At 65.2% G+C, this 57671-nt stretch carries 45 protein-coding genes and 4 pseudogenes (2 of these 49 running past the window's edge); 32 read left to right on the top strand and 17 right to left on the bottom strand.

Annotated features, from left to right (window positions below):
* Both ABEA87_RS26240 and ABEA87_RS26235 read right to left on the bottom strand, forming a co-directional pair.
* A protein-coding gene (locus ABEA87_RS26240) for an isocitrate lyase/PEP mutase family protein (RefSeq protein ID WP_345633945.1) crosses the window boundary here: on the bottom strand, positions 1-685 show its 5' portion. The gene continues 89 nt to the left of window position 1, outside the view; the window shows 685 of its 774 coding nt (coding positions 1-685); its start codon is at positions 683-685; its stop codon lies beyond the left edge, outside the window.
* A gap of 25 nt (positions 686-710) precedes the next feature.
* Positions 711-1004 carry a putative quinol monooxygenase gene (locus ABEA87_RS26235; protein WP_345633943.1) on the bottom strand — a complete coding sequence of 98 codons (294 nt, stop codon included), beginning with the start codon at positions 1002-1004 and terminating at the stop codon, positions 711-713.
* Positions 1005-1311: 307 nt separating this feature from the next.
* On the opposite strand from ABEA87_RS26235, the gene ABEA87_RS26230 reads away from it, so the two are divergent.
* Positions 1312-2013, top strand: a complete 702-nt coding sequence (locus ABEA87_RS26230; protein ID WP_345633942.1) for a DNA-3-methyladenine glycosylase family protein — start codon at positions 1312-1314, stop codon at positions 2011-2013.
* Between the two features lie 65 nt (positions 2014-2078).
* Here ABEA87_RS26230 and ABEA87_RS26225 read toward each other — a convergent pair whose 3' ends face one another.
* The gene (locus tag ABEA87_RS26225; protein ID WP_425570956.1) at positions 2079-3770 is read right to left on the bottom strand and encodes an amidase; all 1692 of its coding nucleotides are present in this window, start codon (positions 3768-3770) and stop codon (positions 2079-2081) included.
* Here ABEA87_RS26225 and ABEA87_RS26220 point away from each other — a divergent pair.
* The 4 genes from ABEA87_RS26220 to ABEA87_RS26210 all read left to right on the top strand — a co-directional run bounded on the left by ABEA87_RS26220 (position 3769) and on the right by ABEA87_RS26210 (position 8142).
* Positions 3769-4566 (top strand): TetR/AcrR family transcriptional regulator, encoded by a 798-nt coding sequence (locus tag ABEA87_RS26220; RefSeq protein WP_345633938.1) that lies wholly within the window; start codon positions 3769-3771, stop codon positions 4564-4566. The genes ABEA87_RS26225 and ABEA87_RS26220 overlap by 2 nt on opposite strands.
* Before the next feature lie 165 nt (positions 4567-4731).
* On the top strand, positions 4732-5640 hold the full coding sequence (locus ABEA87_RS26215; protein WP_345633937.1) for a pyridoxamine 5'-phosphate oxidase family protein: 909 nt from the start codon (positions 4732-4734) through the stop codon (positions 5638-5640).
* Positions 5641-5830: 190 nt separating this feature from the next.
* On the top strand, positions 5831-6088 hold the full coding sequence (locus ABEA87_RS42710) for a DUF488 family protein, N3 subclade (RefSeq protein ID WP_425570958.1): 258 nt from the start codon (positions 5831-5833) through the stop codon (positions 6086-6088).
* Positions 6089-6393: 305 nt separating this feature from the next.
* Entirely contained in the window at positions 6394-8142 is a 1749-nt protein-coding gene (locus ABEA87_RS26210) for an MOSC and FAD-binding oxidoreductase domain-containing protein (RefSeq protein WP_345633936.1), read from the top strand.
* Positions 8143-8505: 363 nt separating this feature from the next.
* Here ABEA87_RS26210 and ABEA87_RS26205 read toward each other — a convergent pair whose 3' ends face one another.
* Complete coding sequence (locus tag ABEA87_RS26205) at positions 8506-9372, bottom strand: alpha/beta fold hydrolase (protein WP_345633935.1); 867 nt, start codon at positions 9370-9372, stop codon at positions 8506-8508.
* Between the two features lie 1038 nt (positions 9373-10410).
* On the opposite strand from ABEA87_RS26205, the gene ABEA87_RS26200 reads away from it, so the two are divergent.
* The 3 genes from ABEA87_RS26200 (at position 10411) to ABEA87_RS26190 (ending at position 13768) form a co-directional block, all read left to right on the top strand.
* Positions 10411-11406 (top strand): LacI family DNA-binding transcriptional regulator, encoded by a 996-nt coding sequence (locus ABEA87_RS26200; protein ID WP_345633934.1) that lies wholly within the window; start codon positions 10411-10413, stop codon positions 11404-11406.
* A 75-nt stretch (positions 11407-11481) separates the two neighbouring features.
* Positions 11482-12681, top strand: a complete 1200-nt coding sequence (locus ABEA87_RS26195; protein ID WP_345633932.1) for an MFS transporter — start codon at positions 11482-11484, stop codon at positions 12679-12681.
* A gap of 118 nt (positions 12682-12799) precedes the next feature.
* Complete coding sequence (locus ABEA87_RS26190) at positions 12800-13768, top strand: haloacid dehalogenase type II (RefSeq protein WP_345633929.1); 969 nt, start codon at positions 12800-12802, stop codon at positions 13766-13768.
* Between the two features lie 160 nt (positions 13769-13928).
* Here ABEA87_RS26190 and ABEA87_RS26185 read toward each other — a convergent pair whose 3' ends face one another.
* Positions 13929-14798: an NAD-dependent epimerase/dehydratase family protein gene (locus ABEA87_RS26185; protein ID WP_345633927.1), complete on the bottom strand. Its 870-nt coding sequence runs from the start codon at positions 14796-14798 to the stop codon at positions 13929-13931.
* Between the two features lie 278 nt (positions 14799-15076).
* On the opposite strand from ABEA87_RS26185, the gene ABEA87_RS26180 reads away from it, so the two are divergent.
* Both ABEA87_RS26180 and ABEA87_RS26175 read left to right on the top strand, forming a co-directional pair.
* On the top strand, positions 15077-15994 hold the full coding sequence (locus tag ABEA87_RS26180; protein WP_345633924.1) for a LysR family transcriptional regulator: 918 nt from the start codon (positions 15077-15079) through the stop codon (positions 15992-15994).
* Between the two features lie 602 nt (positions 15995-16596).
* Entirely contained in the window at positions 16597-16914 is a 318-nt protein-coding gene (locus tag ABEA87_RS26175; RefSeq protein WP_345633922.1) for a hypothetical protein, read from the top strand.
* A gap of 159 nt (positions 16915-17073) precedes the next feature.
* Here ABEA87_RS26175 and ABEA87_RS26170 read toward each other — a convergent pair whose 3' ends face one another.
* Complete coding sequence (locus ABEA87_RS26170; RefSeq protein ID WP_345633921.1) at positions 17074-17556, bottom strand: hypothetical protein; 483 nt, start codon at positions 17554-17556, stop codon at positions 17074-17076.
* 304 nt (positions 17557-17860) lie between these two features.
* On the bottom strand, positions 17861-18460 hold the full coding sequence (locus ABEA87_RS26165) for a DUF4259 domain-containing protein (protein ID WP_345633919.1): 600 nt from the start codon (positions 18458-18460) through the stop codon (positions 17861-17863).
* 378 nt (positions 18461-18838) lie between these two features.
* On the opposite strand from ABEA87_RS26165, the pseudogene ABEA87_RS26160 reads away from it, so the two are divergent.
* Positions 18839-19183: pseudogene (locus tag ABEA87_RS26160) on the top strand (PadR family transcriptional regulator); the annotation flags it as partial.
* Positions 19184-20254: 1071 nt separating this feature from the next.
* Here ABEA87_RS26160 and ABEA87_RS26155 read toward each other — a convergent pair.
* The 3 genes and pseudogenes from ABEA87_RS26155 to ABEA87_RS26145 all read right to left on the bottom strand — a co-directional run.
* Positions 20255-20608 carry a hypothetical protein gene (locus ABEA87_RS26155; RefSeq protein WP_345633915.1) on the bottom strand — a complete coding sequence of 118 codons (354 nt, stop codon included), beginning with the start codon at positions 20606-20608 and terminating at the stop codon, positions 20255-20257.
* Positions 20605-20886 (bottom strand): hypothetical protein, encoded by a 282-nt coding sequence (locus ABEA87_RS26150; RefSeq protein WP_345633914.1) that lies wholly within the window; start codon positions 20884-20886, stop codon positions 20605-20607. Before ABEA87_RS26150 ends, ABEA87_RS26155 begins: the two co-directional genes overlap by 4 nt.
* 63 nt (positions 20887-20949) lie before the next feature.
* A pseudogene (locus tag ABEA87_RS26145) lies at positions 20950-21368 on the bottom strand (transposase); the annotation flags it as partial.
* 587 nt (positions 21369-21955) lie between these two features.
* Here ABEA87_RS26145 and queC point away from each other — a divergent pair.
* The 8 genes from queC to dbpB (ABEA87_RS26105) are packed head-to-tail and all read left to right on the top strand — an operon-like array spanning position 21956 to position 28902.
* Positions 21956-22651, top strand: a complete 696-nt coding sequence (gene queC, locus ABEA87_RS26140) for a 7-cyano-7-deazaguanine synthase QueC (RefSeq protein ID WP_345633913.1) — start codon at positions 21956-21958, stop codon at positions 22649-22651.
* 2 nt (positions 22652-22653) lie between these two features.
* Positions 22654-23292: a 7-carboxy-7-deazaguanine synthase gene (queE, locus tag ABEA87_RS26135; protein WP_345634012.1), complete on the top strand. Its 639-nt coding sequence runs from the start codon at positions 22654-22656 to the stop codon at positions 23290-23292.
* Positions 23292-23648, top strand: coding sequence for a 6-carboxytetrahydropterin synthase QueD (queD, locus tag ABEA87_RS26130; protein WP_345633912.1), 357 nt, complete (start codon positions 23292-23294; stop codon positions 23646-23648). Before queE ends, queD begins: the two co-directional genes overlap by 1 nt.
* Positions 23645-24448, top strand: coding sequence for a GTP cyclohydrolase FolE2 (gene folE2 / locus ABEA87_RS26125; RefSeq protein ID WP_345633911.1), 804 nt, complete (start codon positions 23645-23647; stop codon positions 24446-24448). Before queD ends, folE2 begins: the two co-directional genes overlap by 4 nt.
* Before the next feature lie 29 nt (positions 24449-24477).
* Positions 24478-25371, top strand: a complete 894-nt coding sequence (locus tag ABEA87_RS26120; RefSeq protein WP_345633910.1) for a hypothetical protein — start codon at positions 24478-24480, stop codon at positions 25369-25371.
* On the top strand, positions 25368-26504 hold the full coding sequence (gene dbpB, locus ABEA87_RS26115) for a DGQHR domain-containing protein DpdB (protein WP_345633908.1): 1137 nt from the start codon (positions 25368-25370) through the stop codon (positions 26502-26504). The genes ABEA87_RS26120 and dbpB (ABEA87_RS26115) overlap by 4 nt, the downstream gene beginning before the upstream one ends.
* Positions 26501-27745 (top strand): tRNA-guanine transglycosylase DpdA, encoded by a 1245-nt coding sequence (gene dpdA, locus ABEA87_RS26110; protein ID WP_345633906.1) that lies wholly within the window; start codon positions 26501-26503, stop codon positions 27743-27745. The genes dbpB (ABEA87_RS26115) and dpdA overlap by 4 nt, the downstream gene beginning before the upstream one ends.
* Positions 27742-28902, top strand: a complete 1161-nt coding sequence (gene dbpB, locus ABEA87_RS26105) for a DGQHR domain-containing protein DpdB (RefSeq protein WP_345633904.1) — start codon at positions 27742-27744, stop codon at positions 28900-28902. Before dpdA ends, dbpB (ABEA87_RS26105) begins: the two co-directional genes overlap by 4 nt.
* A 21-nt stretch (positions 28903-28923) precedes the next feature.
* Here the strand turns inward: dbpB (ABEA87_RS26105) and ABEA87_RS26100 are convergent, their stop codons facing one another.
* Positions 28924-29163 carry a hypothetical protein gene (locus ABEA87_RS26100; RefSeq protein ID WP_425570955.1) on the bottom strand — a complete coding sequence of 80 codons (240 nt, stop codon included), beginning with the start codon at positions 29161-29163 and terminating at the stop codon, positions 28924-28926.
* A gap of 70 nt (positions 29164-29233) precedes the next feature.
* Here ABEA87_RS26100 and ABEA87_RS26095 point away from each other — a divergent pair, with 70 nt between their 5' ends.
* Positions 29234-29542: a transposase gene (locus tag ABEA87_RS26095; RefSeq protein WP_345633903.1), complete on the top strand. Its 309-nt coding sequence runs from the start codon at positions 29234-29236 to the stop codon at positions 29540-29542.
* Positions 29543-29570: 28 nt separating this feature from the next.
* Complete coding sequence (locus ABEA87_RS26090) at positions 29571-30398, top strand: IS3 family transposase (RefSeq protein WP_345633902.1); 828 nt, start codon at positions 29571-29573, stop codon at positions 30396-30398.
* 34 nt (positions 30399-30432) lie between these two features.
* On the opposite strand, the pseudogene ABEA87_RS26085 reads toward ABEA87_RS26090, so the two are convergent.
* The 3 genes and pseudogenes from ABEA87_RS26085 to ABEA87_RS42705 form a co-directional block, all read right to left on the bottom strand.
* Positions 30433-31101, bottom strand: a pseudogene (locus ABEA87_RS26085) (IS3 family transposase); the annotation flags it as partial.
* 449 nt (positions 31102-31550) lie between these two features.
* On the bottom strand, positions 31551-31868 hold the full coding sequence (locus ABEA87_RS26080; protein ID WP_345633901.1) for a hypothetical protein: 318 nt from the start codon (positions 31866-31868) through the stop codon (positions 31551-31553).
* Positions 31869-31894: 26 nt separating this feature from the next.
* A pseudogene (locus ABEA87_RS42705) lies at positions 31895-31993 on the bottom strand (helix-turn-helix domain-containing protein); the annotation flags it as partial.
* 1047 nt (positions 31994-33040) lie between these two features.
* On the opposite strand from ABEA87_RS42705, the gene dpdE reads away from it, so the two are divergent.
* Genes dpdE through dpdD form a run of 8 tightly spaced genes read left to right on the top strand, consistent with a single transcriptional unit; the run spans position 33041 to position 50964 of the window.
* Positions 33041-36514: a protein DpdE gene (dpdE, locus tag ABEA87_RS26075; RefSeq protein ID WP_345634010.1), complete on the top strand. Its 3474-nt coding sequence runs from the start codon at positions 33041-33043 to the stop codon at positions 36512-36514.
* Positions 36511-39114, top strand: a complete 2604-nt coding sequence (dpdF, locus tag ABEA87_RS26070; RefSeq protein ID WP_345633899.1) for a protein DpdF — start codon at positions 36511-36513, stop codon at positions 39112-39114. The genes dpdE and dpdF overlap by 4 nt, the downstream gene beginning before the upstream one ends.
* A gap of 5 nt (positions 39115-39119) precedes the next feature.
* The gene (dpdG, locus tag ABEA87_RS26065; protein WP_345634009.1) at positions 39120-40034 is read left to right on the top strand and encodes a protein DpdG; all 915 of its coding nucleotides are present in this window, start codon (positions 39120-39122) and stop codon (positions 40032-40034) included.
* Positions 40031-43078, top strand: a complete 3048-nt coding sequence (gene dpdH, locus ABEA87_RS26060; protein WP_345633897.1) for a protein DpdH — start codon at positions 40031-40033, stop codon at positions 43076-43078. Before dpdG ends, dpdH begins: the two co-directional genes overlap by 4 nt.
* Positions 43075-43779, top strand: a complete 705-nt coding sequence (locus ABEA87_RS26055; RefSeq protein WP_345633895.1) for a hypothetical protein — start codon at positions 43075-43077, stop codon at positions 43777-43779. Before dpdH ends, ABEA87_RS26055 begins: the two co-directional genes overlap by 4 nt.
* Positions 43776-48272 (top strand): protein DpdJ, encoded by a 4497-nt coding sequence (dpdJ, locus tag ABEA87_RS26050; protein ID WP_345633893.1) that lies wholly within the window; start codon positions 43776-43778, stop codon positions 48270-48272. The genes ABEA87_RS26055 and dpdJ overlap by 4 nt, the downstream gene beginning before the upstream one ends.
* Positions 48269-48781 (top strand): phospholipase D-like domain-containing protein DpdK, encoded by a 513-nt coding sequence (gene dpdK / locus ABEA87_RS26045; protein WP_345633891.1) that lies wholly within the window; start codon positions 48269-48271, stop codon positions 48779-48781. The genes dpdJ and dpdK overlap by 4 nt, the downstream gene beginning before the upstream one ends.
* Positions 48778-50964: a protein DpdD gene (gene dpdD / locus ABEA87_RS26040; protein WP_345633889.1), complete on the top strand. Its 2187-nt coding sequence runs from the start codon at positions 48778-48780 to the stop codon at positions 50962-50964. The genes dpdK and dpdD overlap by 4 nt, the downstream gene beginning before the upstream one ends.
* A gap of 692 nt (positions 50965-51656) precedes the next feature.
* On the opposite strand, the gene ABEA87_RS26035 is transcribed toward dpdD, so the two are convergent.
* Positions 51657-53399: an ABC-three component system protein gene (locus ABEA87_RS26035; RefSeq protein ID WP_345633887.1), complete on the bottom strand. Its 1743-nt coding sequence runs from the start codon at positions 53397-53399 to the stop codon at positions 51657-51659.
* A gap of 524 nt (positions 53400-53923) precedes the next feature.
* Between ABEA87_RS26035 and ABEA87_RS26030 the strand changes: the two genes are divergently transcribed.
* Entirely contained in the window at positions 53924-54118 is a 195-nt protein-coding gene (locus ABEA87_RS26030; protein ID WP_345634007.1) for a helix-turn-helix domain-containing protein, read from the top strand.
* Positions 54118-55290, top strand: a complete 1173-nt coding sequence (locus tag ABEA87_RS26025; protein ID WP_345633885.1) for a site-specific integrase — start codon at positions 54118-54120, stop codon at positions 55288-55290. Before ABEA87_RS26030 ends, ABEA87_RS26025 begins: the two co-directional genes overlap by 1 nt.
* Before the next feature lie 88 nt (positions 55291-55378).
* On the opposite strand, the gene ABEA87_RS26020 is transcribed toward ABEA87_RS26025, so the two are convergent.
* Both ABEA87_RS26020 and ABEA87_RS26015 read right to left on the bottom strand, forming a co-directional pair.
* Positions 55379-55834, bottom strand: a complete 456-nt coding sequence (locus tag ABEA87_RS26020) for a hypothetical protein (RefSeq protein WP_345633883.1) — start codon at positions 55832-55834, stop codon at positions 55379-55381.
* Between the two features lie 310 nt (positions 55835-56144).
* Positions 56145-56399 carry a hypothetical protein gene (locus tag ABEA87_RS26015; protein ID WP_345633881.1) on the bottom strand — a complete coding sequence of 85 codons (255 nt, stop codon included), beginning with the start codon at positions 56397-56399 and terminating at the stop codon, positions 56145-56147.
* Positions 56400-56820: 421 nt separating this feature from the next.
* Here ABEA87_RS26015 and ABEA87_RS26010 point away from each other — a divergent pair, with 421 nt between their 5' ends.
* Positions 56821-57671, top strand: partial view of a beta family protein gene (locus ABEA87_RS26010; RefSeq protein ID WP_345633880.1) — the 5' portion only. It continues 181 nt past the right edge of the window; only the first 851 of its 1032 coding nucleotides appear in the window; the start codon lies at positions 56821-56823; its stop codon lies off the right edge, out of view.

Raw genomic sequence — 57671 nt, 5'->3', positions numbered from 1 at the left:
CCGCCACCGCCACCTCAACAGCGGCGTCCATCGCCGCACGATAGGGCAACGAACCGGTACTGACGCGGCGGATTCCAAGCTCGCCGAGGTCGGCCACGGTCAGGCCGGGCACAACCAGCACATTGACCGGCAGGCTGATCGCGGCGGCGAAGGCACGCAGTTCGTTGGGTTCGGTCGCACCCGGGATGAACACACCATCGGCGCCGGCGGCGGCGTACGCAGCAGCGCGCTCAAGCACGGCGGCCGCTGTCGCGTCCTGGCCGAGCCAGTAGTTGTCGATCCGGGCGTTGACGAACACCTCGGGGTTACGGCGCTTGATCTCCATAATCTTCGCAGCCTGGCGTTCTGGATCGACTAACGCCTCGGCGGTGCTGTCCTCGATGTTGATGCCCGCAATACCGAGGTTGGCGACGTAGGCGGCGACCTCGCCGGGGTCATCGCTGTACCCATCCTCGATGTCGGCCGAGACGAAGACAGGCAGCCGTCGCAGGGCCTGGGCAAGCGCCATGGTTGAATCCCTGCTGGCCCGGGCGCCGTCTGGATGACCGACCGCGGCTCCGACTCCGAAGCTTGTGGTGCCGATGGCCGGGAAGCCGCAATCGGCCAGCGCGATGGCGGACCCGACGTCCCAGGCATTGGGCAGCAGGAGGGGCGTGTCACCGTGGTGTAGGTCATGGAAAGTCACGGCAGGTTCCTTCGTGCTCGGTGAGTCAGGCGGGAATGTCGTACTCCTCGACGACTCGCCCGGACAGCAGCGGCACGATTCGCGCGAGTAGCAGGTCGGTGAAATGCGGCGTGCGGCGGTGCTCGGCCACTGCCTCACGCGAGGCGTACCGCTCAAGCAGCACGTAGCTTCGGGGATCGTCGACACTCCGGTAGACGTCGAAAGCCAGGTTGCCTGGCTCACTGCGTGCCAGCGGGACGAACTGGTCGAGTAGGTCGAACACCTCACTTTCGTGTCCCGGCCGGATTGAGTGCCGGGCTATGAGCTGGACCTGTGGCATGGCTTACCTCTCGAGCTTGTCGAGGTTGGCTCGAGAACGTGAGCCGCCGACCATCCCCGTTTTGGGATGGCCGGCCCAAACTAGCCACAGCTTTCTGGGATGTCAAGCCCATTCTCTGTCAGGCTGATGGCGTAACTGCCACGGGCGCTCATCGCCCGCAGTTGACGGCAAAAGGGCAAGCCACATGTGCGTGTTTCTGCGCGGTATGCTGGCGTCCCAGGCCGTTCGGGATGAGGCGCCCACGTCGGGCTCGACAGTCTCTGCTGGGCCTAGCCACTTCAAGCGAGTCATTAGGTAGCGTTGAGCCATGACCGCCCGTGACATCGAGCAGGCGTATGCAACCCTGGCTAAGCGTGACCGCGTGCTCGCCTCGTTGCTTCAAGAGTACGGCCCACAGGAGCCCTTCCAGTGGCATGACGGCGGCCGGACCGGTTCGAGCCAATTCGCGGCGATGCTGCTGCACATCGTCGGGCAGAAGATCTCGGCGATCTCCGCGTTCGCGGTCTACGATCGAGTCGCTTCAGCGACTGATGGAATCCCCACGCCCACCGGCGTGCTGAGATTGGGCGCCGGGCGCCTACGGGCCTGCGGACTATCCGAGGCTAAGGCCTCCTATGTGCTTGACTTCGCCCAGGCGCAAGCCACCGGAGCCATCGACATCGAGGGTATGGAAGGCCTCGACGATGAGCAGGTCGTCAGCACCTTGACCACCGTACGGGGCATTGGCGTGTGGTCGGCCGAGACATTCCTGATTCACAACCTGCGACGACCGGATGTCCTGCCCGCAGGGGACCTCGGTCTTCGTCGCGCTGTCCGCAACCGCTGGAGTACCGACGGGTTGCCTACCGTGGCCGAATTGCGGGCGATCGGAGTGGCGTGGTCGCCCTATCGATCCTACGCGGCCGCACTGCTCTGGCGGTCGCTACGTCCTGTCGGCGAGCTATCCGATCCAAAGGCACGCGCGCTGAGTCGGGCCGCCTCGAAATCCACTCCGGTAGGCGACACGTGAGCGGGCGACCCGATCGGCCTCTCCGGTCATGCCGATGAGCAGCCGCGCACCCAGTCCCTGCCGGACTAAGCTGACAGACCCCGACGGGCCAGGGCCGGCAGATCAGCGCGCCGATGCCCCGCCGGGTTGGCCTGCTCGAAGGTCTTTCCCACGGCCAACAACCCCCGCTCACCGTGATGCGGGCCGACGAGTTGCAATCCCACCGGCAATCCCGACGGGGTGAATCCGGCTGGGAGCGCGAGCGCGGGGCACCCGGTCATCGTGATGTCGTACCCGACTCTGATCCAATCCAGGTAGGTGGTCTGAGGCACGTCGTCGATGAACGGCGGATACTCCAACTCGACCGGGAACGGCACAGTCGAGGCGGCGGGAGCCACGAGGAGGTCGTAGCGCTCGAAGAACTCCCGGGCCCGGTGGTAGAGGCGGGTCTGGGTCTCGATAGCAGCAGCGATATCACGACCCGACAGCCAGCGGCCCTCCTCGACGTTCCAAATCAAGCTCGGTTTGAGCTGGTCGCGATGGCGCCGGATCGCATCGTCCAGCAGATAGGCCAGCGTCCACGCTCGCAGGGTGCGAAACGCCTCGTCGGCGCCGTCGAAGTCGATGCTGGCCTCCTCAACGACACAACCTAGGTCAAGGAGAGTGCCGATCTGGGCGTCGATGACGGCGCGTACCTCGGGGTCCACGTTGACCATGCCACCCAGATCGGGGGCCCACCCGACCCGTAGACCCCTCAGATCGGCAGGGTCGATGCTGGTGTACATGCCAGGGTCCTGGTTAAGCCCGAGGGGACTGCCCGGGTGGGGTCCGGCGATCACCGACAACAACAGGGCGGTGTCGTCGACGGTGCGACCCATGGGGCCGTTGACCAGCAGCGGCTGCCATCCGAATGCGGTGGGGATGTCAGGAACTCTACCGGGCGAGGGGCGCAAACCGACAACGTTGCAGAATGAGGCCGGGTTGCGCAGTGATCCACCCAGGTCCGAGCCTTCACACACCGTAGCCATCCCGGTCGCCAGTGCGGCGGCCGCTCCCCCGGACGAGCCGCCGGCCGAAAGCGCGGGGTCATACGGATTGCGGGTCGGCCCGAACAGGGTGTTGTCGGTGTGGCCGCCCATGCCGAACTCCGGCACGTTCGTTTTGCCCAGCACGATCGCCCCGGCTGCCCGCATCCGCGCCACGACTAACTCATCCTCGTCGGGCACGTTGTCGGCCCGCAGCGGGGAGCCGTGCGTGGTGCGCATCCCCGCCGCGTCATGAGTGTCTTTGATCGCAGCCGGCAGGCCATGCAACGGACCAGTGCGGTCGCCGCGCGCGATCGCCGCATCGGCTGCCGCGGCCTCGGCCAGTGCCCGTTCCGGGTCCAGAGTCACGATAGCGTTCACGCACGGGTTAATCGCCGCGATCCGTCGCAGATGCGCACTCACCAGCTCGGTGGCTGAGACGACTCTGGACTGTATGAGAGCCGCCTGCTGCCGGATCGACAACAAACAGAGGTCATCCTCCGTTGTGGGCTCCTCACCACCGCGCGAGGCACTGACCGCTCCACCCTGCACAAAGCCAACAGTAACCCGGACCGCATGGGCCCACAACGACCCGGCCTCATCACACGCCAGCACTGCAGGAACGGGCGGAATGGGGACAATACGCCGCCAAGGCCTAACGGGTCGAAGGGACGGCGGGCCGTCCGCTATTATTCTGGGATACCTTATCCAATCCCGTTCCCGGATCGCATAGCTGGTAGGGCCAATCGACATGTCATCGACCGCCGCGGCAGCCGCCCAGGGACCGGAGTCTGCTGCGGGGAACCCTCTCACGCGCAAGGGCCAGGCCACGCGGGCCCGCATCGTGCTGGCCGCTGCCGATCTCATCTCCGAGCGCGGTGTGGCCGGCACCAGCATCGAGGACGTGCGGCGAGCGGCCAAGGTCAGTGGATCGCAGATGGCTCATTACTTCCACGACAAGCGCAGCCTGGTGCACGCCGTGATATCCCACCAACTCGACGCGGTCATCGATTTCCACACCCAGCCGCAGCTGGGCCAACTCGACAGCTTCGAGGCGCTTCGATTGTGGGCGGACCTCAACATCGAAGAGACCTTGGCGCGCAACGTCGAGGGTGGCTGTTCGTTCGGCGCGCTGGCCGGCGAGTTGGTGGAGACGGACTCGCGCATGCGCGCCGAACTCGCCGCCGGGTACGACCAGTGGGCTGAGGTCCTGCGCGCGGGATTGGCCGCGATGCGCCGCCGTGGCGAGTTACGCACTGACGCCAAGCCCGATGTACTGGCCTCGGTACTGTTGGCCGCCCATCAGGGTGGTTCGCTACTGAGCCAAACCAAACGCGACATCAAACCGCTGCGCGATGCACTCAACGCTGCGCTTGACTACGTGCACTCCTACGCCCCCGAAGGCGTCGCCCTCCCGCGGCCGCGCCGCCGCCCAACCGGTCGGTCAACGGCGACGAAAGATTCTCCGCCCTCGCTACGCACTGCCGTCGAAAGCCGCACTGGTCGCCGCGAACAATCCACGAGGCGCCGCGTCCGCACGACCCAGTAACCGCGCCCCGCCAGCGCCCGCCGCGGACGGCGGGTCTCCCCCAACACGGGAACGCCGCGCGCAGGCCGGACCCAAGCCGGGCGAGCATACTGGGTGCCGTGTCCCAATCCTGCTCTATCCTGAGCGGGCGGGACGCGGGCCGCCAACGGAAAGGTTCCGACACCGATGGTTTCAGGGTTTCATGAGGGCGAGCTGGCAATACAGGCCCGCGCTCGTGTCGTAGAGGAGGCCAGCCGCCTGGCCGGGATGCTGGACAATGCTGAGCTGAGTGGTGGTTTCCGCCGCTTCCTCGCCGAGAAGGAGTTTGCCGCTGTCACCGCACGCGACCCCGGCGGTCGGCTCTGGATCTCGCCGCTGTTCGCGCACCCGGGGTTCCTCGATACCCGCGACGGAATCCTCCAGATTCACGCTGTACCCCGTCCCGGGGACCCCCTCGCGGCACTACGCAAAGATCAGCCGGTCGGCCTGGTCGTCATGGATTTCGCCACGCGCCGACGCGTTCGCATCAATGGGGTGTTGGTCGGTGTCGGAGCGGACAGCCTGCGGATTGAAGTGGAACAGGCGTATGGAAACTGCCCCCAGTACATCCAACAACGCCAGATACGGCACATCCCCCAGCCCGGGTCGGAGCCTGGCGGTTCAGCGACGCCGGCGGCTACCCCCGCCGACACTCAGGTGCGCTTGATCCAACGCAGCGACACCTTCTTTCTGGGCACGGCCCACCCTACGCGCGGCGCCGACGCTTCCCATCGCGGCGGTCGTCCGGGCTTTGTTCGGACCTTCGACGGGGACATCTGGTGGCCGGACTATCCCGGCAACAACATGTTCAACAGTCTTGGCAATCTCGCCGTGAACGATGAGGCGGCACTGCTGTTTCTCGACTTCGACACCGGATCGACGTTGCACCTCTCTGGGACGGCGCGTGTCGAGTGGATCGGCCCTGGGATGCCTGGTGACGATGGCCACACCGGGCGCCGGGTGCGTTTCAGTCCGGTGGAGGTTGTCCGAGGACCCACGCTGGATCTGACAGCCGACCAGCCCCGATTCTCACCATTCGACCCACCGTTGACGTGACCCACGCACGTATTTCGTCAGGCCGCTGCACCCGCCGGGCGCCGCGTTCGGAGTGCGCGCGGCCCGCCCGGCCGTGCGCGACCGGTTGCGGGCGGACTCTGCTTCCCAGAGCCACCGGAGCGAACTGGGCGAGCAGCGAGGGCTAGCCTCTCGAACCGCAACGAGTTCAGACTGATCACATGGCCGAGCACTGCGCGGCGTCTCCCACGAGCAGGCCAGCCTCGACGCGTGGGGCCGAGAGGCTGCACCTTCGCCTGAATTGCGGGACTGGTACGGACACCAGCCACACCTGTTCGACGACTCTCGCACTAGGTATCTCGACGAACTCACCCAACCTGGTCCCGCCGAGGCGCCCTTCGGCGCTACCACGAGCGCGGGCCCCTCGTCCTGCCCACGGCAACCAAGGCGATCGAGATCAGCCACGCGACAGTGCTCGGCGGATTGCTGAGGATCGAGTCGTTCCCATTCTGACCGGGTGCCCGCGCGGCGGCGAGGGAGTTCATTGCCGCGCAGCCGTGTCGGCCGGTGGCGTGCGCCCCAGTTGTCCTCCGAGCCGTTGTCCCGCCCCGCATGGCGGCCGATGCCGTTCACCGCGAACCAGTCGTTGCGGTGCGCATACGGGACAGACCAGCAGTGGGTGGAGCAACGGGCGTGAGCTCGGTCTTGCCCGAATCACCGGCGGTCAGCTGGTCCAGTAGGCGCTGTCGGCTATCCCGTCTGGGATGCGCAACCCAGATGTATTACTCTCACGTCATGACCGGCGTCGACTCACGTGGACCGGCCACCCTGCTGTCAGTGAACGTCGGAATGCCCGCCGATCACGAGTGGAGTGGCGGAGTCGTCCGCACCGCGATCTGGAAGTCCCCTGTCACCGGTCCGGTTCGAGTCGGCAGGCTGAATGTCGCAGGCGATGGCCAGGCCGACAAGCTCGGGCACGGCGGTGAATCTCGTGCCGTGATGGTGTATCAGATCGAGTCGTATGACTACTGGCGGCGCGAACTGGGCCGCGATGACCTCGAGTTCGGCCACTTCGGCGAGAACTTCACCGTCACCGGGCTCGCCGACGACGAGGTCTGTATCGGGGACCGGTACCGGATCGGTACGACCGTGTTCGAGGTCACGCAGCCCAGGGTCACGTGTTACCGCGTCGGCATCCGCCTCGGCGTACCCACGATGGCGTCATTGTTGGTGCGCCACCGCAGGCCGGGCTTCTATCTGCGTGTGCTGGAGGAGGGCGAGGTCCAGGCCGGCGACAGCATCGTCCGGATCGGCCGTCCCACGGCAACATTGACCGTGGCCGGGATCGACGGCCTGCTGTATTTGCCGGGCAGGTCGACCGACGATCTGCGGGTGGCCATCGGCATTGACGCCCTCAGCGCGGGTTGGCGCGGCGATTTCGTCCGAATGCTCGACGAGACCGCAGCCGCGGAAGATCCCCATGCCGCCCGCGGCTGGCAGGGCTTCACCCCACTGCGGGTCGTCAACGTGCGGCGGGAGACCGAGGACATCCGGTCCGTGGTCCTGGCGGCAGCGGATGTGGCAGCCGGACTGCCCGCCGCGGCGGCCGGCCAGTACCTGACGATCCGAGTGCCGAGCGCGGACGGCAGCGGCGCGAACGTCCGCAACTACTCGCTGTCCTCCGCACCCGGCGCGGACCAGTACCGGATCAGCGTCAAACGGGAGCCACTGGGCGCGGTCAGCTCATGGTTACACACCGGGCTCACCCCGGGGTCCACACTCGACGTCGCCCAGCCGAGAGGCACGTTCCTGCTCAAGGCCGGGACGAACCCGGTGCTTCTGGCGTCGGCGGGCATCGGGATCACACCTGTCCTGGCGATGTTGCATGCGCTGGCAGCCGAAGGCTCGGCCAGGCACGTGTTTTGGGTCCACGTCGCCAGGACGCCGGAGGCTCAGGCGTTCGCCGCCGAGGTTGAAGGTCTACTGGCAAGCCTGCCAAGCGTCTCGGCGCACACGTTCTACACCAAGGCGGCGTCTGCGGGGTCCGACGGTAGGGCGACGCCGCACAGCGGACGACCGGACATCGAGGCTCTTCGCGCGCTGCAGATACCCGTCGATGCCGACGCCTACGTGTGCGGCCCGGCGTCATTCATGACGACCATGACAGCGTCTCTAGCCGAGCTAGGACTTGACCCACAACAGGTACATAGTGAGACCTTCGGAGCCAGCGCCACTCCAGGGCCCGACGCTGCCACCGTGGCGCACGCCCCGGACGGTCCGCCTGGCACCGGCCCAGCGGTCACATTCTCCCGCAGTGGCCTGACCGTGCCGTTCGATAGCCGCTACGGCAACCTACTGGAGCTGGCGGAGGCGTGTGAGATCCCGGTGCGCTGGTCCTGCCGGACTGGGGTGTGTCATTCATGCATCACGACGCTCGTGTCCGGTGCCGTGGACTACGAACCACAGCCGCTGGACCCGCCTGCCGGAAACGGACTGCTGCTGTGCTGCGCGAAGCCGACTGAGGAAATCGTCCTCGACGCGTAGCGCCCCGGCGTTGGTTTGGAACGGCGGCGCGACCCCCACTCATGGCGACTGCTGTCGGAGCATCCCGACTAGGCAGCGCCCATGGCGTGTCAACGCGCGCCGTTCCCACGATGACATTTCGCGGCACGGACGAAGACTCGCCGCGCCTCATTTGCGAAGCTGTGGTCACCCGGCGACCTTGCTGTGATAAAACCTGATGACCCCTGTCGGCGATCTGGTCAGGCTGTCCTCGATCGCGAACTGCCCGCAATCCAGGTCAGCATACAGAGCTCGCCGATCAAGCTCGGGTGGCTTCACATGCCGCAATGCGACTCACTTCGAGGCGACCGGTAATGCGCTGCCTCACACGGTGACCCCGGCGGCTCAGGACATCGCCTGGGCGAGAAATTCGCGCACGTGGTCGGCGATCGGCTCCAGGTGCGTTTCCAGTGCGAAGTGGCCAGTGTCGAGAAGATGAATTTCCGCATCAGGGATGTCGCGCTTGAACGCTTTGGCGCCCTCGGGACCGAAGACCGGGTCGTTGCGACCCCAGACGGCCAGAAGTGGGGGCTTCTTGGCGCGGAAGCATTCCTGGGCCCGCGGGTAGAGGTCAAGGTTGGTCTTGTAGTCCCGGAAGAGGCTGAGCTGTATGACGTCGTTGCCCGGCCGGTCGATGCTGGCCTGGGCGTGACGCCATGCGTCGGGACTGACCACGCTCACGTCCGGCACGCCGTACTCGTACTGCTTGCGGGTTGCCTCCAGCGTCAGCCCCTGCCGCGCGGCCGCCTCGGTCTTCGGTCCGGGGTTCTTGCCGTAGGCGATCAGAGGATCCCAGAACTCCCCGACGAGCCCTTCGGCATACGCGTTGCCGCTCTGGGTGATGATGGCCTTGACGGCATGGGGCTGGCGGAGCAGCAGTCGCAGCCCGACGGGCGCGCCGTAGTCGTGCATGTAGACCGCGTACTCAGGGATGTCGAGCATCTTGAGGAGTTTGGACGTCACGTCGGTCAGGGCGTCGAAGGTATAGGAGAACTCCGTGACCGAGGGCATCGACGAATAGCCGAACCCGATATAGTCCGGCGCGATGACGCGGTACCGGTCAGCGAGCATCGGGATCAGATCGCGGAAACTGTGCGAGCTCGTGGGGTAGCCATGCAGGAGCAGCACGGCGGGACCATCCCGCGGCCCGGCTTCCCGATAGAAGACGTCGAGGCCGTCGATGGTCGCGGTCCGGAAATGCGTCTGGTTCATGGCTCATCTCGCCTTTGCGATCATGGCTGCGCCCGTTGCGATCGGCGTCTCCCGCCGGTGGCCGCTGTGGCCAGTATCCCGGCAACCGTCGTCGGAGTCCTGGAGTCTCCGCTTTTTCTTGGCCGAACCCGGTTCTCGGACACCGCCCGGGGTCAGACACCAGCCCGGTTGTGCGTCAACGTCCAGAATCCTCCTACCTCGCGCGATCGGCACGAGAAGGTCGCGGGCGCGCTCACGTCGACAGGTTCCGGGCGATCGGTGCCACCTCGTACGTCACGCCATCACCTTGAGCGTTTTCCAAGAAGCACCACCCACGGCACCAGCCGGTTGCGCGGCATGGCGCAGCATCGGTCTCGACCGTCGACCCGGAGCGTCCGATAGCCGCGCGGCGGGCAGCCGGGGGCGTTCCCGGATCGAGGCGGCACGACCGGGACAACCAGCAACAGTCGGCCTCCGGTGTCGGCCGTGACATGCCGTCTGCGCCCGTCGACTCTCTCGCCGCCGCCGAGGCCGCAACTGGCGGCCACATCGTCTCCCCGCGCGGTGCAACCGTTGGCCGCCTGGACGCTTTCCAACAGACCGTGCCCGGCCTGCCGCGCCGCCCGCCTACTGGCCCCTGCAGACGAACGGTCGCTAGCCAATTGGGTCGGAGCCGACGGGCGGACGCCGGTCTCGACCGCAAGGGGGCCAGCCTCGTCAAGCCGATGAGCGTCGAACCACCCGAGGCGCTGGCCCGCCCCGCCGAGTGACCCCACCCACGCCCGCCTCAGGCTCCGCTTCACAGCCGTGGCAGGCGGCCCCGGGGCGTTGATTAGCTGAGCTGCTCAGAAACAACACCTCACCGTGGCTCCGCTGACCGCCCGGCGATGACGAGGATGGCGGCCAGGCCCAGAATGGCGAATGCGGGCTGGGCCCTCCCCGGCAAGACGAGCACGCCCAGCGTGGATCTCCATCACCGCTTCGCCTGAGAGCGCTCTCAGGTCTACGGTTCAGGGTCGTTGCGGCGATTCGATGGGTGGGATGAAGGTGCGGGGCCGGATGAGCAGGGTCAGGCCGACGATCGAGGATGTCGCTCGTGCGGCTGGCGTGTCCCGCGCGACCGCGTCCCGTGTCATCAACAACGCGCCTGGGGCATCCGGGCCGTTACGGGCCCGGGTCAGCGCAGCAGTTGCCGAATTGGGTTACCAGCCCAACGAGACCGCCAGGGCACTGGCCTCTGGCCGGCAACGTGCCGTGGACGTCGTCGCGGTGACCTATGGCCCCGGGCCCGGTTGGCTCGCGACCCACCCGTACTTCAGCCGAGTCCTGGCCGGCATGATGCCGGTCCTCGAACGTGTCGACGCTCAACTGCGGTTGCATGCGGTAGGTCTGCGGTCGAGCGCGGCAGCGATCGATGAGATCGCCGACAACGCCGGACTCGGCGTTGTCCTCGCCGACATCACCCCAGCGCTGGCCGTCCGGGTCCACCGCCGGTGCCGTCGCACGGTGTCATTGGTGCCCACCGCACCGTCCGTTCCCGGCGTGGAGGCCGACAACATCGGCGGTGCGTACGCCGCCGTCAACGAGTTGCACCAGCGCGGGTGTCGGCGGATCGCCGCGATCCACGGGCCTGCCGCCAACCCCTGCGCGATCGACCGGCGTACCGGGTATCGGCAAGCGGTCGACGCCCTTGGCCTGGCCGAGCTGAGCGCCGACGGCGACTTCCGCCGCGAGGGCGGCTACCACGCCGCCCAGCGGCTGCTGGAGCAGCACCCGGACATCGATGCGATGTTCATCGCCTGCGACCTGATGGCCGCTGGAGCCATTCAGGCCATCACCGCCAGCGGCCGGCGCGTGCCACACGACATCAGCATCATCGGTTTCGACGACAGCATCGCCGCCGTGTGCACCAACCCACCCCTGACCACGATGCGACTGCCAGTCGAGGACATGGCCGCGGCCGCCACCCGCCTGCTACTGGAGGGCACCCCGTCAGCTGGTTACCGGCAGCGGTTCCCGGTCGATCTCGTCGTACGCGACAGCACCTGCCGCTAGACGCTACGTAAGGCAACGAAGATGCCTCGGCGCGAACGGATTGGTACCGCTAACGTGGCGGTCGACGAGCCCGTGATGGGCACATCGGCGCTGCGCCTGACGTTTGCCTCACCGCTGTATCGCGGCGCCACCGCCTCGGTGTTCCTGTCCGCCATGGGATTCTCGGCGGCCGCACCGCAGATCGCGTCGTTCCTGGTCAACGACCTCGGCGCAACGCTGAGCACCGCCGGGCTGTTCTACCTGACGAGCCTTACCGCACCCCTGGCCGGCTACCTGGTCGGTCGGCGCTCCGACCGCACCGGTCGGCGCCTGGGCCCGTTCCGCGCGTGCGCCCTCGCCGGGTTCGTGAGCTGGGCAGGCATCGCTTACTCGACCCACCTGTGGATGCCCTTCGTCCTCAACGCCGTCATCGGCGGATTCGGCGGCACCGCGACATCCCAGCTGTTCGCCGCCGTCCATGACGAGCTGAAGGCACACCCCGACCCCAGCAACGACAAAGTCGTCGCCGTCGTCCGGATGGCCCTGACCGGCGGCTGGGTCGTCGGTCCGGTCGCCGGGTCCTTCCTGGCCGCCCACACCTCATCGCGTACCGTGCTGCTGGCCACCGCGATCTGCACCCTCGCTCAGCTCTTTCCGCTCGGCACGCTCACCACACTCTCCACGGCGACCCCGCCGCAGCCGACGCCGACATCCGGGCCGCATGCCCCCGGCGTGCGAGCCATGCTGCCGTTGCTCACGTTCACGATGCTCTACGTACTCGTCTACGCCGGCGAACCGGTCAAATACGCGTACCTACCGATCTACATGAACCACCAGCTCGATTTCTCCCCCGGGCTCAGCGGCGCGATCATCGGCATCCAACCACTCGTCGAAATCATCCTCATGCCGCTGGCGGTGCTCGTAGCACGCCGGACCGGAATGATGCGCCTGATGGTGCTCGGCGCCGGCTTCGGGGTCGCCGCGAACATCTGCTTCGCCACCACCGGCACCGCCGCCGGCCTGTTCGCCGGACAGATCCTCATGGGCGGCGTGTGGGGCGTCTTCGCCGCACTCGGCATCATCGTCGCCCAACGCCTGCTCTCCCACGCCGTCGCCACCGCCTCCGCCATCTTCCTCAGCTCCACATCGCTGGCCTCCGCCTTCGGCGGTGCCGCCGGGGGACTCGCAGCCGCCACCATCGGACTACCTCTGGTATTCCTCGTACCCGCCGGGTTCGGGCTCCTCGCCGTCGCCGGCTTGGCCCTCACCACACGCTCGGCAGCACACAACCTCTGAATCCGCCCTCATCGGCAGGCCCCTGCGAGCAGCGGCGGGACCCAGCAGATTCCAGACCTGCTTCTTCAGGGTCCCGCCGATCGCCCGGCGAGGGACGTCGAACGCTTGTCGCCGGCCGGTGAAGATCAGCAGTGCCGCGCCCAACGTCCACGCACTCACGGCGCATTTCGCCTGCCTGGGCCGTAGGTACGGGTTGCTCGATCGGTCAGATCGCGTCGAATACCGGCCGGTTACCCGGCCGTTGCGCGATACGTTGGCTCGCAGATCCCGAACACGTGATTTGCAAGCGGATGGACGCCGCCGGGAGATCGTCGGTCAGCGACATCGGAAGGGCGTATCGATGAGACCGGAGCAAGCCAACAGCGTCGACACAGGGGCCCCGGGCCAGTGGGGCGGCCCCGCACCCAGCGTGCTCGTCTTCGACGTCAACGAGACGCTCATCGACTTCGACGCAATGCTTCCGCTGTTCGACAGAGTGTTCGGTGACCAGCGCGTGTTGCGTGAATGGTTGGGCCAGCTGATCATGTACTCGATGACGCTGACCCTCTCCGGACTCTACGAGGACTACTACTCACTGGGCGAGGGTCTGCTGCGCATGGTCGGCCGAGTCCATGGCGCGCAGGTGACCACAGCCGACACCGAGGAGCTGCGGACCGGGATGCAGACGATGCCGGCGCATCCCGACGTGGAGGAAGGCTTGACAAAGCTGAGGAACGAGGGCTTGCGAATGGTGACTTTGACGAACTCCCCTCCCAGCCCCCACGGACAGACCCCGCTCGAACACGCCGGCCTCGCGCACTTCTTCGAACGCCAGTTCACGATCGAAACGGCGCGGTCGTACAAGCCCGCCCCGCAGGTGTATCACATGGTCGCGCAGGAACTGGCCGTACCACCGTCCGCGTGCCTCATGGTCGCGACGCACGTCTGGGACACGGTGGGCGCGCAAAGTGCCGGTTTCACCGCAGGGCTCCTTACACGTCCCGGCAACGCCCCGCTACCGATTCCCTCCCTGCCTCAACCCAACGTCATCGCCCCCGACCTCTCCGCCCTCGCCGACAAAATCATCGAAACGCGACGCGTGTCATAGATTGCGTCGGCCACATCTGATTCTTTGCGGAACGCTGTTTCGAGATCCGCGACGGACCCGTCGACTCGTCAAGGCCCCGTGAACCACGACCCGGGATTCATAGCGCCCCAGGCTGCCGAACCACCCGGATCCCGCAACCCGAGGCGCGCCCAGCGTCGTGTCAGTTGCGATAGGAACCGTGCTCCAGATCGTGAATAACGCCCTTACCCGCCGGACTCCAGCCGAAGAACTCGCCGGGCCGCGTGGGCGTCACCCAGAGGCTGCGGGTGAGCTGGACGGCCATCGGGCCGAACGCCGCAGCCGCCTGCTCCAGGGTGAGAGCGACCGCTGGGACGCCGACGTTGCGTCCGATCGCCTCAGCGATTTCCCGCCAGGTGACCGCTTGCGCCTCCACCGCGTGCACCACCCCTCCCGCGGATACTCCCGCCCGCACCACTCGCACGAACAGGTCCGCGACATCGTCGACATGGACTGTCGACCAGCGCGCCTCGCCGCTGCCGACATAACTGGAGACGCCATGCTCCCTGGCCGCGGACAACAGAGTCGCCAGCAGTGAGGATCCGTTCCGGCCATAGACGAGGCCGAGCCGCACGACGGTGCCGCCAGCCCTCAGTACCCGGTCCTCACCAGAACGCTTGAACGGCTGAAGCGTCTCCACAGAGGCGTCCCCGTCCTCGCCGACGGGCTCCGATCCGGTGTCTGAGAGCACCAGCGTGCTGCTCGTGTAAACCAGGGGCCCTCCCCCACCGGCGTCGAGCAGCGCATCGAGAGCCGTGTTCTCGCAGGCGGCAAAGGCCGGATCGAGGTAATCGACGGCCGTGTGCACTACCGCGTCTGCCTGCCGGGCGGAATCGCGCAGAAGCTGTACATCCCCCAGACTGCCGAGCCGGGCCTCGGCGCCAAGTCGGCGGATCCGCCGCGCGCTCTCGTCGGACCGTGCCAGGCCAACGACGGTGTGGCCGGCGGTGACCAGTCGCGCGGCGACGACGCCGCCGACGTAACCACCGGCACCTGTAATGAAGACGCGCATGATACCTCTCTGAGTAGAAGGACGGTCCTTCGCCGCGGGCGACCCGGCCTGCTCCGCATCCCACGGCGGCCGCATGCCCACGTACGCGCCGTGAGCTACCAGGGGCATCCGGACAGATCGGTGACGGCGGCTGCCGGTCCTGCGCTGTCCCGCGGCATCGGACCGGATGGTCCTGCTGACGCCTCTCCAGTACACCCCTCGGTGGGGCCGGGCGGAAAAGCCGGTTGGGCATACTGCTATGCCCTCAGGGCATCACAGAGTTGTGCAACGCTGATGGGGTGAACGACGTTGACCTCAGGCAGCTACGCTACTTTCTCGCGGTGGCGCGGGAACGCAGCTTCACCCGGGCCGCCGCCACGCTGACCATGACGCAGCCGGCCCTATCCCGGGCAATCCGTGACCTCGAGCACAGCATCGGCGTGGAACTGTTCGTGCGCGGCCACCGTGATGTGCGGCTGACCGCCGCAGGCAGGGTGCTGTTCGATGATGCTCGTGGCCTCGATGAACAAGCCCGGGCCGCACTCACCCGGGCGGCCCGTGCGGGACACGACCGCACCCGGCTACGGGTCAGCGCCCGCGGCTGCGAGATCAAGGTACTCGATCACCTTGTGCAGACCTACAATGCGCGCTTCCCGGCCGAGCAGGCGGCGGAGGCTGCCATGGTGAACTGGCAGGACCAGACCGACGCACTACGCAGCGGCCAGGACGACGTAGGACTGCTGCGCCGCCCGTTCGATGACCGCGGGCTCGACAGCGAACTGCTGTGGAGCGAGCCACGGGTCACTCTCTTGTCGGTCCGGCACCCACTCGCCTCGCGAGCGACGATCAACCGTGCGGAACTCGCCGGGGAGGCCATCGCGGTCTGGGCCGAGGCCAGCGCGGACGAAACCGCCCACTGGGCCGGCACCGACCTCGAGCACCACCACTGGCTACCCGGCCCGCCGATCCAGGATCTCGCGCAGCTCACCGGAAACGTGCGTCTGGCACGGACCATCGCCTTCGCACCGCTGTCACTGCTGAACGAGCCACTTCCCGCCGGCATTGTCGCGGTACCCACCCACGGGCTCTCGGACAGCCAACTCCACGTGGCGTGGCCCGCCAGGGCGACCTCCCCGGACATCGCTCGGTTCGTGCGTCACGCCATCGCGCACGCCTCGGACCTTCACTCCTCGGCAGCGGGATCCGATCGCTCGTGATGATGGGGGACGCGCGGCTATGTGTCATGTACGCACGAAACCGCGGCCGTTTCACCATCGGTGAAGTTCCACCAGAACTGGTGTCCGAGGGGGGATTGAACCATAGCCTGGCTCATATCCCACCCGCTGGCATGCACCTTGTGCAGCCGGACCTGTTCATCTTCAACGACGAGCGCGGCGGGCCTGCGCCGAACGTTCGGCCAGTTGCAGCATGTACGCCTTCCTGGCATGCCGTGCCATCGTCCCCCACACCTCCGGCGGAGACACACCGAGTGGGTCCACCCCCTTGACCCCCAGGACGCTTCGCTAAGCGTTCGCGCACGTCACGCACGCCATACCCACGATCAAGCTGTGCTCCTGAGGGCGCTCGTCCACCACCGCGCACCACGTGTGGTCCCCACGCGGTCCCCAAATACCAGCCCGAGGAGCTGTGCGCGCACACGCTTTAGGAAGGGGCTAGCGTCCGACCTGCCGTGGGTACCGCGACCTGGGCCAACCCCGGTCAGCGCTACGGATCCGCCCTCGATCATCCCGCGCATTCTCCGGATCTTGCGAACCCTGCGCAGCCAACCCTGTCTACTGTCGTCGTTACAGTGCACCGCATGGACCTCCGTAACCTTCGGCTGGGGTTTCGCGACGACGCCCAGCGACGTCGAGCACAGAGGGTGATCCATGATCGGCTCGCCGATGATCGGCTGCAGGATGAGTGCCGCTACTTGATGAAGTTCTGGTGGCAGCTTTCGATGTCGTATCAAGAGGTAACGATCGGCGAGCTGCGAGGGCACCTGACCGCGGACAAGCTCCATGCTGTCGAAGCTCTTATCGAAGCGATTCATCGGTCGCCCGAGGACATCGACACCTGGATTGCTCGGGCCACAGTGGCTTTTCCGGTGATCCATGACCGAGGTAATCCGGAGTGAAGCAAGCCCGACCTTCCGATTACAAGGGCCGGGCACGTGGTCAGTGCCGCTGACTTGGGTCGGGAGGATGGTCGCATGGGTTCGTCGCGCCGACTGGGGTCAGAAACTAGGGACAGTTGATCACGAGATCTCAGCGGAGTCGCGAACAAGGATCAGCGGTCAGGCCCGGAGGAACACCACTCGATCCGCCGCAACCTCGTACGCCATCATCGGCGGGTAGCCGTCGTAGGCACCCTCGGCGTACACCAGAATGCGCTTGCTGAGCGCTATGCCGAGCTTCCGCAGGAACTGGCAGAACACGTTCAGACGTTCTTGCCCCTGGATCTCGTGCAGGCTGACGTCGCTGTCGATCTCTTCGGGGAGGGACGGTCGGACGATCCACTCCATGTCAGGATCGGGCCAGATTCGCAGGGTTCGCAGCCAGCCTTCCGGGTCGGGGACGAACAGCTCGGCCGCCGACGCGGGCATTGGATGGACCTGGTCCCGGAACTCGTACTCGGAGCGCCAACTCTCGGACCGGATCAGCCGCAACAGGGTCTCCCAGTCGGTGAGGGTCGTGTCTTGCACGATCACATCCGGCAAGGTGCCGTTCGTGGACGGGTCGAACCACTCCTTGACGCCGTCCCATTGGAGGTCAGCCACTCGGCCATTGTCGGTTGTACCCCTGACGCATCACGCCGAGGGTGCCTGCGTCCGGCCCCCCCACGCGCTCCAGCCCGGACGCGGAGCCTTCCCGGCGTTGCGGCAGCGACGGCCCGGCCTGGCGCATTAGGTCGATGGCAAGCCACGCAGCGGCGCGGCAGCGATCGCCGGAACCGTCCACGGAGGAGGACCGCCCTCAGCGATCGGCACGGCCTGGGCCGCTCGCGCTTACCTCCAGCTTCGAAGACCGGCTGAGGGCCGGGGTACGGGGCGGAGCCCCGGGGTGCGAGTCCCTCGCTGCTGTCTAGAACAGGACCTCGTGCTGCGGTGGTGGGATAGCCGCGCGGAGAAGCTGACGCGCAGGCTCAAGAGCGGCAAGGTGCCGGGTACGACTGTCGGCGTCCGTCGCGAGTTCCGGGAGGATGGCATCCTCGCCGTAGGCGGCGTGGATTGCTTGTAGCGCAGCGGCGGCGTCGTCCGTGCCTAGGTTCGGGATGGTGTTGGCGGCCCACTCCGTTGCGCCTTCGGGCGCGATCCCGGCGACGAGTGCAGCCGCAGCGAGTCCGCGAGCGGCACGCCCGTAGTCCTGGGCGCCTTGTGGCGCGGTGAGCCGATCGACGGCGTCCAGCAGGGCTGGCATGACGTTCGACGGTGGCCCGTTGGCCACGTCGTCGACGAAGTCCATCGCGGTGTCGTCATCGAAGGGGCCAGGTCCCCAGCTGCCCAAAGTGCGCTCCTCCGGGTCGGTCTGTCTGGGGCAGGGTAGCCGGGTCGGGTGCGGCGCGCCGTGGCGCGCGATGCCGGCGCCCCAGCGCCGCCAGCAGCGCGCCGACGAGTGCGCCGCTACGCCGCGCTCGCGCGGCGCCTTGATGCAGAGAACGAGCAATTCGGCAGGCATCTCCATTTGCCTTTGGACCTTGACCAACGGTCAATGAGCGCCAGACATCCTGATACAGGCTGATCGTGGTTGACCCCCAGGACGCTTCGCTAAGCGTTCGCGCACGTCACACACGTCATGCCCACGATCAAGCCGTGCTCCTGATGGCGCACCGTCCACGATCGCGCACCACGTGTGGTCCCCAGGTGGTCCCCGAGTGCCGGCCCGAGGAGCCGTGTGGGTACATGCTTTAGGACTGGGCTAGCGGTCGAGGCTGCTACCGGCCCTCCGGCCTGGGCCCATGTCGGTCGACTCTACTGACTTACGCGAGACCGGATGGCATTGATCGCCAGGGCCGATACATTTGCGACCAGGATACCTTCGTACCTGATATATTCTAGCGTCATGGCCGCACCTCTACGGGAACCGACATTCCTGATCCTCACTGCGCTCGCGCGCGAGCCGTTGCATGGCTACGGGCTGATCGCCGAGGTCGCCGAGCTTTCCGGAGGGACGGTCGAGCTGCGTCCCGGAACGCTCTATGGCGCGCTCGACCGGCTGACCGACGATGGGCTTGTCATCCTCGATCGAGAAAAGATCGTCAACGGTCGTGCTCGCAAGTACTACCGCCTCACCGAACGAGGCGACGCCGCGCTACGGGCCGAGACTGAGCGCCGGCGCCGCACTATCGAAGCGGCGACTCGCCGGCTCGCCGACCGTGCGAGGCTACGACCGGCTGGTGGCATGGCCAGCACCAGCGACACCGGTAGCCGAGGACTCTGGCTGAGACCGGCACCTGCGGCGATTCAGCTTGCCGGCGGTACCTCGTGAGCGACGAGCTGCGCAATCGTTATCGCGCACTGCTGCGCTGGTATCCGATCGACTATCGCGCCGAACGCGGCGACGAGATCGTTGAGACCTACCTGGACCTCGCGGCACCGGGGCAGCGACGGCCTCGCCCGAATGACGTGGTCGATCTCGTGCGTGGCGGTGTGCGTGCACACTTGCGAGCCCGTCATGCGCTCGCTTGTTCCGGTCGCCGCACTGACCTCGTACGTACGGCCGCCACTGTTCGTATTGGTGCCGCAGCTCGCTCTCGGCGTGGTCGCGCTGGCCGTGCCGGCCCGGCGCTGGTCGCCGGTCACGGCACTCGGCCTGGCTGTGACAGCCGCGACCGCCGGGCTGGCGTTACAGAGTCGACCGACCGGGTTCTACTACTCGCTACTCGGGGTGCTTCCGTACGCCGGGCTGTGCTTGGCAGCGGTGGTCGTTATCACCGCCGTCGTTTTCAGCGTGCGGCGAGACTCGCGTGGCTGGTGGCCGGCGCTGATCCTGTTGGGTCCGGTGCTGCTGCTTACCACGACTGACCGATCGACTCACCCTCAGCCGTGGCCAACCTGGTCGACCGCGGTAGCCACGACGGCTGTCGTCACGGCGATCGCGGTCGCAGCCGTGCCCGCGACGCTATGGCTGCGAGGCAGACTGCGTCGTCACTCGGCACACGGGTGCCCGACGTGCGGCCGAGAGCCAGTCCGCGTGAGCCGGCGCGCTCCCGAGGATTATCAAAAGGCCGCCGCTCCTTGACCAACGGCCAGGGAATGTCGACGCCTGCAACCTTGACTGATCTTGGTCCCCAGAAACGCCGAAAGGGACGATCCATCTATCGAATCAGCCCTCTGACCTACGTCGGGACGGCGGGATTCGAACCCACGACCCCTTGACCCCCAGTAATCCGGTGGCCCAGCGGCATGCTCACGCACGTTTGACCAGGTCGCCGACAGCATAAGCCAGCCGAGTAGAGGAGTCGACGCGGTTCGGCCCTCACGCCGCTAGCCCATGCTGCGCCAACAACGCGGCCACACGACGTGCAGCATCCAGATACCGCACCAGCTCACCGATTTGGTCGGGCGCCGGAGCCTCCCGATGCGCCGCCACCCAATCCTCAATGATCTGACGCATCAACGTCGAGGCCCCCACACCCCGCGCCGCAGCGGCCGCCTCAAGCTCCCGCTGAACGTCCAGATCAATCCGCAACGCGGTCACCATTTCGGCCGGCCGGCGCTCCCGGGCTACCTCGGCATCAGCGAACGACGCACCCAGATCATTATTCATCGCGTACTCGCCAGCCTGCTGCGCCGACATCCCCGTCAGATCGCCAGACTTCTTCTCACTCATGACGTGTACTTCCTCCACATCGCCCGCTCATTCACACTGGCATCACGGGCACCGACGATCGTCCACACCCCACCATGACTCGCCCGGATACACACCACGGCGATGAGCCGCTGCTGCCTCGTCGGCGCACAAACCGCCAGAAACGTCGGCGTCGCCTCCGGCGCACGGTTGTCCATCCGCAATGCAACCGGGGCGTCCAGAGCCTCGACGACGTCAAGGGGCGTCAACCCGCCACGTAGCTCGGCAACAGCGTCGTCCGACCACTGGTACAACTCCATTCAACTGAACGCGCAGTGGCCCGCACTGATCTGACAGGCCCTCCCGGGTGGCGATCGCGTGGGCCTTACCCATCCCCACCGCAGATGCTGCGCGGAGATCTGCCGGAGCCGGACCCGCAATACCTCCTCGGCATCCGGCAAACGCCGGCGTCGGCCGCCGCTCTACCGAGCGATGCTGACCGACGACTCGACAGGCCCGTCGTTGGAAGACTCCGAAACGTTCCTGCAGGACCAGCGTGGCCCTGCGCCGACGCTCCAAGGTCATCAGCTTCCCCTGTTCAACTCCTTGAGCATGTCGATGTCCAGCCGTCGGTCCGCCACGATCTTCTTCAACCGGGCGTTCTCCCGCTCCAGGTCCTTGAGCCGCTTGGCGTCATCGGCCTTCATCCCGCCGTACTGCGCCACCCACCGGTGACCAGGTCGCCCTCCAACACCTCAATGTGTTTGCACACCTCGGCCAGGTCACTGCCCTGCCCGATCAGCGCGGATCAGTGCGAGGGTCGAGGCGTACCGCAAGCCCTACGGCACGCGCGAGCTGGCTTTCTACATCCACAACGCGAGCGATATGCCGATCTACGAGGTTGAACTGCCGCCGCCAGCACGAGCGGACGAGCAGGGCCAAGCGGAGTTCCTCGGTCTCGCCCCGTCTAGGCAGACCGTCCGGCGCTCGGCGCCGCCCGAGTGGCTCCGCTCGTACGTCGAGCCGGAACCCGTCCAAATCGACTTGATCGAGGGCGCTGGCCCCCGCTGGAGGCGCCATGAGCAGGGAGCGCTATCTCCAACGGCCAGTGGCTGAGCAGTGCAAGCTACGCACCGCTACTACTCCGCATCGACCTGACGTGGGCAGATGCCACAGCGTGAGCGCGAGAGCCGGGACGTCAGCGACAGCGTCGTCGGACGTCTGTTCTAAGCTGAGGTTGGACGCGAAGCCTGGAATAGATGCTGATGACCGATGCGGGTGGCGGCTTCCCGGCGCGCAGTTTCCTCCGGTAACGTGTCCGGCACGTCAGGGAAACTACGTACATGTAGTTCGGGCAGCGGGACAGTTTTCTGAGTTGGGGGTTTTGTGATGGCGAAGCCGAAAGCAGTTGTCCTACTCAGTGGCGGTCTGGACTCGACGACGGTGTTGGCGATCGCTCGTGCTGAAGGCTTCGATCCCTATGCGTTGAGCTTCCGCTACGGCCAGCGCCACACCATAGAACTGCAGGCTGCCACGCGAGTCGCGGAAGCGTTCGGTGTCGCTCGGCATGTCGTGGCCGACATCGATTTGCGGGTGTTCGGTGGGTCGGCGTTGACCGACGACGCAATTGCGGTACCTCACCACGACAGTGCCAACGACCTTGGCTCCGAGATTCCGGTGACCTACGTGCCGGCCCGTAACACGATCTTCCTGTCGTTCGCGTTGGCGTTCGCCGAGACGATCGGCTCGTCGGACATCTTCATCGGGGTTAACGCGCTGGACTACAGCGGCTACCCGGACTGCCGACCCGAGTACGTCGCGGCCTACGAGCAGATGGCCAACCTGGCTACCAAGGCGGGCGTCGAGGGCACCCAGCGGCTCACGATTCACACGCCCTTGGTGGCGTTGACGAAGGCGCAGACGATCGAGCGCGGCCTGGCGCTGGGGGTTGACTATGCGATGACCCACAGTTGCTACGAGCCGATCAGCGACCGCGCCTGCGGAACGTGCGACTCGTGTCTGCTGCGTATCCGCGGGTTCGCCGAATTGGGTCTGCCCGACCCGTCGATGGCGTCAGCCGCATAGTGATGTACCGGGTCAAAGAGATCTTTTACACCCTGCAGGGTGAGGGCAGCCATGCCGGACGCCCGTCAGTGTTCTGCCGGTTCACCAGTTGCAACCTCTGGACCGGTCGGGAACGCGACCGGCATCGGGCGATATGCCAGTTCTGCGACACGGACTTCGTCGGCACGGACGGCCCCGGAGGGGGTCGTTTCCGTTCTGCGGCCGATCTCGCCGGCGCGGTCGCGAAGGCATGGGCGGGCGCCGAGCATCCGCGAGCCCGCCGGTATGTAGTGTGCACCGGTGGTGAGCCACTGTTGCAACTCGACACCGCCGCCGTCGACGCGCTGCACGCGGAAGGGTTCGAGGTGGCGATCGAAACCAACGGCACTCGGGCAGCCCCGCCCGGGGTCGACTGGATCTGCGTGAGCCCGAAGGCCGGCGCCGAACTCGTCCTCACCGCTGGCGACGACCTGAAACTGGTGTTCCCGCAGCCCGGAGCGATGCCGGACCGATTCGAGCATCTGGAGTTCGGTCGGTTCCTGCTCCAGCCGATGGACGGGTCGCAGCGGGAGGAGAACACCCTCGCCGCGGTGGCCTACTGCCTGAAGCATCCGCAGTGGCAACTCAGTCTGCAGACGCATAAATATCTCGGGATCGCCTGATGGAAATTTTTCGCGAGTTCACCTTCGAAGCCGCCCACCGCCTGCCCCAGGTGCCAGCGGGCCACAAATGCGCCCGGCTGCATGGCCACTCTTACCGGATCGAGGTGCACGTCACGGGCACGGTTGATCCGACCATGGGTTGGGTCATGGACTTCGCTGATGTCAAGGCCGCGGTCAACCCGGTGATCGCCGAACTGGACCACTACTACCTCAACGAGGTTCCCGGCCTGGAGAACCCGACGAGTGAGAACCTCGCCCGGTGGACGTGGGATCGGCTCGCGGCAACGCTGCCACTGTCTGCGATCGTGGTCCGCGAAACCTGCACGTCCGGCTGTGTGTATCGGGGTCAGCGGTGACCCTCATCGACGTGCAGGCCCTGCCCGATCAGCGCGGCATCGCACTAGACACCGTCGGAATCGACGGGCTGCGCTACCCGGTGTTAGTCCCCGATGGCCAAGGCAACAAACGCGAGACGTTTGCCACGATGACCATGACTGTCGACGTGGCATCGGAGGTCAAAGGCGCGCACCTGTCGCGGTTCGTGGAGGTTCTACACGCCTGGCGCGACCCACTCGATGCTCCAAGCATGCTGTCAATGGCCGATGACCTGCGTCAGCGGATGGGCTCGCGCACGGCGACGGTGTCGGCAGCCTTCGTGTACTTCCTGGAGCGGCAAGCGCCGGCGACCGGGGCTGCCTCATTCATGGACTACCCGTGCACGGTCACCGCGACCAGCAGTACCGACGGTGGTGGAGTGTCGTTGCGGGCCGAGGTGGCGGTGACCAGCGTCTGCCCGTGTAGCAAAGCGATCAGCGACTACGGCGCACACAACCAACGGGGCCGGGTCACCATCGATGTCGACCTGGCCAGCCCTACCAGCGGGCTGTGGTTCGACGATCTCATTGCAATGGCCGAGCAGTCGGGGTCGTCCCCGTTGTACGCGCTGTTGAAGCGGCCCGACGAGAGGCATGTAACGATGGCCGCCCATAACAATCCGGTTTTCGTCGAGGACATGGTCCGCAACGTTGTTGTCAGACTGCGCGACGATCCAAGGATCATCCGCGGCCGGGTTCGGGTCGTCACCGACGAAAGCATCCACAACCACGTCGCCTTCGCCCAGGTGTCCTGGCCCACGCCCACGGGTCAGCGGCCGTGACCGCCGGCCCTCGCGGGACACTGCACATCGTGGTTACCTGCGCCAACCGCAAACGCCACAGCGTCCCGGCCGATCTGCATCTACGTTCGGTCGCCCACCGACAGCCGGCGGCACGGTTCGCCGACTGGAGCCGCCGCCTGGACACCTCCCGCTCGAGCCGCAGTCCGGCTATCGACGCCTACGCTGGAGAGCATTGGACGGTTGTGCGGGACATGGTTGCATCTCCGGCCGGTAAGAACGCGCAACTGTGGGTCGCCTCCGCTGGCTACGGCCTGATCCCCGCTGACGCCCTCATCTGCTCCTACGCCGCGACGTTTTCCACACCCGCCGCTGACGCGGTCGGGGCCACGACTGCTGAGGTTAGCGACTGGTGGCAAAGCCTCGGCAAGTGGGCCGGGCCTGTTCCCGGCCGGCCGCGTTCGTTTCAACAACTCGCCGCCGTTGATCCGTCCGCGACCGTGATCGCGGTGTTGTCCGCGGCGTATCAGCGTGCCTGCTCGCGAGACATCCTCGCCGCCGCGGGCATCCTTGTCGAGGACGCGCTGTCGGTGGTCGGGCCACCGACCGCACACTCCGCGCTCGCTGACCTGATGGTGCCGGTGACCGCGATGCTGCGCCATACGGTCGGCGGCAGCTTGCAGGCCCTCAACGTCCGGGTCACAAGATACCTGCTTGAGCATGGTGCCGGCACGACGCGGACAGCGCTGCGCGCCGCGGCGACAGCCGCAACCCCCACCGAGGCGCCGCCGACCCGCGCCACTGGCCAGCGAATGTCCGACGCCGAGGTCGCCAGCTACATCCGTGGACACGCGCACACCAGCGCCACGCAACTCTTGCGACAGTTGCGGACGACAGGCCGCTCGTGCGAACAGCACCGTTTCGCCGACCTGCACCGCGACGTATGCGAGGTGCACCGGCCATGACCGACAAGATCATTCCATTGAAGCGTCGCGCCTTGCGGATCGACCAGATCGATGGTCACCCGCTGTACCTGTTCACCCTGACCGCGGCGGAGGTGCTGCAGGTCGCAGACGTGTCGCGGGTGAGCCGCGACGAGGCCAGCCAGTTGATCGGCTACCAGCGGCCCGAGGTCCGCGGCCATGTTCAGGACATCATCGACTACCTCGACAGCGGTCCGGTGATCTTCCCCAATGCGATCATCCTGGCCCTGTCCTCGCGTGCCACGTTTATCGGCAGCCGCGGACCCGGCACTAGCGACGGGCTGGCCACCTCAGGCGTCCTTACTCTGCCGGTGGGCCGCCCTGGCGAGGCGAAGCCTGCGTGGATCGTCGACGGGCAGCAGCGCGCGATTGCGCTGTCGCGTGCTGAACGTCGTGACTTCCCAGTGCCGGTAACCGCGTTCGTGGCGGATACGGTCAGCCTGCAACGCGACCAGTTCGTCCGGGTCAATAACACCCGTCCGCTTCCGCCCAGCCTGGTCACCGAACTCCTGCCCGCGGTCGACGCACCGCTGCCGCAGCGGCTCAGCGTCCGCAAAGCCCCGTCGATGGTGTGCGACCGGCTCAACAACGACGAACGGTCCCCGTTTCATCAGATGATCAAACGGGCGTCCACTCGCGATGACGCGCTGCACGTTGCGGTGATCGCCGACAACAGCATCGTGTCGATGATCCAGGAGAGCCTCACCGCTTCGGCCGGATGCCTGTACCCGTACCGGAATCTGACCAGTAACGAGATCGATGTCGACGGTATCCATCACGCCCTTTGCCTGTACTGGTCGGCCGTACGTGATGCGTTTCCCGACGCGTGGGGCAAGCCGGCCACCGACAGCCGCCTCATGCACGGCGCCGGCATTCGTTCAATGGGCCGGCTCATGGATCGGGTGCTCTCCATTGTGGACCCGCGCCGCCCCGACGCCGACGAACAAATTCGCAAAGAGATCGACCTCGTCGTCCCGTACTGCCGCTGGACCGCCGGTACCTGGGACCAGATCGGCTTGGCGTGGGACGCCGTGGAGAACGTCCCCGGCCAGATCCAGGCCCTGTCGAGCTACCTCATCCGTGTGTACATCGATCTCCGGGCGGCACGGTCATGAAGTACTTCTTCCCCGACAGCCAGGACCAGATCGATCCCGGCTTCGACTTTGTCACCGAGGAACGCGACCCGATGCGGGTACGCCAGCGCGACGACCTCTACGCCCACGAGGTCTTCGACCCGCCGCCGTTCCACGGGCTGCTCGTCGCGAAGTCGATCGTTGACGGCTACTCCAGCGGCGCCGCCGGCAAGTACACCGGCGCGCAACGCAACCGGCTACGCCGCGAAGGCGCCCGCCGGTTTTTCCGCCTCGACCACGTCAACGGGCCACTGCACATCATGGGCGACTGCGGCGCGTTCACCTATCACCAACTACCCGAGCCGCCGTTCACCGTCGACGAGGTCATCGAGTTCTACGACAGCAACGATTTCGACTACGGCATTTCCGTCGACCACATCATCTTCAACAAGAGCCCGTTAGTACCCGTCGACCCCGACAGCGAGGCGGTGCGCGAGTGGGCTGCCCGCCAGGACCTGACCTTGACGCTGGCCAGCGACTTCTGGAAGCGATGCAAGGCTCGGAAGGTTCGGTTCCAGCCGCTCGGCGTGGCGCAGGGCTGGAACCCTGACTCCTACGCCGACTCGGTGACGAAGCTACAGAGCATGGGCTACCGCCGCATCGCCATGGGCGGCATGGTCCCCTACAAGACCCGCGAGATCCTGGCCTGCCTCGCCGCGGTCGACGGCGTCCGTCATCCGAAAACGCAGCTGCACCTGCTCGGAATCAGCCGCTGCGACAACATTCCGGCATTCGCCGGCCACGGCGTGACAAGCTTCGACAGCACATCACCGTTCCTGCAGTCATTCAAGGACGACCGCGACAACTACTACACCCCCGACTCGACGTACGTCGCGATCCGCGTCAAACAGGTTGAAGGCAACGTCCCACTACGCAAACGAATCGCCGCCGGAGAGATCGATCAGCGACGGGCGATCACCCTCGAACGCGCCGCTCTACGACTGCTGCGTGAGTACGACGCCGGGCTCGCCGCCATAGAAGACACCCTCACCGCTGTGCACGAGTACAGCAAACTAGTCGACCCCGACGTCGACCGACGCGCTGACTATCGCAGAACTCTGCAGGACATGCCGTGGCGGGACTGCAAATGCCCCTTGTGCTGCAAGGAGGGCATCGAGATCGCGATTTTCCGCGGTACCGAGCGCAACAAGCGGCGGGGCTTTCATAATCTGTACGTGTTCAGGAACCGATTGCGCACCCAACTCGGAGAGGACCCGACGTGACGCTGGCCCCCGACAGCCCTTCCAAGCCTCGGCGTCGGCGGCTGCTGCGCCTGCCCGCGCTGGAGATCCAGCAGGGGCCAAACCGGCGCGTCTACACCTTTGCGATCGACGGCAAGCAACTGCCCGATATCGCAACCGTCTCGAGGATCCGCCGCGACGACGCGACCAAACTGCACGGCTACCAACGTCCGGAAAGCCTCGCCCACGTCGGGGCAATCCGCCGTTACCTCGACACCGACCCCAGCCCGCTGCTACCTAACGCGATCGTGGTCGCGTTCGACGAACGCGTCCGGTTCCGGGGCAAGAAGTCCATTGACGAGGACCGGCCGGCGTTCGTCCGGCATGGAACGATCATCATTCCGGTCGTGGTTGGAGCTGGGGAGGACGAGAAGCCGGGGTTCATCGTCGATGGGCAGCAGCGCACTGCGGCGATCCGTGACTCACGTCTCGACGAGTTCCCGATCTGCGTTACGGCGTTCATCGCCGACACCCACGCTGACCAACGCTCCCAGTTCATCCTGGTCAACTCGACCAAGGCACTGCCGAAGGGCCTTATTCACGAGCTGCTGCCTGAGGCGTCAGGCGCGCTACCCGCGTCGCTGATGGTGCGGCAACTGCCGGCGACCCTGGTCGAGCGCCTGAACTATTCGAAAAAGTCCCCGCTGCACCAGATGATCCAGACCCAGACCAACCCGAAAGGTCTGATCAAGGACAATTCTATGCTACGGATGCTGGAGACCAGCCTCGACAATGGCGCCCTCTGGCCTTACCGAGGTGACACGGCAGGCCCGAACTTCGGCTGTATGTTGTCGATCCTGAACAACTTCTGGCAGGCGGTCTCCGAGGTCTTCCCCGACGCCTGGGGCATTCCGCCGCGTCGCTCCCGTCTCATGCACGGTGTGGGCATCATCGGCATGGGTGTTCTGATGGACGAGATCTCCCACGCCCGAGGCAGCGCCGACCAGATCACCTCGGAAGAGGAGTTTGCGGCGGACCTGAAAGCCATCGCCGACGACTGCCATTGGACCGAGGGCACCTGGCCATTCCCGGACGGACCGCGTGCTTGGAACGGGGTGGAGAACACCGCCCGCGACATCGCCCGGATGCAGGAGTACCTCATTGGCCGGTACCGTCAGCGGATTGGTGGCCGCCGGTAGCGCAGGGCCCCGCCAAAGTCGTTAGGTGATGCCGAGCAGGGCCAGTGGCCGGTTGGCGTCGCGGGCGTGGTGGCGGTTGGCAGCGGCGATGTTGGTGGTGCCGGCGAGTCGAAGTGCGCCGATGGCGGCGTCGCGGAGGGTGGCCATGACGTGCGGGCCGGCGCCGGTGCGGATCTGGGATCGGTCTTCGTCGTAGGTGACATCGCGTACCCAGTGCGTCTTGTTCTCGATGGACTGACTGGGCCCCGTTCGGAGGTCCACCTGATGTGGCCCCCCCGGGAGTGGGCCGGCTCGATGAGAGTTGAGGCATAGTGATCATCGGGAGGTCACTGTGCCGAGGTACTCGACATCTGTTCGTCGTCAGGTCTGTCGTCGGCTGCGTGCCGGAGAACTCGTCTCGGACTTGGCGGTGGAGACGGGGATCTCTCAGGCCACGTTGTTCCGGTGGAAGGCCCAGGCCCTCATCGACGACGGGGTACGGGACGGAGTACCCAGCGTCGAGGCCGATGAGCTGGCCGCGGCGAAGCGACGCATCGCCCAGTTGGAGGCGGAGTTGGTTTTGACGCGGGACGCGTGTGCGTTGTTCGACGAGCAGGTGGTGGTCACCCCAAAAGAAAAATCGCGATCGTCGAAGGGCTGATCGCGCTGGGCCATTCCGGCCGGTCAGCATGTCGGGTCACCACCTGGGGAGAACCACGTGGCAGGCGTACCGGCGGCGGACCCTGTCCACCCGTGGGGTGCGCAGGATCATCGTCGCTGATGCCATCGAGGAGATTCACCAGCGTTCCCGCGGGACCTACGGCAAACGACGGATCCGCGCGGCGTTGTTGGAGGAGCACGACATGGTCGTGAACCTCAAGCTCGTCGGTGCGCTCATGCGGGAGCGCGGGTTGTCGGGCCTGCCGCGGCAACGCCGGCGCGCTCCGAACCTGCTGAAGGTGGCCACGCCAGCAGACCTGGTGCAACGGCAGTTCACCGCGGATCGGCCCAACGAGCTGTGGTTCACCGACATCACCGAACACCCAGCCCGGGACGGCAAGGTGTACTGCTGCGCGATCCTGGACGCGTTCAGCAAGATGGTCGTCGCCCGCACGTTCTCCACGGTCGCGGACACCTCGCTGGTCAACAACGCGGTCAACATGGCGGCGCGGGAACGAGCCCGGCACGCCACGACCGTGCTACATGCCGATCACGGCACCCAGTTCACGTCCTGGGCGTTCGGAGAGAACCTGCGCCGCTACGAGCTTCTACCGTCGTTCGGCACCGTCGGGGACTGCTACGACAACGCGGTCATGGAGTCGTTCTGGGGCCGGATGCAGACCGAGCTACTCGACACGAAGAAGTGGCAGACGACTCTGGAACTGACCATCGCGATGGCCGACTACATCGACAACTTCCATAACACCCATCGACGCCACAGCTACCTCGGCTACATCAGCCCCGCCGAGTATGAGAAGCTCTGGCACGACATCCAACCCAGCCCTCAACTCTCATAGCACTGGCCCACCAAAAGGGGGCCACATCAACAGGCTATGCGGGTATTGGTTGCCGGTTGGTGACCCATTGGCGGTGGTAGGCGTCGGGGGTGAGCCAGCCCAGGGAGCCGTGGGGTCTGTAAGTGTTGTACTCGGTCCTCCAGTCTTCGGCCAGTACCTGCACCTCCAGCAGCGTGTCGAACTGCTCGCAGGTCAGGAACTCGTCCCGGAACCGGCCGTTGAACGACTCACACGTGCCGTTCTGCCAGGGTGAGCCAGGATCGATGTAGGCCGGGTCGACACCAGCGAACCGGCACCAATCGGTCAGGGCGTGCGCGGTCAACTCCGGGCCGTTATCCATCCGGATGTGCTCCGGACGGCGACCCAGCGTGGTGACCAGGCTGTCGAGCACCGCGATGGTGGCGTCCGCGGTGAACGACCGGGCCGCCCTCGTCGCCAGGGCCTGTCGGGTGTACCCGTCGATGATGTTCAAGAAGCGGACCTGCCGTCCGTTGGCGGTGACGTCGACCTGGAAGTCCAACGCCCACATCTGATCCGGCCGCGTCGCGCGCATCCGCTGGTGACGGCCGGGGCCGGTACGGCGTTTCTTGCGGACCACGGGTGGCCGTTTGAGGCCCTCCTCGATCCATAGCCGGCGGGTGCGTTTGCGGTTGACGACCAGACCTTCCCGGGCGGCGATCGCGTGAGCCTTACGCCATCCCCACCGCGGGTGCTGCGCCCGCGGCCGACAGCGAGGCGATCAGTGATGATGGTGATGCGGGCATGACTCACTTCGGAAGCGATCAACAAGGCGTAGGAACCTCGATGATCTTCTGAACAGGTCATGCCCGCCCTGCTACCTCAGCAACGGCGCGTCTCCACCAATCACCTCAACCCGGACATCGCTCACGACTTTGCCGGCGCCCTGGCCGGTAGCGCGGAAGATAGCTCGCTAATCGTCATCGCGACTCCACGCGGTGCCGATGCCTCTGCGTTCTCAAGCGGTTCGTGGGTCTGGTACGCCGGGGCCCAGTCAGCTGGATAAGTTGACACTCGATGCAGCGGTGCCCACAACGGCTCCAGCCTGCCGCGTCGGAACATCCACTTCGGATGCGGAGCAGCCACCACTGTTTCTACGCCAGGGCCCCTTTCCTGATAGTCCCACCGGCTCCGTCAGGAAGAGGTAACTAGATGTTGCTCGGGGGCCTGCAGGAACGCCGTGATGCCACGTCCCCGCGGCATGACCTGTAGGTTCCTCGGCCGTACCGCATCATTAGCAGCGGTGGCTACGTGCGCGGCGTGCCAGGTATCGACGATCAGGTAGTCCGCGCGGCTGGCGAGCGATTGCAGCGCAGCAGTGGCGACCGTATCGGCATTGGCCTCGACAGCACTCGGTTCGCAAAGTCGTAACAGGCGCTTTCGCAGCAGCTCCGCCGCCCGAGGAAGGAGCGTGTATAGGCCGATCAGCGAGCCGTCCAGCCGGCGCCACACCGACTCTACCTCGCCGGCCGTTGCCGCTACCGTAACCCGGTCTCGCCCTCGGCCAGCCAACGTCGCCGCCACACGTACACCGCGTTGTGCGACACCCGTGGTCGCTGGGCGATCTGCGCCACCGGAACGTCTCGGGCGAAAACGCCGCTGCCTGCAACCGGACCGTCTCACGTCGGGCTCGGCCCTCAGCCGTCAGCCCACCACCATCGGGATACCGCACCCGAACCAGATACGAAACTCATGGACGGCTGTAACATCGACACGCCGCGCCAACGCCCATCTAATCCTGGCAGTTCAATCTCTGTATGTGCCAAGGCTTGGTTATTTGCTCCCAATACCACGCATCGGCGGCAGTTTCGATCACCGCCCTTGGCCCACGCAAAGGGCGTAGCGGATCGGTGCGGACCGTTCCACTGACGGCCATTGCTGGCCAGCGCCCGCTCGGTGGCCGCCATCGGTGAGCGAGCCGCCGACCTGCCCGCCACCGTGCGCGCCGGCCGCGGCGTGGCCCGTGACCCGCTCACCGGCCCCACTTCCGGGTTCCCGACGTCACCACGAACGGGCAGTTCTGGCCAACATCGAGGGCAACGCGTTCGATACCGCGGTCAACCGGTGGCTGCTGGGCCGTGACCCCACCCTGCGACGAGGTCTACGCCGTGGACGGCAATACACTGCGCGGATCCAGCCCTGCCAGCGGACAGGTCCACGTGTTGGCCGCAATCGACAATCACATCGGCGTCGTATCTGCCCAGACCACAGTGGAGGAAGAAACGATCGAGGTCACCCGATTCCTGCCGCTGCTGGCACCTCGACTTGACCGCGCCGGTAGTCACGGCCGACCCCCGCTCGCCATTCGATTGGGTGGTCAGATCCACACTTGTCGTGATGGGAATGTGCGAACGATGATATGATGTGCCTGTTCTGGTGAGGCGGCGATATAGGTCGCTGTTGGTAGCCTTACCGAATGCCCCAGCGCCCCAACCTGATCTTCCGGTCCGGGCAGTTTGTGCTCCACCCCGCTCTGCCGAGCGTTGTCTGGACCCAAACGGTCGGGCGCGGTTTGGTGGGCACTGACAGGGGGCGGTCGTCGCGCCCTTGTCGACTGCTCGCTGTCGCGCAGATCCAACGGGCCTCTAGCCCGCGCCTTGGAGAAGAACCACACGGGCGGCGGCATGGCTGACGAGCCGGTTCGCTGCCCCCTCTGCAATGCGCAGATGACCCTACGCTTCGCCGCACGCGGACGGAACGCAGGCAAGTCGTTCTGGGGCTGCACCCGGTTTCCAATCTGCAGGGGATCCCGTGAACCTGACGGCTCCGTTCCGAGCCCGAAGGTGCCGAAACCACGGCGCGCGGCATCAACACCGGCTGGAACACTCGCCGAGTCGTCAGGGGTGCCATCTGCCCAGGTGACAACAAGTAGGAACAGCCCCAAGTACGCGTCACGCGGGAACCCGGTACGACGAGGGGACCTGCTTGAATCGACCGTCAACGGTCTTGGGCCGGGGAAGGCCGTCGGAAAAGACGGGGACGGGTTGATCCTGGAGTACTTCGACACCCCCACTAGTCGCCGACGGGAGACGGTTTCTCGGGTCGGGCTGAGGCGGTTCCCTATTTCGACCGAGCTGCGCGTCTTCTGGCAACCCGACGGTGGACCCTGGCGATCAGGACGGGTGGTCGAACACACCCAGCATGGAGACATCTACGTCCGCGGGCACAATTGGGAGGGCCACGTCAAGGAGGCGGACCTCCACGTCCGGTGGAATCATCCGCTGACCGACCCTGTCGGATTCGGCGCTGGCGGCCTCCTTGAATCCCCGCTCCTCGCGGAGGTTCGTCGTCCGTTCCTCCAGGCCATCCTTGCTCAGCGTTCCGCGGCGCATGGCATGAGTGGTGGGATCTCCAGCGCCATCGAACTGCACGAGCACCAGATCGAGACTGCCTGGCGCGTTCTGCAAGATCCCGTTCAGCGGTACCTCCTCGCCGACGAGGTCGGCCTAGGCAAGACCATCGAAGCTGGCATCGTTCTCCGGCAACTCCTGATGGACAACCCCGACCTCAGGGTTCAGCTCATCCTGCCTCCCTACCTTGTCGAGCAGTGGCAACGGGAGTTACGCACGAAGTTCCGGATACAGGATTTCACGCGCGCAGACATCAGATTCGGTCGCGACGACGATTCGTCCAGCTGGACTTCGGCCGACCTGATTGTCGTCGACGAAGCCCATAATTTGGCCCGCTTTGCGGGGAGTGATCGACCCGACCTCGCGACCCGCTACGAACACCTGGCCGAGATCGCGCGGAGCACCCCGCGGCTCCTACTACTCTCCGCGACCCCAGCCCTTCACAACGAGCAGATTTTCCTCGCCATGCTGCGGCTGCTCGAACCCATCCTTCATCGGCATACCACAGCGGACGCACTCCGCGAGCGTCTGGAGTCACGCGGCGGACTCGGCAGACTGCTCCTCGGGCTCAGCCCCGGTCTTCCTGGGTTCCTCCTGAAGGAGCGAGTCGCGGAGATCGTGGGTCAACTCCCGGACGATGACGACCTTGCCGCGCTCGCCGATGACGCACGTCGGGCGATCAACGAGACCAACAAAGTCAAGCTGACCACAGCGCTCGGGGCAATTCACGCCCACATCGCCGACGTTTATCGGGTGCACCGACGCATGCTACGCACGCGGCGGACCGAGGCGCTCGGTGGCACCTACCGCGTTACCGGCCGAGCGGCGCCGGTGCCGGTCGCCATCCGTGACACGGCTCTTGCCGAGATCAACCTCTTGCTCGACGACTGGCGGCAGGAGGTTCTCGGCGCGAACGAAACCGATCCGGGAGCCCTTCGCGAGTTAGGCAGAGACTTCGCCGCTGCCGTGTCGCTATCACTGGACCCCGAGGCGCTGCGACAGTGGGCACGACAGCGTCGACCGGCTACGGGTGAGGAGGAATCGATCCTCGAGCGCATCGACGCTGGCCTAGTATACGTTGACCGTCTCGAAAGCATCGTTCGGCCGATCGTGCACGAGCTCGTTGGTCTGCTCGGAGCGAGGGACCGAGCAGTCGTATTCTGCCCGTCAGCGAGCATGGCGGAGGAGTTGGCTAAGGCTCTCATGGACGAGACACCTCGGCTTCCGGTCCATCTGCACGTGTCGACCACCCCCCCACCGGAGGCCGAACAGCAGGTCAGGGGGTTTGAAGCCAGCAAGGCAGCGGCGGTTCTGGTGGCGGACAGTTCTGCCGAAGAAGGCCGTAACCTCCAGTTCGCCGACCTTCTGGTCCATGTTGGATTACCTCCTCGCGCAAACCGGCTTGAGCAACGGATCGGCAGACTCGACCGTTGGGATCCTGGGAGGTCTGGCGACCGTTGGCGCTCCCAGGTCTTCCTCGATGCTCATAGTTCGTTTCTCGGCGCTTGGTTCCGCATCCTCAATGACGGGTTCGGGATATTCGAGAACTCCGTCGCCAGCCTGCAGCACGCGGTGGACGAGGCAACTGACGCCGCTTGGACGATGCTGCTCACCGACGGCGCTGCCGCGATCGGCACCGCGACGGCGGCAGCGAAGTCAACCCTGAGTGAGGAACTTGCACACATTCGCGAGCAAGACGCCCTCGATAGCATCATCGCAACGGCACGCGAGGATTCGGTGTTTCAGCGCCTGGCCGAGGTGGAGGCCAGACAGTCGGAGTTCGCGGCACTCACCGATCGGTTGCTGGCATCGGGCGAGGGAAACCTGCGGTTCAGCAAACTACTGGATCCGGTGCATAGCATCGGAAGCTACGAGGCAGTGCAATGGGTCCGCGGGAAGGCCGAGTTTCCGCTGGTACCGACGATGCGCCTGTTGCGAGATTTCGCTCCGCTCAGGGGGCACCGAGGCACGTTCCTTCGGCAAACGGCGGTCGGCGGAGACGACCTCCACCTTTACCGCTACGGCGACCCGTTCATCGACGCCGTCTCGGACTTCCTACGAAACGACGATCGAGGACGCGCCTTCGGCATGTGGCGATGGATACCCGGGTGGCGAAAGGCCGAGCAAACCGTCTATCGGTTCGATTACGCGGTCGAGGCAAACCCGTTTGATCACCTCGCCTCGGCTTCGGAAGGGGATACCCTCCAAGGCTTCGGACTGGACGAATTTGCCCTCCGTCGCCGGTCGGACGGCCTGTTTCCTCCGCTGATCACCAGTCTCTGGCTGGACTACCGAGGCAGGGTCGTCACGGATGATCTCCAACTCGCCGCCCTCAGCCATCCGTATCGCAAGCCTAGGGGCGATGAGCCCGGCGGCGACTATGCGTTGAATCGCGGCAGAATCCGCTACGCCTACGAGGTTGTCTCGGAAGACCGGTGGGCCGCTACCTGGCGCAAGGTGGAGACGGCCGCCCAGGACATCATCCGCAACAGCGATGAAGTGCGACAAGCCGTCGCCCGCGGCCTGGCCGCGGCCGAGCAGGACCAGACGACGAGGCTTCGCCAACTCAGACTTCGCGCCACGCGGAGCAGCGACGCCGAGCGGGAAGCACTCCAGAGGGAGACTGAGCGGGAGGTCGCCGTCGGACACGCGATCCAACGAGCTATCGCATCCCCGTCGCTTCACCTCGACAGCACCGGCGTGGTGATTGTCTCTGGACGCGGTCTTGATCAGGACGAGACCGAATGACCGCACAACGAGACCTGCTCCAAGATTGTCTTCGCGGCGACGTCGCCCACCAGGCCCACCTGACCGGCCCACACCGACGGCTCGCCGACGCCTGGTTGTCGGACCAACCCGGTCCGGCGATCAGCGGAGACGTCGCCGCACTGCTTGGCCACGTCCTGCGTCACGAGCGTGGCGTCACGGGTCCCGACTCGAAAACGCATTTAGATCTCGACCTCGCGGGTCGTGGCATCTCCGTCGACTCGATTCAACGGGCCAACCTGGACGGCGTGCGTTTCGGAACGACCCACTATCGCGTATCACCAGGTACCCGCTGGGCGCCGACCTGGCTACACGGCAATCCCGAGTGGATCGACCTCGCTTGTGCAAGCCCTGGCCCGTACGTTGACTCCTGCGCCACATCCGTGCCGACGTATGCGCGCCCCACCACTCCCGTGGCGGCGGATCCAGCGTTGACGACCATTGCACCGAAACTCGACAGCTACCGCAGTCGCACGCAGGCCACCGCCGTACGAACGGCCGCACTACGAGACCCCCGGTCGACGCTGCACGTCGTCCTGCCGACCGGCACCGGGAAGTCGCTCGTAGGGATCGCGCCCGGCCTGTTCCGATCAAATAGCACGACGATCGTCCTCGTCCCCACGACGGCGCTGGCCCTCGACCAGGAACGCAATATTCGCTGCGTATTCCCAGTAGCGGCCCTGCCCACCGAACTCGCGTACTACTCGGATCGCGCGCCGGCAGAGAAGGAACTCATCCTGAAGCGCCTCAAGGAGGGTTCCCAACGGCTGCTCTTTGCCTCCCCGGAGGCGCTGGTAGGCGGCCTCGTCGGCCCCCTGAGAGAGTTGGCCAGCTCGGGTGGACTCACGCACTTCGTCATCGATGAAGCCCACCTGGTCCGAACGTGGGGCTTGAGCTTCCGTCCTGAGTTCCAGATCGTCGCCGCTCTCCTTACCGAGCTGCGCGTCATCGCGACTAGCATGAGCCACGAACCACCTCGGGTCACCCTGATGACGGCGACGCTCTCGGCCGCCGGGCTTGAACTGAACGACGAACTCTTCCGCGGCGAGCAGCCCTCGACATTCGTCGGGTCGACCTACCTTCGCACGGAACTGCGCTACCTGGTGGGAGAAAGGACCAGTACGCAAGAACGAGTTGTCCGCCTGATCGAAGCGCTCCACCACCTTCCCCGTCCGGCGATCATTTACACCGCCCTAGTCAACGATGCCAGGAACATCGCTCGAGAACTCCGCGAGGCCGGTTTTGCGCGCACCGAGGCGTTCCACGGTAGGACCGGGTCGGCGGAACGACTCGAAATCCTCCGGCACTGGTCGGGCGAGGGCGGACCGACGACCTGCGATGTGGTCGTCGGGACCAGTGCGTTCGGACTCGGCGTCGATCAAGCAGATGTGCGGACGGTCATCCACGCATGTGCGCCGGCGTCGGTTGACCGCTTCTATCAGGAGGTCGGCCGCGCAGGCCGCGACGGCCACGCGGCCCTGTCGGTATGGCTACCCGCCGAGGGCGACGTGGAACGCGGACGCGGCATCGAGCGAACGACCGTCATCGGCGACGACAAGGCCTGGAACCGATGGGTTGCCATGAGGTCGCACCGCGCCGAACTTGAGGGCGGAAGCATGGTCCTCGACACGTCCATCGTCCCTCCGCACAAGCGGTACCGGTCGGACGCGAACCGCCTCTGGAACCGCAACACGCTTGTCCTCATGCAGCGGGCCGAACTCATCGCCATCGAGGCCCGGACGCCGCCGTCGCTCGTTCGCGCACCAGACGAGTCGGAGGAGCTGTTCCGGGCGCGGTGTTCCGCTGCCTGGGACGAGTTCGCACGTTTGATTCGTGTCCGCATCCGGCCCAGCGTCGACAACCTTGATCAGCAGACCTTCGAGCAAGCTCTGGCATCGGCGCGCAACGAGATCAAGGCAAGCGAGTCCGCGTCGATACGCCGGGTCGACCGGTTGCTGCGACGCGAGGAGTGTTGGGCCAAGATTCTGCGTGAAGAATATGATTACCACGACGTCGGTGAGACGCGGGCGAGCCAATCGGTGAGCCCTTCCTGCTCCGGGTGCCCAGCGACGGGCCATGTTGCGACCGACGGACTTTCTGCGGTGCTCCCGATGGTCGTGCCGGTCGACGTGCCAGACCTGGGCAGAGGCGTTCGGGCCCCGCTGGAGCGACTTGCCGCTGGTCAACGCAGCATTGTCGTCAGCTACGCGGGCAGGGACATGACCCAGGCCCTAAGCAACCTCGTCCAGCGCTGCGTTTCGCATGGCGTGCGGGCCGTGCTGGCTGACTCCACGATCGTGCGACGACTGGCGGTTAAGAACGCTTACCGGTACGCCGACGAAGGGCTCGTCATGGTCGACGAAATTCCTTTGGGCGGCCCGCCCGTCACCTCCTCGGTGCCGACACTCATCTTGCTCGACCATGACGACTCCCCTCGGGTGCGCTGGCTTTCACCGACCTCGGGACCACTGCTCATCGTTGTAGTGCCCGAGACTATGGCAGATCCGGAGTATCCGAACCATCTCCTCAAGCACATCCGAAGCCCACATTGGAGCCTCAGCGGCTTTCTCAGGAGTATCTAGTGGCAATGCTCAACCCCCCGCGAAGCCTGCCCGGGCTCGCGCGGTCTTTGGTCAACTTCCTGGCTGCGTCGCAGAAGGAGTGGTCCGAGAAAGAATTGATCGCCACCGTCAAGCCCGAAGGGCTCAACGACGACAAGACGGCGGGCGACGGGATCAGCAACACACTCGCTGTCCTCCGCGCCATCAACATGCTTTCAACGGGGGACGACGGAGCTGTGTCTCTGGCTGAAGGGGTCCGTGATGTAGATCCTCCGCTCAACGTGACGAAATTTCGCAGACTGCTCCATCGCCATATCTTCGACGCCGAACGGGACGGGGATCCTTGGACGCGCCAACGGGGTGACGGCGATACCAGCGGAGCCAGAGACCTGGTCAGGGCCTTGTCGTGGTTCCTTGCCCAGGACGCACTCGGCGAGCCCCTCTCCTGGGTCGAAAAGGTGCAACCAAGACAGAGCAGTCAATTCAAGACAGATGATCACACCGAGTGGGCTATCCAAAACGACACAAGATGGGGCGCCTTCAGTCGTTGGGCGCCGGCTCTCGGCTTCGCGACGCCGTTGTTTGTCCGCAGCAGAAGTTGCCTGGTCCCCCTTCCAGTCGTGGCAATCGAGGACGCGCTCGTAGACCTCCCCCTCGATCGGCTTCCGGTCGACGACTTCCTGGCTCGCCTGGCGCGGCGAATTCCAGTCATTCATGGCGGTGCAGTCCGGACCTCGTTAGTCGCGAGGCTGGAATCGGATCCTGATCCGGGGGTCACGAGCGAAGCGGTCGACAGTTCAGTAGGTCAAGCGCTACGGATCCTTGAAGGTCGCGGCCGACTCTTATTCGAGAGATTACCTGACGCTAAGGGCACGTTGCTGTCACGCTTCGACGAAGGCCGAGTTACTCACGTCACCGTAGTCCTGGGAGCGAAGAAATGAGTTGGCGCGGAACCCTACCGGCCGCATGCTGGGAGTCCTCGCAGGCGTCCCAGATCATTCCGGTTGAGGCCGAGAGCACCCCAGACGGCGTCTTTCTCGCCACTCACAGTTCGCTTCCGATCGCATTGCGCAATCAGGTCCAGAACGCACGCGAACCCACGATCGTTGACGAGCGCGCCCTACTGACCGCGGTCCAGCAGCAACCAGCCGATCAGCCGATCATCCCCATTCTCGGTGAGTCAGGAACCGGCAAGTCACACCTCGTGCGGTGGCTCCGCATCAACCTAAAGACTAAACCGTCGACTCGCCTCATCTTCGTCCCAAAACACAACGTGTCGCTACGCGGAATCCTTGACCGGATTCTTACGCACGCAACTGGCGAAAGGGCCGACGACCTACGCCGAAAGGTTGTCGAAGCAGCTGACGCCGTCGCCGACCATGGCCAGGCACGAGTCCGGCTTCGTAACGAACTCGCCTTTCGGGTAGAACACTTCGGTCCACGAAGAGACGTTGGCCCAGAAGAGGCGGAGATACGCACGTATCTGTCTTCGCCCACTGGCCTGCCAGCCCTTTTGCAGGACCCACAGTTCCGAGCGCTTGTCATGGGCGACGGGAGTGCGATCGCTCGCCTGGTGAGCGAGAAGATCTCCGGCAAGGGCAGGGAAGACAAGGGGGACGCCTTCGGCTTTCGCCCTACTGACCTGCAGTTCACCCTGGATGACGTGAGCAAGGCCGGCGCGCACGCTCGTGAGGTGGCTGCCAGTCTGCAGGGCCATCCGGAACTCCGCGAAGCTGCCGCCAGGATGCTCAACGAGCAGTTGGCGCCGGCAGTCGGCGAGGTCTTCGGCGTAAGCGGCAGCGACTTGAAGGACATTCTTGTCGAACTCCGCGTTGAACTGCGCAAGCAAGGGCTTGAACTTCTGTTGTTGATCGAGGACTTCTCGATTTTCCAGGGGATACAGGGCGGCTTGATCGATGCCATCACCCTTATTTCGACCCAGGAACTCGACCTGTGCCCGATGCGCGTGGTGATGGCGGTCACGACTGGCTACTTCACCAATGAGATGCCGGACACGGTCTACACTCGCACCTACAAAGTTTTCGACCTTGAACTTCCAGAAGATGGCCGACGTGTCCTTGACCGGACTGCGTTTGTGGCAAAGTACCTTAACGCCGTGCGTGTCGGGGCGGCGCAGATCGAGGAACGCTACCGATCCAACGAATCGGACCCCAACGCCTGTGAACAGTGCCCGGTGACGGACTCGTGCCACGCTGCATTTGGCTCAGCTCGAGGCTATGGGCTGTTCCCGTTCAACCGGGCAGCACTGACTCGGGCGATTCTCAGCCAATCGAAGGGCGATAAGTTCGTCGCCCGGGACATACTCACCCGGGTTATCCGGCCGGTTCTCCAGAACGATCAGGAATCGATCGAGAGTGGCGCTTTCCCAACTGCCGAATTCTACAGCGACTTCCGTGCAGGCATTGACCCGGAGTCCTGGAATGTCGAGTTCGACAATGCTCTAAAGACGCCAGGCGACGACGAAATCTCTGCTCGCCGGGTGCGAATGGTCCGGTTTTGGGGTTCCGGAAATGGACCAGAGAATCTCTCCAAGGTCATCCACTCGGCGTTCGGGGTTGCCGAGGTCGACGGCCTCGCATCCGTGCGCGGCGTCCGGTCTGCAGGCAATGCCACGGCGACAAACGAACCCGTCGTTGACGTTGGCACCACGCAGCAGGCCGTCTCAGCGGTGAGGAGCGTTCGCCAGGAACCCCGGTTAGTCCGCGCGGTCGATCAGTGGCGGCAAACCGGCAGTCTCGAGCAGGGTGTCCGCAACGAGCTACGCAACCTCGTCCACTCGGCGGTGGTGGAGTATCTGATGCTGGACGATGGCCTAGGCGGTTCGTCATCTTGGACCACTCAGCGGGTCGAGCTCCGGCCATCATTCGATGCCAGGTACCAGGTGGCACTGGACGGCCCCGAGTGGGAAACAGCGATCATCGCCATCGATCGTGACAATGATGCCGAAGTGCGGGCACTACGCGCGCTGGCCTGGGTGAATGCCGAGGGTGGTTGGCTGGTGGTTCCTAACGGAGAGGCTCTTCAGCGATTGTGCCACGAGCAGGTGGTCGCCTGGGCAGACCGAGTATCCCATGCCCTGTTGCCGAACCGCGACGCCCGAGACGAGCCGGAGTTGGCACGGCTGGCGCGGCTGCTGTTGGCCATGGGTAAGGTGCTCGGTATTCGAGACGCATACCGGTCCGACTGGCAGAGCAGGCTACGCGCAATCTTCGCGCCGGTCCCGTCCGGGGGTAGTAACGACGGGCGGCCGGCGCTGTCAAAGTGGCGAGAAGGACTTCTGGCAAATTCGAAGGTCATCTCCCGTGAGCACCTTCAGGCACGCTTGATGCGGCTCGCGGCCTTCGCGCAGGGCGGCGGCAAGCCGTTGGCATTGGATATCCCCCGGTTACAGCGCGCCCTGCAGGATCGTTCCGCCGATGCCCAATGGCCGGCGAACACACCGGAGAACGTGAAGATCGCCGAAGACCTAATAACCAATGCGATGGGCAGCCTCGAGCAACTCTACGAGGAGGCCGTACAGCTCCTGCCCGACCTTAGCGAGCTTGGCGCAGACATCAAGGACGCCGCCGGCGAACTGAACAGGCTCATTGATGAGCGCGCAGGCGCGGGCGAGCTGCCCGGGACGATCGACCGAGGCGCGATCGGTGCAGCCGCCAAGGCCATCAGGCAGGGTGATCAGCAGACCGTCAACCGGGTCCGGGAAGAACTGAGCGGTTGGGCGGACCTGCCGGTCGACGAACGCCTGAAAATGCTGACCGGTGACTGGGATAACAGCGCGATCCGTGTCCGTACCTGGCACGAACCGGCACAGGAAGCAGTTCGGGCGCTGGAACAGCAGTTGGCCGGCGGCCAAGACTCTGAAACACCGCGGGATCACGACGACGCTGTCACGCGACTGGCCACAGCGATCGAGACTCTTCAGGCAGAGTTCGCCCAGCTTACGGGACAGGAGCAGCCGCGATGACCCTGGTAGATCGTATTCAGCGGCTGAGGACCGCCGCGATCGCGGCGGACGATGAGAGCCGAGTCAAGGCTCGAACGGGCGCCCTGCTCGACCTCGCCGAGAGGCTGGATGGCGCGGCACGCGGCCTCCAGGAAACTCGGATCGCGTTGGACGAGTTGCGCGTAGTCGGCGCCGAACTCGCGGTGGAACTTCTGAAGGAGGCGGACGAGATCCAGCGCGTCCTCAGCGAACTCGTCCCGTCCCGGTTAACCGTGGACGCACCCCTCGACGCGCCGAAAACGACGGTGAAGAAGGTGGAAGCGTTCGTCACGCGTGCGCGCCAGTCCGCAGCGTCCGGCTGGCAGGAACTTCTCCATCGCGAAGGACCCATTGTCGATGAGGAATTGCTCGATGCCCTAGGGCGTAGCGGCGTCGAGATCGAGGCAATCAAGAGCGAGTTGTTGAGGGCGCAAACATTGTTGATGAAGCTGGGGTCACACGCCATACCCAGGCAGGGCGACGTCGTCACGCTACGCCAGGCCATGAGTGATGTTGAATCCTGCGCTCGGCAGACGCAGGCACTGGTTGACCCGCTCATCGCCGACGTCATCTTGGGCGCTCAGACATCCGAGGGGTTGCCCTTATCCCGATTCACCTCGGAGGTCAGGGGCGAACTGGAGAGGCTGGGAATCATCACGCGCTTCCGGGTGATCGCGCGATGAAGGACGTCAGTCTCGAGCTTCAGATACTCGAAGCGGTCGAAGCCCGCGAGGATCCACTGCTCTCGTGGGGCATCGTCGATGGCGGCCTCGCCACCCATGAACTCATCACGCTGGTCGATGACCTCCTTCTACGCAATGGCGACCTCCGCGACGCCGACGAGGTCATGGAGGACCTGCTCCAACGAGGCCTTATCGTGCGTGACGACACCGCAACCACCACGTTGTGGCGCAGCCGAAACGGCGAGACGCTTCGCCTCCTTGCCCGGTCTCGCCAGATCTTCTTGAGCAACGACCCAGAAACCGCGTGGCGCAACGGGGCCACGCTCGTCGCAGACTTCCGGTATGCGCGGCGGCCGCGGGTGTATCCAGTGCGCGACCAGGCCTGGACCGAAACGCTTCTCGGTGTTGGCCAGACGAACCCGACCCACTCCGCGACCATCGAGGCGATGACGCGTGGTAGCGAGGGTCAGCCGCGCCTCCTGGCTGGATTCCAGGTGCGAGCGACCCGGCAGGTGCTCACCTCATTGCAGTCTCCGGTGACTTCAGCAACGGTGGTCGGCGCTGGTACGGGTAGTGGCAAGACTCTTGCGTTCTACCTCCCGGCCTTTGCCTACCTCGCGGGATTGAGGGATAGGACAGTTTGGACACGTGCACTTGCGGTCTATCCGCGCAACGAACTGCTCAAGGATCAGTTGAACACCGCTTTCGCCGCGGCGAGGCGTCTCGATCACCTGTGGGTTGAGCACACCGGCCGCAAGTTGACGTTGGGCGTTCTCAACGGCGGCACACCCCACACGCCTGCATCGGTCAGCAAACCCTACCTGGGCTGGGTCAAAAGCGCGCGCGGGTACCGGTCTCCCCACCTTGTCTGCCCCGGGGACGGGAGCATGCTGTGCGGCGGAGACCTCTACTGGTCGGAGGAGGATGTCCGCGCCAGGACCGAACGCCTGACGTGTGCGAGATGTGGGCGACAGTTTGACGAATCGGTAGTGTCACTCACCCGCACGTCGATGAGCAGGCGGCCACCGGACATCCTGTTCACCACGACCGAAATGCTGAACCGGGGTCTTTCGGACCTGTCGCTGCGGCCACTGCTCGGCGTGGGCCAGGCTAAGAAGCCGCGACTGGCACTCCTTGACGAGATCCACACCTACGAGGGAATGACCGGCGCTCAGGCGGCCATGGTGCTCCGTCGTTGGCACCACGCCTTGCAGGGCACTGTGGCATTCGTCGGACTATCCGCGACGCTGTCGAACGCGGTCCGTCATATGGCCGATCTCTGCGGTGTTGCAGACGATTCTGTCACGAGTATCGAACCAACTGAGTCCGAACTCGAGTATGAAGGAGCGGAGTACCTGGTCGCTCTACGCAGTGATCCGACGAGTGGCGCGGCCGTCCTCTCGTCGACCATCCAGGCGGCGATACTGCTGCCCCGGACGCTCGACGATCCCTTAGTTCAAACGTCGAATGGCGTCTACGGCACGAAGGTCTTTGTCTTCACCGACGATCTCGATGTCACGAACCGGCTCTACAGCTACGTGCTGGACGCCGAAGGGCAGCGAGTCCGTAGTGGTGGACGCGTCATGGATCAGTACAAGGATCCCCTCGCGTCGATGCGGCGGGCTGGCACACGCGACGTCGCGGCCCAGCGTCGAGCAGGTCAGGTGTGGGATCTACCGATCCAGATCGGGCACCGCCTCGGCCGTCCCGGCCTCAGAATCGGGCGGACGACATCGCAGGACAGTGGTGTTGATCCTGCGGCCCAGGTGGTCATCGCCACGTCATCGCTCGACGTCGGCTACGACGACTCTGCGGTGGGCACTGTCCTCCAGCACAAGGCACCGCGAGGCGTCGCCACGTTCGTCCAGCGCAAGGGCCGCGCCGGCCGAACCCGCCAAATGCGGCCCTACACGGTTGTCGTGCTGTCCGACTACGGGCGTGATCGGGCCGCCTACGAGGCCTGGGACGCCCTATTCGATCCGGTCCTACCCAAGACCGTGCTCCCGACCCGAAACCGCGCAGTTCTTCGGATGCAGGCCACGATCGCCATGCTCGATTGGCTGGCGAGCCAGGTCGCCGGCAAACACCCGGCCGCAAACCTATGGCGCGACCTCAGAGAGATCGTTGACCCCAAGTATCAAAATACTCGGCTGACGCAGGAGAGCGCTGTGGCGGTCCTGCGTGAACTGCTTCGTGACCCGAGCCGGCAACGAAGCCTGCGAGAGTGGATCCGATCAGCCCTGCAGATCTCTGAGAACGCCGCGAACGAACTCCTCTGGCACCCGCCGCGTCCGCTGCTGCTGTCGGCCGTGCCGACGTTGGCTCGTCGCGTTCACAATGAGTGGGCCGTCGCGGGCGAGCAGGGAACGACCAAAGGCAAAGACACAATGGGCGGCAATCCGCTTCCGGACTTCTTCCCCAACAACCTGTTCACCGAACTCTCGCTGCCCGAGGTCCAACTCGTCGTGCCCCCGCAGAGCCCGTGGGAGACCGAGCCGGAACTTCAATCCATGAGCTTGGCCCAGGCACTCCGGGAGTTCGCGCCCGGACGCATCTCCCACCGGTTCGCGACGCGTAACCCCGCGTCTCGACACTGGATTCCGCTCGAGGTCGGAGCCGACGGGGCGCAGATGGCGCTTGATGCCTTCCTCCTGTCCTACCGGTACGAAGAGGACAGCGTGGTCGATATCGGCGGCCGCGCCACCAGGATACGGGTGGCCCGCCCCGGTCGTATACGCCTCGAGAACGGTCCACCGGAGGTCCGTGACAACTCAAATGCGTCGCTGGGATGGCGGTCCCAATTCGTCGAGGCGGGCCCTGGTCTAGCAACCCGCATCCCCGCTTCGGACCCTGTTGGCCAACTGGTCAGGGAAGCGACGTTCTTCCTGCACGCCCAGCACTCACACGTCGAGGTTCGACGGGTTGCCGTGAACTCCGAAGCGCGCCTGCTCTTCCAGGCGAAAGGCGAGGCCCGGGTCCGCTCGACGTTCTCGCTCGGCGGTGACGCCGTCGGGCTTGGGGCAACTTATGACGTGGACGGGCTCCGATTGACGGTCGAACTCCCGCCAGCGATCCGTCCGTCCGCCGAGATATCACCCGGACTACGTGGCGCCTGGTTCCGCCATGTTCTGATCAACGACCCCGTGCTCCTGGAGCGGATGAGCAGTTTCCAGATCAGTTGGCTGCACGAGATTCTCGAGTCGATGCTGCTCATGGAGGCAACCGCCACAGGCCTCTCAATCGCCGACGCCTACGCACGAGCCCGCGCTAGCCTCGACGACCGCCTCGACGACACGCTCTCCGCGATGTTCCGCAGCCCCGACGTTCTTGGCACGGACAGCGACGTGGTCGGTCGCACAGGTCAGCGGCTTCGAGCGCTAATCAATGAGAAGGCCGTGCTCGACAGACTCGACGAACTCATTCCCCAATACTGGCAACCGGACGATAAGCCGATGGAGGATTGGCTCCGACGACGCCTGCTGGCAACGATCGGAGAGGCGGCCTTGTGGGCGGCGAGCGAGATCTGCCCGGAACAGAATCCAGAGGGGCTGATCGTCGATGTCGAGCCCGGGTTCGACCAGGACGGCGTCAGACGGACTGGGCAGGTCTGGCTTACCGAGAGCACCATCGGCGGTGGCGGATTCATCGAGTCGCTGGCATCCCGGGTGCGGCCCGATCCACGTAGGTTCCTCCGACTGATATCGCGCGCCACCCAACCCTCGACGGCTGACCTTGTCGACACCCACATGCGCCGGCTGGTCAACCTCATCAACGAGGACGCCGCCTGGCGCGACCATATCGCTGCCTACCGCCAGGCGTCCGACCAACAGGATCGGGTCAAGGCACTGGGCAGGATCCGCGACGCCTTCCGCTCAACCGGCATCCACGGTGCCGAGCACGCCGTAGTTTCCAGCTTGGCCAACAGACTGTTACGGCCGGGCTCCTCTTCGGCCACGGACTCCGCGCTGCGGGCGATCGTTGAGGCTTGGACGGCGGAGGAGGAGCGCCTTGGGGTCGAGATTCCCGTTCGGACGTGGGCCTACCTCAGGCGCGCGGACACCAGTCTCGACGCAGGGCTGAACCTCGGACCGAGCGCAACCGAGCGCCAACGCCTCGATGCCGTACAGAGCCTGCTCTGGCCGCGCGGCTGGCGACTTCGCGCCGAGGGACTCCGCTCCTGGAACCCTTACCACGACAACGACTTCACCCTCCCTGATCTTCTCCGTGAGATCCTCCACAGACAGGAGACCTCGATCGATGTCGTGGATTCCGCCACGGATGCCCAGGTCCGGGAGACACTGGCCGTCAAGGGATCCGCAATACTGTCATCGTCGCCGGAGCACGTCGGTCTGCTGTCTAGCCTCATCGTCGGGCTGAGCACGATACCCATCACGACGGAGTACCTGCAGGTATACCCAAAGGTGGTCGAGGTCCTACATCGGGCCGACGGTACGGTCGTCGCCGCGCTGGAGCTTGCTGAGGTCGCCGCATGAGGACCATCACCACCAAAGGTAACGGGCAGACGCGGGCGCTTAGCGACCTGATGCAGAACCTGTTGGTTTCGGAACTGCTGTACCCGTCACGGGAACTGTGGGTGCTGTCGCCGTGGATCGCGGATATCGTTGTGATCGACAACGGGGCAGCGCAGTTCAGTACTCTGCTACCGGGCCTGCCGGCGCGAGGCATCCGACTGACGGAAGTCTTAATCGAGCTTGCCCAACGCGGCTCCGAGGTGCGTGTGCTCACCTTGGATGACGTCCGAAACACGACGGTGCAACTGAGGCTGCGAGACGCCGCGGCCTCCGGTCCGCACCCACTGCATTTGATTCGCTCAACTCTGCACGCCAAGGGAATTCTCGGAGATCGTTTCCACTTGTCCGGATCAATGAACTTTACCTACCGCGGTCAACAGGTCAATGACGAGGGCATCACGGTTACGACCGAACCCGACATCATCGCGAAGGTTCGAATCGACTACAACACGAAATATAAGACAAAATGAATACCATACTAAAGGAATTCTTTAGATCGGGAAACGATATCAATCCGTACGTGATCCCGGCTGAGCTTCAGGTGCTCATCGAGAGATGGGCCGAGGCCATCGCACGGGGGCAGATCGGGTTTCTGCCTCGCTCGACCGGCGACCGGTTGCTGTGGTACGCGTTCGCCCCCACTGCACGACAACGCCGAGAACTTCTCGACACCCTTGACGGATGGATAGGACCCACCTTCAGTGACCTTGACATCCGGCGCGGAGAACTCTCTCCCAATGACCCATTCGATCAGTCTCTGGCCAGGCTCGATGTTCGGCCGATCCGATTCGAGGTACTCCCCAGGGCGAAACCCGAATCATCCCACTCGCGGGACTACGTACGCAATTCTCTAATCGTTCTCGGACGGATGATCGAGAATCGACCGCCATCCGAGTTCGGTGCACCGCGCGCCACGGTTGAGGTTTTGGACGACTTGGCCCATGCCATCGCCTCTCAAGACCGCAGACTGGCGATGGAGTGCCTTGACGAACTCAGCGTCACCGCCGACATGGACTTCACGAATCTTGCCTTCCTCCGCCTTCGTACCTTCGCCGGAGTCGGCGACTGGAACGCGTTGTTGGCCGACGAAGATCTGATGCACGTCGTCCGGATGCGGCGGCCTTTGGGGATTACTCGGGCGATCCAGCATGCCGTGTACGCGAGTTATCTCGGGGATCACGTCGGCTCAGGGAACGCTTCCGACCTCCGCAAAGCCGCCGAGATGCACCTTGGCCAGTACGTCTCCCTGGCAACTGACATACCCGCATCGAATGGTTCCGAGGCCATCGTAGAGTTCCTTCTGGCCGAGATCTCAGGCGAGCCGTCCGAGACCCTCGACCAACTCGTCGATCAGGCCTGTTCAATCGAACCCAAACTTGGCACACTGCTCGCGCACGTCAAGGCCGCGGTCGAACCTGTCAAGAGCGAGTCGGAGTTCACGGAGAAAGGCGCTCGGCCGGATTCTCTGCTACCACTCCAGCAGGCCGCCATGCGTTTTCTCGACGGGGAATACGTGGCCGCTGCCAAGATCACGCTCCAGTGCCCGCCCAGCCTTCAGGCCGCACGCTTGCTCCTTCAGGCCGCCCGATCCGCCAACGATCTGTCGATAGCGGAGCAGGTCAGTGGCTACATCGAAACGAATAGTCTGCGTAGCGCAATAGTCCGGGCAGATGAAAACCTGCAGCGCGATCTCGCATGGCTGGACGACCGGGCCAAACCCGCGGAGCCGACCGATTGGCTGGCCTGGTTCGATTCGTTGTCCGACAACTCGGCCATCAACCACTCCGTGAGCGCCGAAGCCAGGGATGGCTGGCAACTTCTCGACTATTCGGTGATCTCCCGCGTGCTCAACGGCGCGTCGGACGAGGTGCTCGGCCGACTCGGTGAGTGGGGCGGTCAGTTCATGGCCGCTCATCGTGATGTCATCCTGGCAAGCAACGGTGTCGACCTCGTGGAACGGGTCCTTGCTGGCCTCGCGTTATCGGCAAAGAGGTCTAGGGGTGTCCAGGCCCAAACACTTGCTCTGCTAGACGACCTGACGGCGGCCACGGTCGGCGGTTCCTGGCCTGACGACGCCTTGATTTGGTGTGGAGAGATCGCGACGAACAATGCTGCCGCGATCTCCGCCTCGTGGTGCGTCGACCTCCTGCAGTTGGGCACATCCCTCGTTGGGGCCGGCACAGTCGCGAAGCAGGACTTTTTCTTCGCCGTCGTCAACAGTGTCCGCCAGTTCAAGTCGGCCCTCAGCCTCACTGACCTCGAAGCGCTCGGAGTCGTCGCTGAGGAGCTCAATCTCGAACTTCCGTCAGACTTCGCGACGGTCATCGACGAAGATGCCGATCCAGGCGCGGAATACCGTCACCTTCGCGGCCAGAAGGTGGTTCTGTACTCGCTGACGGAAAGTGCTATCACACGAGCCGCGCAGGTCCTTCGCCGCCTTGTCCCCGATCTTGAGGTGGACACGACAACGGAGCACGACGGCAGCCCCAGGCTAGCTGCCCAAGCGGCAGGGGCAGATGTCTTCGTTGTCGTCGTCGCATCGGCGAAGCACGCTGCCACGAACTTCATAAAAGATAGGCGCGGCCACAAACCGACAATCCTCATCAACTCCCGCGGATCGTCAGCAATACTCGATGCACTTCGCGCAGCGTGACCTGCAAACCCGTCGTCGGGCGGGCTCATTTCCACGCTTCGCCCATCACGTCCCCATCCACCAGGTCGCCGCTCAACTCCTGGAACTGTACGTCACCAGCCCGGCGCCGCTGATCTACGGCGTGACTGGGCCCCGTCTGGAGGTCCACATCAGATGGACCCACCCACGGGGACCCAGTCAACATCGTCCTAGACGACGATGGCAGCGGCGAGATAGCCGACGTTGTGGCAATCAGGGTCGACCACGACGGCCTGCTGATCCGACTCGTGCACTGTAAATACTCGCATGGCGAAACCGCCGGCACGCGCGTTGCTGATCTCTACGAGGTCTGCAGCCAGGCCCAGAAGTCGATCATGTGGCGTCGGAGCGACCTCCGTCCTTTTTTCCGCACGCTCGACGACCGCGCCCGAAAGAAACAGAAGCGCGAAGGTGTGAGCCCGTTCGAGGTGGGCGACATCAAGAAGCTGTACGAGATCCAGGACAAAGCGCTAGTCTTACGCGGCGCATGGAAATGGTCATCGTCCAACCTGGCTTGTCCGCCTCCAAAGCAACAACCCAGCAGCTCGACTTGCTCGCCTCGACGCAGGCTTACCTCAAGACCACGATCAACGCACCACTCGCAGTGCGGTGCAGCGCCTGACGCATTGCCAGCACTATAAGCGGCAACTCCTACCGGCGCACGTGCCCGATGCCTAGAAACGGAAACCAAACAGCCCGCCGTCATCGAAGCCGTCAGTTAGCCGCTGACCGAGCACATGATTGCCCGGGTCGAACCCGCGACGTGCCGCCTTGTCTAACTCATCGGAGTTGAGCGTGACGACGTACTGCATGCCCTCGCGACCGCTGACCTCCGCGGCAAGCGTCAACGCCCTTGCGAGCTGACGCTCATCAACACCGTCAAAGAGGTGGCTGTCGTGAACGAGGAAATCCGGCGCGCGCCCGCCGCGACGCGCCAAGACCGCGACAGTAAGGTCGAAGCAAAAGATGACCATGCTGCCGATGCCGCCGCTGTTGTCGCTCGCAATGTGGGGATCGATCTTAAGGCTACTTTCGCCCGGCCCGAACCGTAGATAGGCCTCTCGGTCGTCCCCGTAAAGAGTCTTCGCATACTCGGCGAACAGCACCACAGCCTCGTTCACGACATGCTGACGCTCGCCGATGTCGGTGTCCATCTCCTGCTGCAGAACCACCCGTTCCTGCGTGATCTCGCGCCGGCTTGTCTCCAACGCCTGAGCTGCCTCGAAGCGGTGGCGCAGCGCGCTCAGCAGTGCCTGTTCCTGCGCAAGGATCTGTTGGAGCGTGGTCAACGCATCGAGTGCGCCGCCTTCATTCAGGGTGCGCAGTACGCCAGCAAGCTGTGTCCCCAGCTGCTCGCGCTCCAGGTCTCGCTCGGCCAGACGCGCTCGGATCGCCGTAGCCTCATCGGCGAGATACTGGCGTCGGTTGCGCACCACTGAACTGTGGAAGGTTTGGACGTCGGCGAAACTACGCCGGACTTGGTCACCGAGGACAATCCCCAGCTCGGCGTAGGCGCTCTCGAGGTAGGCAACGTCCGGGTCGACTGCCTCCTCCACCGCCTGCTCAAGGTCGGTCAGGTTGCGTCGGTCGACAACGTCCTCGTTGCGCAGGCGGCGGATTCGTTGATCCAGCTGATCCGCATGCAAGCGGAGGTTGTCGTACTCAGGCACAACCCGGAACGCCTCGATCTGCCGCTGCACCTCGCGCGCACGATGTTCCGCGACCGCGATCTGCCCTCGCAGCTCGGAGGTCTTCCCGACGATACGGCCGAGCACAGGATCGCCGGCAGCCTTGCGGAGTTGTTTACTGGTCGTCTCGCGAGCTTGAAGAGTCCGGTACCGGTCGGCGAGCTGCCAGTCCAGGCCCAACAGGTAGGCCAGACCCGTCGTGCCCTCGGCATTGGACTGCCGCGAATGGCTGCGCGTCGCTTCGTTGAAGGCGTGCGACGCCACCCGCCGCATGAGGAAGCCGAACAGGTTACGCCCGGTGATGCCCGGATGTTCGGCCGGCAAGTTAAAGAGGTCACGCTCGATGAGGCGTTGCCATTCCGGAAGGCGCGCTTCCCCGACCCCGAGGTCGAGCTGCCCGGGCGCCGCACCCTCCGGGAGTGGCTGGAGCCTGATGGTGCCAGCGTTCGACGCCGCCCGCTCCACCGTGATCCCGCCCGGTAGGCCGGGCCAGTCCAGGCTCAACCGGAAGAGTGTTTGCCGCAACTCGCGGTGTGCCGGGAGGGAGTCCTTGTCGCCGCTTCCGCCTAGCAGAAAGTGCAACAGCTCGATCATGCTGGACTTACCGGCGCTATTGCGGCTGTCGGTCTCCGACGACGTGCCGGTCGTGTCCGCAACGAGGATGTTGAGTCCGGCCTGGAAGGTGACGGTCTTGAAGCGGGAGTCAGAGGCGTTCAGTTGCCGCAGCACGTGCGCTCCTCGCCACCAGTAGTTCATCGTGAAGTTCGACCACGCCAAGCGCATACAGCCGACTTCCTCGACGCCTGGAACCGCTACACACCGTCAACAGATGTCCCCGCCTCCGGCGCTCCGACCGACCCCGACCCGTCCCATCCGTCCCAGCCGTCCCCGCCCAGGTCAGAACCGGGACGGCAAAATCCGTGGGACGGCAAAATCCGTCCCACTCAAGATTCCGTCCCAGGCCTGACCTGCGATGGGACGGCTGGGACGGATGGGACGGCAACCCCGGGCCTGTACCTCATCGACGGCGGAGCCGCATGACCGTCGGTCACCGACAGTTGCGCCCGACCAGCGTCGAGCGCACTCGGGAACGGCCCGCTGAAACGGCCGCAGAGCATCCGGCGGTACCCGTCACACCAACCCCTCACGATTCCTGGCTCAGCGTGGCTCTCAACGGGCCGCCCTACGCCCCGCTGCCGACAACCACTCCGCACCCACGGTCCAACTCCTCGAACGACCGAAAGGCCGCCACTGTGCCACCCAAGGCGCTCTACCGCGTCTCTGAAGCCATGGTCCTGCTGAGCATGAGCCGCACCGTCATCTACGAACAGATGCGTGCCGGTCGGCTCCGCTCCGTCCATCAGGGCCGCGCCCGCCTCATTCCAGCTACCGCCATCGCGGACTACGTCGCCCTGCTGGAGGCCGAGTCCACGGGAAGGGCCGCCTGATGACCCAGCGACGCGGACGCGGCGAAGGTGGCCTGTACTGGGACGAGAAGCGGCAACGCTTCATCGCCGAGGTCACCATCGGGTACACCCCCGCCGGCAAGCGCATCGTCCGGCGAGGCAGCGGCAAGACCAAGACCGAGGCTCGCGCCAAGCTCAAGGAAGTCCTGCGCGACCACGAAGACGGCCTCGCCATCGCCCCGCCCAACTTCACCGTCGCCGACGCGGTCAACGACTGGCTCACCTACGGACTCAACGGCCTCTCCCAAGGCACCCGCGACAACTACACGATGCTCGCCCGCACCCACATCATCGCCGACCTCGGCGCCCGCAAACTCCGCGAGTTCAGCGCCACCGACGTGGACAAATGGCTGGCAGCAAAGGCAAAGAGCCTCAGCACGCGTACCCTGCGCCTGCTGCATTCGATCCTCAACCGCGCCATCGTCCGAGCCATGGCGCGCGACAAGGTCAAGCGCAACGTCGTGGCGCTGTGCGGCATCCCAACCGGGCAGGATGGCCGACCCTCCAAGTCGCTCACCCTCGACCAGGCCAAGGCACTGCTCACCGCGGCCGAAGCCAGCCGACTCCGCGCGTACATCGTGGTATCGCTGCTGACCGGAGCGCGTACCGAGGAACTGCGCGCGCTGGACTGGGATCACGTCGACCTGCACGGCCGGCCGGACGATGACCCACCTGTACCAGCGTCAATCAGCGTGTGGCACTCGGTGCGCGCCGGAGGCGACACGAAGACCAAGAAGTCCCGACGCACCCTCGCGCTGCCCCTGCGGTGCGTGGCCGCCCTCACCGACCAGCGCCAGCAGCAGCGCCACGACCAGGCCGAGGCCGCCGACGACTGGCACAACACCGGACTCGTGTTCACCTCGAAGGTCGGCACCGCGCTCGACGCCCACAACGTCCGGCGCGGATTCCGGCAGGTCGCCAAGGCCGCCGGCCTCGACCCAAAGGAATGGACACCCCGCGAGCTACGACACAGCTTCGTCTCGCTCCTGTCCGACAACGGCGTCAGCATCGAAGACATCGCCGACCTCTGCGGACACTCCGGCACCACCGTCACGCAGACGGTCTACCGCCACCAGCTCCGGCCCGTACTCCTCGGCGGCGCGGTAGCCATGGACCGAATCTTCGCCACCGAGCTGTCCCCGCCCGCAGCGTAGGCGCGTAAACCGGGAGGGCGTATCCGACGAGATACGCCCTCCCGTTGCCACGGGAGGCATCGAGTGGCGTGGGAACGGAACCGCACGGCTAAGCGTTCGTGGCTTCCAGTTTCTCCTCAATCTCATCGAGGTAGTCGAACCACCGGTTACCGTCCGCCGGCTCCGAGCTGGACGCGAGTAGGTTGGCCGCGACAATGAACGGAAGCGTGATCGCCTCCTCGACCGGCATTCCCTTGTCCAGCTGCGGTCCGGAGAACAAGTTCGTCAGGAGCGCCACCACGTCTCCTCCCCGTACCTGGGCCCAGCCCTCATCGCGTGCAATCTCTTGCGCCAGCGAATCGATCTGAGCGCCCGTCGGCCGGTTGCCGTCGTGTAGTTCCAGCAAGACGTACACGCAGATGGCCAATGCCAGCTGGATCGCGAGTGCGGCGTCTGGTCCATCGCCCACGGCGGCGAGTCCCGCCTCCAGCCTGTTCAAGTCCTTCTTCACGGAGGCATCGAGCACCTCACGTACGAGCGGCTCAATCCGAGCGTCGATCCTCATCCTTGCCCTCCCGTCGCTTCTGCGCCCACGCTTGCCACCCCAACGCGGCCCCGAACGCTCCCACAGCGATATTGCCGATATAGCTCGGAAGTGTAGGGAGGACATGGTCCAACGCCGCCATCACCGCGCCGGCCGTCGCACCACCTGCCGCCGCCGCCTCGACAGCGGCACCAGTACGACGCCGGGGCGGGGCACTCGGTTGATCCGGAGCCGATTGTCCTTGCCTGTTGCCCGATCTACGCCGACGACGTTTCTTGGACTTCGACTTCGACCGTTCCCGATCAGGCGAGCGACCGCCAGCGGCACCTCTTCAACCACCCGCCTCTTTAGCGAGGTTGATGGACTGGTTCGTCATGTCCTGGCTACCGAGCAGATGCTGCCTCGCCTGCTGGATCGACTCCCTGACCTGAGCGAACTGAGCGGCCTTGTCCTGCACACCCACGGCCGCCATCTGGCCTTGCAACTGACTGGCAGCATTCTCGGCGGCACTCAGCAGCTGGACACCCTCGCCAACCTTCTGCCCGGCCGCCTGGATCCGACTGATGATCTCATCGATCGAAGCCACCATGGACTCCCCTCTATCCGGCCCGGCACAGCTTAGGGGACTTACCGTTGCAGCCGCAGTACCGCTCGTGACTACGGATGCCGCTTTGGTGTGGCCTCGACTCGCACAAATGGACACGACGCGTCGTCCGCGCCCTGGGGCGCCGCCCCGATCGACCAAGTCTTCGCCATCGACGCGTCGGGCCGACGGGACATCGCGCAGTCAGCCGCTTGCGACGAAGGGGGCATATCCACCGATGAGACGTGCCCCCTTCCTGCTCAGAGAGCAGCGTCATGCGGTTCATCGTCGGCAGCACAAGGCCGCAAGAATCTCGTTGCCATCCGGCACACCAGTCGACCAACGTCAACTAGCTACGTTGCGTATATACATGAGTACAATTCGTAGTTGACGGTATGTCGCCGACCGCGACGGAGGCAGACCAGTGGTCAACTACGTGCCGATACTGAAGGCCCGCAAAGGCGAGCTACAGGCGTTGTCGAGGCTTGCCCCATCGCTGGGTTCCCTCGTGACGCCGATCTTCGAGGTTTCACCGTCCCCCGACGGACCGCTGGAGAACGCGCGGCAGTTCAACGACAAGATCGTCGACTTCGCCCCGCCCGGTACCCGGATCGGTGTTGACGTCAACTATCTGGACGACACCCCAGAAGACTCAGGGTGCCCCGTGAGCGAGATCGCGGGACACCTCTTCAACTTCCAGATACCGATGGCGCCGGTCATTCACCTATCCGACAGCGACCGCCGCCTTGAAAGCCACGGGGATGCGGCACGGATGAACGACGGCGCCTTCGTGCGGTTGGGCGGCATCAGCGCAACCGACCCGGATCCCGACCGCGCCGAGCGAGACCTACCACGGATATGGAACGTGACCGGGCTCGGGCCCGATCAGTGCGACTTGTTGATCGACCTGGCGGAGGTACGGTCGGAGCGGGATGTGGGAAGAGCCGTTCCCCTTGCGCGCAGGATGGTCCAGTGGGCAATGCCGGCCGGCTGGCGTTCGATCGTCGTGGCGGCGGGCGCCATGCCTGAAAGTCTCTCCGGCTTCCCGACAAACGAAGCCACACAGTCACGACGCTGGGATGCCGAGTTGTGGCAACAGGTGGCCGACCTCGGTGTCGACTACGGGGATTACTCGATCGGCCACCCGGCCATGTCCGCGAATGGACGCCGGCCGCTGCCGAGTCTGCGATATGCAGCGAACGGCGCATGGTGGATCTACAGATGGCGGCGACACGAGACCGGCGGCAACGATGCCTTCCATGACCTTTGCAAGGC

The organism is Rugosimonospora acidiphila (assembly GCF_039543385.1).
Taxonomy (GTDB): domain Bacteria; phylum Actinomycetota; class Actinomycetes; order Mycobacteriales; family Micromonosporaceae; genus Rugosimonospora; species Rugosimonospora acidiphila.
This window is presented reverse-complemented; position numbering and strand designations above follow the sequence as displayed.

What these genes read in the sequence shown, in the direction of transcription:
- dpdE (WP_345634010.1), top strand. Translation starts at nt 33,041, where the DNA reads ATGGCTGACGAGCCGGTTCGCTGCCCCCTCTGCAATGCGCAGATGACC.
- ABEA87_RS26220 (WP_345633938.1), top strand. Translation starts at nt 3,769, where the DNA reads ATGTCATCGACCGCCGCGGCAGCCGCCCAGGGACCGGAGTCTGCTGCG.
- dpdK (WP_345633891.1), top strand. Translation starts at nt 48,269, where the DNA reads ATGAGGACCATCACCACCAAAGGTAACGGGCAGACGCGGGCGCTTAGC.
- dbpB (WP_345633908.1), top strand. Translation starts at nt 25,368, where the DNA reads ATGACCGACAAGATCATTCCATTGAAGCGTCGCGCCTTGCGGATCGAC.
- dpdJ (WP_345633893.1), top strand. Translation starts at nt 43,776, where the DNA reads ATGAAGGACGTCAGTCTCGAGCTTCAGATACTCGAAGCGGTCGAAGCC.
- dpdD (WP_345633889.1), top strand. Translation starts at nt 48,778, where the DNA reads ATGAATACCATACTAAAGGAATTCTTTAGATCGGGAAACGATATCAAT.
- ABEA87_RS26235 (WP_345633943.1), bottom strand. Translation starts at nt 1,004, where the DNA reads ATGCCACAGGTCCAGCTCATAGCCCGGCACTCAATCCGGCCGGGACAC.
- queC (WP_345633913.1), top strand. Translation starts at nt 21,956, where the DNA reads ATGGCGAAGCCGAAAGCAGTTGTCCTACTCAGTGGCGGTCTGGACTCG.
- dpdA (WP_345633906.1), top strand. Translation starts at nt 26,501, where the DNA reads ATGAAGTACTTCTTCCCCGACAGCCAGGACCAGATCGATCCCGGCTTC.
- ABEA87_RS26205 (WP_345633935.1), bottom strand. Translation starts at nt 9,372, where the DNA reads ATGAACCAGACGCATTTCCGGACCGCGACCATCGACGGCCTCGACGTC.
- dpdG (WP_345634009.1), top strand. Translation starts at nt 39,120, where the DNA reads ATGCTCAACCCCCCGCGAAGCCTGCCCGGGCTCGCGCGGTCTTTGGTC.
- ABEA87_RS26230 (WP_345633942.1), top strand. Translation starts at nt 1,312, where the DNA reads ATGACCGCCCGTGACATCGAGCAGGCGTATGCAACCCTGGCTAAGCGT.
- ABEA87_RS26090 (WP_345633902.1), top strand. Translation starts at nt 29,571, where the DNA reads ATGTCGGGTCACCACCTGGGGAGAACCACGTGGCAGGCGTACCGGCGG.
- ABEA87_RS26200 (WP_345633934.1), top strand. Translation starts at nt 10,411, where the DNA reads ATGAGCAGGGTCAGGCCGACGATCGAGGATGTCGCTCGTGCGGCTGGC.
- ABEA87_RS26215 (WP_345633937.1), top strand. Translation starts at nt 4,732, where the DNA reads ATGGTTTCAGGGTTTCATGAGGGCGAGCTGGCAATACAGGCCCGCGCT.
- ABEA87_RS26020 (WP_345633883.1), bottom strand. Translation starts at nt 55,834, where the DNA reads ATGAGGATCGACGCTCGGATTGAGCCGCTCGTACGTGAGGTGCTCGAT.
- ABEA87_RS26055 (WP_345633895.1), top strand. Translation starts at nt 43,075, where the DNA reads ATGACCCTGGTAGATCGTATTCAGCGGCTGAGGACCGCCGCGATCGCG.
- ABEA87_RS26210 (WP_345633936.1), top strand. Translation starts at nt 6,394, where the DNA reads ATGACCGGCGTCGACTCACGTGGACCGGCCACCCTGCTGTCAGTGAAC.
- queE (WP_345634012.1), top strand. Translation starts at nt 22,654, where the DNA reads ATGTACCGGGTCAAAGAGATCTTTTACACCCTGCAGGGTGAGGGCAGC.
- queD (WP_345633912.1), top strand. Translation starts at nt 23,292, where the DNA reads ATGGAAATTTTTCGCGAGTTCACCTTCGAAGCCGCCCACCGCCTGCCC.
- dpdH (WP_345633897.1), top strand. Translation starts at nt 40,031, where the DNA reads ATGAGTTGGCGCGGAACCCTACCGGCCGCATGCTGGGAGTCCTCGCAG.
- ABEA87_RS26150 (WP_345633914.1), bottom strand. Translation starts at nt 20,886, where the DNA reads ATGGAGTTGTACCAGTGGTCGGACGACGCTGTTGCCGAGCTACGTGGC.
- ABEA87_RS26155 (WP_345633915.1), bottom strand. Translation starts at nt 20,608, where the DNA reads ATGAGTGAGAAGAAGTCTGGCGATCTGACGGGGATGTCGGCGCAGCAG.
- ABEA87_RS26225 (WP_425570956.1), bottom strand. Translation starts at nt 3,770, where the DNA reads ATGTCGATTGGCCCTACCAGCTATGCGATCCGGGAACGGGATTGGATA.
- ABEA87_RS26025 (WP_345633885.1), top strand. Translation starts at nt 54,118, where the DNA reads ATGACCCAGCGACGCGGACGCGGCGAAGGTGGCCTGTACTGGGACGAG.
- ABEA87_RS26185 (WP_345633927.1), bottom strand. Translation starts at nt 14,798, where the DNA reads ATGCGCGTCTTCATTACAGGTGCCGGTGGTTACGTCGGCGGCGTCGTC.
- ABEA87_RS26165 (WP_345633919.1), bottom strand. Translation starts at nt 18,460, where the DNA reads ATGGAGATGCCTGCCGAATTGCTCGTTCTCTGCATCAAGGCGCCGCGC.
- dpdF (WP_345633899.1), top strand. Translation starts at nt 36,511, where the DNA reads ATGACCGCACAACGAGACCTGCTCCAAGATTGTCTTCGCGGCGACGTC.
- ABEA87_RS26195 (WP_345633932.1), top strand. Translation starts at nt 11,482, where the DNA reads ATGGGCACATCGGCGCTGCGCCTGACGTTTGCCTCACCGCTGTATCGC.
- ABEA87_RS26175 (WP_345633922.1), top strand. Translation starts at nt 16,597, where the DNA reads ATGGACCTCCGTAACCTTCGGCTGGGGTTTCGCGACGACGCCCAGCGA.